Here is a 44,948-nt window from a genome sequence, read left to right as displayed (position 1 = left end):
TCGGGCCAGGCGTTACACCCCGGGGAAGAGGACCACCGCAGCCTCCAGGAAGGGCAAGAAACGAAAGAAGGGTTAAAACACAAGCAGAGGTCTCCACACAAAATCCACCCGGAGCCACCAACCCACCGCCCCACCCCATCTCCAACCACACAACGCCCTCACTCCACAAAGCAGACCCCACCCCACCCCCAACCACACAACAACCCCAACCCCTCAACGCAAACCCCATCCCTCGGCAACCGCGCGGCGCGTCGGCCTGGGCGGCGGGGCGCTGCCGATGCGGTTCGGAGCCGTGCCACACGAGCTGTCGGTGCAGACCACCTACTGGGGCTGCCGCCCCGAGTTGGAAGAGGTCCTCGATCTCGCCGCCCGTGGCCGCCTGCACGCCGAGGTCACGACCTTCGCGCTCGACGACGCGGTCGAGGCCTACCGGCGACTGGAGGCCGGCACGATCACCGGTCGTGCGGTCATCGTGCCGGCCTGAGTCACCGGCCTGAGTCACCGGCCTGAACCAGCCGCCGTCGGAACTCCCCGATCACACCACCGTCACCGTGTCAGAGCAGCTTGTCCTGGGTGATGGGCAGGTCCCGGACCCGGCGGCCGGTGGCGTGGTAGATGGCGTTGCCGATGGCGGCGGGGATGCCGGTCATCGGGCACTCGCCGAAACCCCGGGCCCCGAGGGCGGTGCTGACCGGGTCGGGCTTGTCCACGAACATCACCTCCAGGTCGGGCACGTCGGCGTTGACCGCCAACAGGTACGTCGACATGGTGGGGTTGGTCACCCGGGCCGTGCGGTCGTCGTACATGGTGTGTTCCATCAGCGCCACGCCGATGCCCCAGGTCATGCCGCCGATCACCTGGCTGCGTGCGGTCTGCCGGTTGAGCACCCGCCCGCAGTCGTACGCCCCGACCATGCGGGTGACCCGCACGCGGCTGTACCGGGCGTCCACCCGGACCTCGACGAAGATCGCGCCGCAGCTGTTGCCGGGCACGTTGAGCGGGCCGGCGGCGGTGTTCTGCACCGGCGCGCCGTTCTTGGCCACCACGTCTGCGTAGCTGACGCGCCGTGAGCGGTCGGCGGCGGCGAAGAGGTAGCCGTGATCGGTGACGATCTGGTCGGGGGTCAGGCCGTGCAGCGGCGACGAGGCGTCGGCGATCGCCAGCTGGATCACGGCGTCGCGGACGGCTTTGCCGGCCTTGTCGACGGCCCCGGTCAGGCTCGGCACCGTCGCCGAGGACTGCGACGCCCCGGCCGCCGGGTAGGTGGAGTCGCCGAGCTGGACGGTGACCTGCGCGACCGGAATTCCCAGTGCCTGCGCGGCGACCTGGGTCATGATCGTGTACGTGCCGGTGCCGATGTCCTGCGAGCCGGTCTGCACCACCGCCCGGCCGTTCTGATCGACGCGGACGAGGGCGTTGCCGGTGCCGCCGTCGTGGGCGTGCATCTCGGTGGCCATGCCCCAGCCGATCAGGTCGTTGCCGTCCCGCGTGACCCCGGGGCGCGGATCCCTTTTGCTCCAACCGAAAGCCTCGCTGGCCATGGTGTACGCCTCGCGCAGGTACTTGCTGGTGAAGCGCTGGCCGTTGGACGGGTTCACCTCGGTGTAGTTGCGTAGCCGCAACTCCAGCGGGTCGATGCCGAGCTTGTAGCTCAGCTCGTCCATCGCCGTCTCCAACGCGAAGTGCGCGCAGACCTCCGGCGCCCGCATGAACTGACCGGCCGGCAGGTCCAGCCGGACGCCTTGGGCCCGGGTGTGCAGGTTCGGCGTCGCGTACAGGCGTTGCACCGAGCGGTTCGGGTTGTAGAGCGACTCGTTGGACCGGGACAGCTGCTGGGTGCCGATGTGGATCAGCGACGTGAGCGTGCCGTCCCGCTTGGCCCCGAGCGTGACGTCGGCCTGGTACTCGGCGCGCTGCCCGAGCACCGAGTACAGCTGGGCCCGGGTCAGCACCAACTTGAGCGGCCGGCCCAGCTGCCGGCTGATCGCCACCGTGTGCTGCGCGTACGGCGAGGCGGCCAGCGAGGTCTTGCCGCCGAAGCCGCCGCCGATGTACTCGCACAGCACCCGGCCGCTGGCGGCGGGCAGGCCGACCGCCGCGGCCAGGCCGCTCGCGCTGCTGATCACGCCCTGGGTGCTGACGTGGGCGGTGAACGTGTCCCCGGACCACTCCACCACGATCGCGTGCGGCTCGATCGCGTTGTGGTGGTGGGGAGGCGTGGTGTAGTGGCCAGTGAGCACGACGTCGGCCTGGTCAAGGCCGGCCTGCGGATCGCCCACGATCAGTTCCTGGTTGGGCGGCAGGTAGACCTGGTCGAGCGCGTCGTCGATCATGGTCAGCGGCGCCTGCTGCGAGCCGTACGAGACGGTCACCATCGTGGCCGCGTCCTGGGCCTGCTCCAGGGTTTCGGCCACCACATAGCCGATGATCTGCCCGTTGGTGTTGATCGTCGCGTTCTGCATCGGCGGCGGGCCGCCGCGGCCGGGGACCAGCCGGGGCGCGTTCTCGTGGTTGAACACCGCGACCACGCCGGGCGCGGCCGCCGCGGCCGACAGGTCCATCGACGTGATCGTGCCGCGGGCGATGGTGCTCAGCACCAGCGACCCGTACAGCATGCCCGGCACCGTGCGGTCGGCGGCGTAGCGGGCGGACCCGGTGACCTTGGCGACGCCGTCGACGCGGGGGAGCGGTTGACCGACCGGCTGGCTCATCGCACGCCCCCGAGTTCACGCAGGTGCCCGGCCAGCGCCCGTTGCACGAGGTCGATCTTGAACGCGTTCCCTTGCCGGCCAACGGCTCCGCGCACGAGCGCCTGCCCGGCCGCGGCCAGCGTGTCGTCGGTGATGGCCTTGCCGCGCAGGGCGGCCTCGGCTTCCGGTGAACGCCAGGGCTTGGTCGCGATGCCGCCGAAGGCCAGCCGGACATCGCGGACGACGGAGCCGCGCATGTCCAGCGCCGCGGCGACGGCCACGACCGCGAACTCGAACGTCGTGCGGTCCCGCAGCTTCAGGTACGCCGACTTGGCCGCCATCGTTGTCGTCGGCACCTCGACCGCCACGATCATTTCCCCGTGGGCCAACACGTTCTCCCGATCCGGGGTCGTGCCCGGCAGGAGATGGAAGTCGCCAAGGGGAATCCGCCGCGAGCCCGCCGGCCCGCGCGTGAGCACCACCGCGTCCAGGGCCAGCAGCGCGACGGCGAAGTCGGACGGGTGCACGGCGATGCACTGGTCGCTGCCGCCGAGCACGGCGTGCCCGCGGTTCTGGCCGTCGATGGCTGGGCAGCCGCTGCCCGGCTGCCGCTTGTTGCACGGCGACCCGGCGTCCCGGAAGTACCCGCATCGCGTGCGCTGCAACAGGTTCCCGCCGATCGCCGCCATGTTCCGCACCTGCGGCGACGCCGAGTTCAGCAATGCCTGCGACACCACGGGAAGCGATCGCCGCACCGCCGGATGCGCGGCGACGTCGGCCATCCTGGCCAGCGCGCCGATCCGGATGACGCCGCCGGACTGCACCACGTCGCCGAGCGGCAGTGCGTTGAGGTCCACGATGCGGTCGTGGGAGCGGGCGCCGTCCTTCATCAGGTTCAGCAGATCGGTGCCGCCGGCGATGAAACCCGCGCCCGGCCGCTCGCCGACCAGCCGGACCGCCTCGGCCACCGTGGCCGGGCTGGCGTAGTCGAAGGCCTTCACCGCTGGATCTCCTTGGCCGCGTCCTGCACCGCGGTGACGATGTTGGCGTAACAGGCGCAGCGGCACAGGTTGCCGCTCATCCACTCGCGGATCTCGTCGGCCGAGCCGGTGTGGCCCTCCTCGATGCAGGCGACCCCGGACATGATCTGTCCGGGCGTGCAGCCGCCGCACTGGAAGGCGTCGTGCCGGATGAAGGCCGACTGCAGCGGGTGCAGCTTGTCGCCGGCGGCCAGCCCCTCGATCGTGGTGACCGCCTGGTTCTGCCGCATCACGGCCAGCGTCAGGCAGGACTTGATCCGCCGGTTGTCGACCAGCACCGTGCAGGCCCCGCATTCGCCGCGGTCACAGCCCTTCTTGGTGCCGGTGAGGTCGAGCCGCTCGCGCAGCGCGTCCAGCAGCGTGACCCGGGGCTCCACGGACAGCCGGTGCTCCTGCCCGTTCACCTTCAGTGTGATGTCCACAGTGGACGGGGCGGGCGCGGCGGCGGCGACCTCCGGCGTGGTCAGCGCGGCCGCGACGGCCGCCGCCCCGCCGGCTTTCAACACTGTTCTGCGCTTGTATTCCGCGTCATCCGTCACGGCAACGCCCCCAGCAGGTCGGTTGTCGGGTGGTGGTGCGGCCGACCCTAGCGGACCCCGTCCGTTTTGGGGCGGATCGACAGCTTTGTGACAGCCGCGGAACAGGTGTTCCGACACCTTCGAGGGATGCTCGGGGAGTCCACTGTGGCTGGTCGAGCCGTTCGACGTGGGTGTTGCCGGCGTGCAGCGGCTCGCCGTCGGGACGGACCACGCGCAACGGCGGCCGCGTCATCGGGGGCTACACGGTCTTCTACTCCCTCGGCGCGGCCACCGCCACCGCCGTCTGCACCGCCCGAGGATGTGGAAACCTCGATAAATAGGATTGACTCGGCCGGGTTCGGACGTGAAGATGAATGCACACCGACAGGGGAGAGGTTATGACGAACACGGAGAAGCGAGGCGCGCAGGGCCAGCAGTTGGCCGCCGCGTTTGCCGTCCCGTGTCCGCCGTGCTGCCTCCCGACGCCGCTGTTCGGCCTCCAGCAGCTGGTATTCCCCGTCCCGGGCTCCCCGCCATGACCACCTGGTCGCGTCACGGGAGCCGCCCATCGGGAAACCGATCCGGGCGGCTTTTTTATTCGGCGTGCCTGAATTGTTCGCCGCTGATTGTGTAGACATTTTTTCCACGGCTCGTCTTCGCCGCCATCAAGGCGGTGGACGCGGGTCTCGGGGCCCGGCCGACGGCCGGGCCCCGCCCTCGGGCGCGAGGGAGACGGCAACCCACCTGACGTGGATTCAGGAGACACCGCGTTCGACTCGCGGGCGCCCGACGACGTGCCACTGGCTCTTTAGCTCAACCGGCAGAGCACCGGCCTGAAGACCCGGATGTCGGGGTTCGATCCCCCGGGGAGCCACCAAGCCCTTGTAGCCCAACGGAAACACTGCACCACCAAGCTTGGCCCACACCTCACGACGGTCGTGACGCGGTCCGCAAAACCGACGAAACTCTGGGTTCGACTCCCAGGTGGGTCTCTACCTTCAGCTCGCGGCGACCGCCGAGGCGAAGTCCGGCGCCACGCCCAGCTGGGCCAGCATCACGCTGACGCCGACGTAGCAGTTGAACTCCTTGATCTTGCCGTCCTCGATGTACCAGAAGTCGGCGGTCGGGATGTCGAGTTTGGCCCCGGACGGCTTGATCACGCCGGCCGGCGTCTCGAACGGGCCGGTGACCGTGCCGCGGATGCTCAGCTCCACCGACACCACGTTGCCCTGCACGTGGAACCGGTGCAGCTCGCGGTGGATGTCGGGCGCGAGCTGGCCCATGGCGGTCACCAAGTCGCCTAGGTGCTCCCCGCGGTAGCTCTCGCCCGCGACGACGTTGTTGAACACCCCGTCCTCGGCGAACAGCTCGGCGAAGCCCTTGACGTCGAGCACCCCGCCCTCGGCCGCGTGATAGGCCGCCCGGACCACGGATTCCGCGTCGAGTGCCATGATGGCTTCCCTCCAAGTAGTCAGTCAAACATTTGATTGAAATGATGCTGCCGGCGCTTCGCCGATGTCAAGCGGTCGTGTGAACTCCTGCCGGTGGGCCCGGTCACAGGCGGATGTGATCGTGCCGTTCACCCGGTGACCTCCACATAGGTCTTGGCCTCCTGGAACTCGGCCAGCCCCAGCGGCCCGCGCAGCCGGCCGACGCCGCTGCTCTTGTAGCCGCCCTCGGCGAAACCGTCGTCCAGCGCGAAGTAGCCGTTGGTCCAGACCGTGCCGGCCGCCAACTCGCGGCTGACCTTGCGGGCCCGGTTGCCGTCGCGGGTGAACACGGCGGCGGCCAGCCCGAACTGCGTGCCGTTGGCCCGGCGCACGGCGTCGACCTCGTCCTCGAACACCTCGAAGGTGCCGACCGGGCCGAAGATCTCCTCCTGCACCAGCGGCACGTCCAGGTCCTCGACCTCCAGCAGGCTGGGCCGGTAGAAGGCGCCGGGACGGTCGACCACGCGGCCGCCACGCACGACCGGCTTGGCGTAGGCCAGCGCCGCCTCGACGAAGGCCTCGACGCGGTCGGCCGAGGCGGCGTCGATCAGCGGCCCCATCTGGCTGGCCGGGTCGTCGCCAGGACCGACCACGACCTGCGACAACGCCGCCGCCAGCTGCTCGCGGACGGTGTCGGCGATGCCGCGCTGGACCAGGATCCTGGTGCCGGCCATGCAGAACTGCCCGGCCGTCACGATCAGGCCCTGCACCAACAGCGGCAGCGTGCGGGCCAGGTCGGCGTCGTCGAAGACGATCATCGGCGACTTGCCGCCCAGCTCCAGGTTGACCCGCTTGAGCGCGGCGCCGGCGGCGGCCCCGACCCGGCGGCCGACCTCGACGCTGCCGGTGTAGCTGACGACGTCCACGCCGGGCGCGTCCACCAGCCGGGGCGCGCCGGTGTTGCCGGTCTCGGTGAAGACGTTGACGATGCCCTTGGGCAGCGCCTCGACGCTCGCGATCACCTCCGACACCAGGGCGTTGGTCAGCGCGGTCTGGGCCGGCAGCTTGGCCACCACGGCGTTGCCGGCGGCCAGGGCTGGACCCAGCGAGCGTACGAACAGCGCGATTGGGGCGTTCCACGGCACGATCACCGAGATCACGCCGACCGGCTCGGCGAGCTGGCTGAAGAAGACGCCCGGCAACGCCTCGGCCGCCACACCGGCGGCGGTCAGGGCCTGGCCGGCGGAGTGCCGCAGGGTGGCCGAGACCAGTCCGAGCTCCAGCCCCGCCTCGTGCAGCGTCTTGCCGTTCTCCCGGGTGAGGCTGGCCGCCAGCACCTCGGCCCGTGCGTCGAAGCGGTCGGCCAGCTCCGACAGGACCCGGTGCCGCAGTTGGCGGTCCCGGCTCCAGGACGTCTCACGGAAGGCGCGGCGGGCGGCCGCGATGCCGGCGTCGGCCTCGGCCGCGCCGCCGTCGGCGAACCGGCCCACCACCTCGCCGGTGGCCGGATTCGTCGATGTGCCAACGGTTCTAGCGGCCAGCCACTCGCCGCCGATCCAGTTCAGTGCGATGTCGGTCATGGCGTTGCAGGTAATCACCAACGGCCGGTCGACGCATTGGGCACAGTGCCCAAACGTGGCCGGCAACCTTGGTGAGAGTGCGCAAGCCGGCAGGCGCCGTGCCCGACGAGTATTTGCTTGCGGCGGCCGACGCCCCGTTGCCCGCCGTGGAATTCCTGGGGTCCTGGCCATGATCGCCGAACCCGCTGTGATGACAAGGAGAACCCGATGAACATCCGTAGTGTCGCCCTGGTCGCCGCCGTTGTCGGTCTGGTGGGCGGGGGCACAGCCCTCTCCGCACAGGCCCAGCCGACCTCCTTACCCGGCGCCGACTCGGCCAGAGTGAACGCCAATGAGCTGGTGGTGGCCGCCTTCATGGCTGACGTCCTCAATGGACACCACGGCGACCACGCCACCCGCTACCTGACCCCGGACATGCAGTGGCACGGCGGCACGGTCGGCACCGTCGCCGGCGCGTCCAACGTGGCCGGCCTGATGACCACGGTCGTGACCTCCATTCCCGACCTGCACGCGGCCGTCGAGGACGTCGTGGCCCAGGGTGACGAGGTTGTCGTCCGGCTGGTCGTGACCGGCACCCAGAAGGGCGACCTGCTGGGCATCCCGGCGTCCGACCGGCCCGTCCGCTGGGACGCCACCGACCTGTACCGGCTCAAGGACGGCAAGATCAGCGAGGAGTGGGCGGCCGAGGACTTCACCGCCTTCCTCTACGGCACCGGCGCCTACAAGGCTCCCTGGATTCCGTGATACGACAGTGCGGCCGGCGTCCCCGCGCCGGCCGCACCGGGAGGGGGACGGCATGGACGACAAGCTCGGCGCCTGGGTGCGGTCGCTGCGCGCCGACGGTCGGAGTCGCGATTTCGCCAGCTCGGAGCAGACCCGGCGGGACTTCGCCGAGTGGCTGGGCCCGTCCGCGCTGGACTGGGCGGCCGCCACGGCCCGGGAGGTCGCCGCCGCCACGCTGGCCGCCCGGCCCGGGTTCGCCGCCGCCGTGGGGGAGCAGCCGACCGTGCTCAAGGGCATCGAGGGCGGCGTGCTGTGCGTGCTGGCCAGTGTCCACAGTGGAGTCGTGCAGGATCCCGCTGCCACACCCGAGGTCCCCGAGACCGCACGGGAGTTCGTCGAGCTGGGCGTGCCGCTGACCGAGGTGTGGGCCACGGTCCGGCAGGCCCACCGCCGGCTCGTGGACCGGCTCACCACCGCCTGCCGCGACCTGGTGCCGGTCTCCGAGCAGGCGGCCGAGCTCCAGCACATGTTCCGCTTGGCCTTCGAGTGCGTCGACGACCTGGTCGAGGGCCTCGGCGCGGCGTACGCGGTGGAGAGCGACCGCTGGCAGGCCACCGCCGGGGCGGTGCGGGAGGAGCTCGTCAACGCCGTGCTGGCCGACACCGTCAAGGACTTCGACACCGTTTCCCAGCAGCTGCGCTACGAACTGCGGCACCGCCACCACGTCGGCATCGTCGTCTGGCACGAGGACACCGCCCGCCTCCAGAACACCGCGTTGCGCTGGCTGGAGGCCGGCGGCGCGCAGCAGACCCTGCTCATCCCGCGCGGGCAGTCGCTGCTCTACGCGTGGGGCAACCGTCGCAGCCCTTTCCCAGTCATGCCAACCGATTTCGGCGGGGACGTCCGGGTGGCCGCCGGCGCGCCGTCCTACGACGTGCCCGGTTTTCGGGGCAGCCACAACGAGGCCTGCGACGCCCATCGGGTCGTGCGGGCCATGCCGGGTCTGACCGACACCGTCGTGCCGTTCGCGGCCGTCAGCCTGCTGGCCGCCCTGTCCGAGGACGGTTCACGCCTGCGCCGCTTCGTCTCCGACGAGCTCGGCGAGCTCGCCGCCGACGACGCCAACACCCGGGAACTGCGCCGAACCCTGCGTGTCTACCTGGAGACCCGCAACGCCAAGGCCACCGCCGCCCAGCTCGTCGTCGCCCGCAACACCGTCACCTACCGGCTGCAACGGGCCGAGCAGCTGCGCGGCCGCGGGCCCGACGAGCGCCTGCTGGAGCTGTGGGTCGCCTTGGTCCTGGCCGAGGCCATGGGCAGTGCTTAGCGGTGGTCCTTGACCACTCGACCCCGTTGCAGCACAAGGCGAACCCGCTCGTGGTCGGCGAAGATCGCCGGGTCGTCGAGCGGATTTCCGGCGAACCCGGCCAGGTCGGCGCGCTTGCCCGGCTCGATCGTGCCGACCTCGTCGTCGATCCGGAGAACCCGGGCGTTGTCCCTGGTCGCGGTGACCAGGGCGGTCATCGGGTCCTCGACCTTGGCGCGCAACGTGATCTCGTAGCCCCGGCGCTCCTGGTTCGGGCCGATGTAGTCGGAGCCCGAGCCGATCAGCACGCCGGCGGCCCGGGAGGCGTGGATGGCGGCGATCTGCCCGTCCAGGACGTGGCCGACGCGCGTGCCGATGTGCGCCGGCAGGCCTGGCCCGGTCGAGTCGTCCAGCAGAGCATGCACCACGGCCAGCGTCGGCACGTGGGCCACGCCGTGCTGGGCCATCAGCGTGGCCATCTCCTCGTCGATCTCCGAACCGTGTTCGACGCACTTCACCCCGGCTTGGATGGCCGTGCGCAGGCCGGCGTTGTTGTGCGCGTGCACGGTGACGTAGGTGCCGCGGGCGCTCGCCTCCGTGACCGCAGCCGCGATCTCCTCGGCGGTGAACTGGGTGTCGGTCAGCTTGTCGTGGTGGGACACGACACCGCCGGTGACGCACATCTTGAGGAAGCTGGCGCCGCGCCGGAACGCTTCGCGCGCGTTCTTCCGGACGCTGTCCGGGCCGTCGGACAGGAACGACACCGCCCGCAGGCCGACCACGTGGTGCGACTCCCAGTCCTCGGACGGCTCCCAGGTCGCGCCGAGGTAGCCGTGGCCGCCGGTCTGGGCCAGCAACGGTCCACAGTGGATGATGCGCGGGCCGGGAACCTTGCCGCTGGCCACAACCTGGGCCAGGCCGTCGTCGATGCCACCGGTGTCGCGGACCGTGGTGAAGCCGGCGTGCAGCGTCTGGCGGCAGTTCTCGAACATGTCCGCCGCCATCTCGGCGACGGAGAGCTGCCGGGTGAGGCTCTGCCCGATGTCGCTGGACATCCCGAAGTGCACGTGCGCGTCGATCAGGCCGGGCGTGATCACCAGCCCGGTGCAGTCGAGCACCTCGGCGCCGGCCGGCGGCGTGCCGCCGAGCGCGGCGATCCGGCCGTCCTCGACCAGGATGCTGCGGTCGGGCACGGGATCCGCGCCGGTTCCGTCGATGACCGTCGCGCCGGTCAGCCACATGTCGATGATCCTCTCGTCCTCGGGTCAGCCCATCAGGCAACCTTGCCCGGTGTCGGCCGGTAGGGCAACGGTGGGCCGTTACCTGGGGCCATGGTGGTGAGTGACAGTGCACGAGGTGTCGGAGCGGTCCGGGGTGAGCGAGGTCACGATCTACCTGACCGACCGCGCCCTGAGCTCGACGCCGTGCTTTCCTCCTGCTCCCCTTGGTATCCAACGGATAGCTTCCGCCCTTGCAAGTTACCGGGCGGTGGCCGCTATGTTCGAGCGCGACTCGTGTTGGAAGGTGGAATCCGATGTTGCGTCTCACGATCGCGGCCGTGGTGGCCACGCTCGCCACGACTTTTCCGGCGCCGGCCAGCGCTTTGCGTCTGGAGGCGGAGAGCTCCGGCATGGTGTGGAACGCCGTCGCCGTCGATCACGGCCGGGTGTTCGTGGCCGGTCCGCGCTGGTCGGGCTCCACCGGTCCCGCCGTCGGCGTGCTTGATCGTGGCAAGGTCCGCCCGTTCCCCGATTCCCGCTGGAACTCCTGGAAACCCGGCGTCGATCCCGCCACCGCTTTTGTCAACGTCAATGCCGTGCATCTTGACGGCCGGGGCGGATTGTGGGCCGTGGACACCGGCAGCCCCGAGTTCGGCGGCGCACCCCTCCCCGGCGGCGCCAAGCTCGTCCGCATCGACCTGCTCACCACCCGCGTCACGCGCGTCTACCCCTTCCCCTCCGACATCGCCACCCCGCGCAGCTACGTCGACGATGTCCGTTTCAACGGCTCCACCGCCTACCTCACCGACGGCGGCCAGGCCGGCTTGATCGTCCTCGACCTTCACACCGGCCAGGCCCGCCGTGTCCTTGACGGCGATCCGTCCACCACCGCCCCCGACAACCGTCCCATCGTCGTCGACGGCACCGTCGTCCGTGGTCCCGATGGCTCGCCCCTCAAGGTCAACGCCGATCCCTTCGAGCTTTCCCCCGACCACCGCTGGCTCTACTACGGTCCGCTCGAAGGTCCTTGGTCCCGCATCTCCACCGCCTTGCTCGACGACCCCACCGTCCCCGCCGCCACCCTCGCCGCTCACGTCCAGCCGTGGGCCGACCTCCCTCCGACCGGCGGCACCGCCATCGACCGCGCCGGCAACCTCTACTTCTCTGATCTGGCCCATAATTCCGTCAACCGCCGTGCCCCCGACGGCACCGTCACCACCGTCGTCCAGGACCCTCGCCTGCACTGGACCGACGCCCTCTTCCTCACCCCCGACAACCGTCTCTGGCTGCCCGTTCCCCAGCTCGACCGTGCCCCCGCCTTCAACGGCGGCACTTCCCACATCCAGTTCCCCGTGCAGCTGTTCAGCTTTCCTTTAGCCCACGGGAAAACCTTTGATTGAGAAGAACAATGCAACTGCCCCCTCCCCAACCACCCCCAAACCACCAAACGCAACCACCCAACCCACCAAACAACGTGACTGACCCCCCTCCCCAACCACCCCCAACCCCCGCCCAACCACCAAACGCCACCACCCAACCCACCAAACAACGTGACTGACACCCCACCCCAACCACCCCCCCAACCGCCGCCGGACCATCAAACGCCACCACCCAACCCAGCCACCCACCTAGGGTGACCACGGTCTCGGGTGGCAAGGCTGCGACGGCCCCTGCAATCTCTGACACAGATCCGGCCGTCGTAGCCGCGGCAGCGGCGTCCCCAACCCACCAGCCTTCACGACAACACGTCTGCGCCCCGCCGCCCCCAAATCAAACCCCCACCCCACCTCAGAACGGCGGCTCCTCCACCGGCTCCGGCCGCGTCACATACCTCTGCCCCCACCGAGTCTCAATCGTCGTCGTCCCATCATCGGCGATACCGATCTTCGCGTCAGTGGCGTGCTTGTACCGATGATGCCGCCGATCCAACGGCCCCAAGTTGGTCCCCGTGCTCTTGCCCTCCGGCCACGCCACCGCATGATCGATATCGCACGACCTAGACGGATGCGAACAACACGGCATCACACACGTCCGATGCCGGGCACGGATGAACCGATCCACCTCCGCCGTCGGCCGATAGACCCCCGGGCTGTACTCCACCAACCGACCAGCCTCATCAGTCAACAACCGGTGAAACACCGTCCCCGGCTCCGCCATCAGATCCCGCACCACCTCCGCCGGAATCACCTGCCCCGTGTCCAACTGCCCCGGCCGCTCATCCACCCCCAACAACGCCGTGATCGGCACCGTCACCTGGATCAACGTCTTCGACCCAGCACTCTTGGGCTCCTGCAACACCAACGACGCCAACACATCCGCCCGCACCGCATCCATCGACCGACCGTTCTTCGCCTCCCGACGAGCCAAGTGATCGATCTTGGCGTACATCGCCCTGGCAACCTCCACCGGCAGCTCCGACTTCAACACCGCCATACCATCCTCAGTGTCATACACCACGACATCGCGCCCCCGTCGCCGCTGCGCGCATCGCCGGGCAAACCCAGCCGGATCGGCCCGCTGCAACCGCCCCTGCACCGACCGCCGAAGCTGCTGACAACACCGCCCCTCCGCCGTCTCCAACGTCTTGAGCACAGCCGTGCGGGCGATGTCGTCCGGGTAGTTCTCGGTGGGATCGACCAAACCATGGGCCGACCACTCACTGATCACCCCGGCCTCCATGGCGTCCAGCACCTCCGGGAACACGGTGGCCAGACGGGAGGCGAACCTCACCTGGGACTCGCTGTTGCTCTGCGACAACTGCAACGCCATGGCCAAGTCTCGCGCGGCCCACTCGTCGACGTTGAGCTCGTCGACCAACCGCAACCACTCGGCCTTGAGACGACGAACGAGCCGCTGAAGTTCGATCAAACGAGCGAGTTTTGCTTCCATACCAGCGATTCTACTCGTCCAGCAAGATCGAACTCGCGCCACGAACGGGTGAAAACCCTTGTGGTGCAAGGGAAATGGGGTGACGGGGAAGGGGTGAAGGAAGGGGGTGTGTGGGCGGCGACGGTGGGGTGCGGGCCTGGGCGAAGGGGGCTGCGGGGGTGGCGCAGGGAGGGAAGTGCGGCGCAAGGCGAAGGAAGGCAACGAAGGATGGGCGCAGGGCGAAGGAAGGCAACGAAGGATGGGCGCAGGGCGAAGGAGGGCAACGAAGGATGGGCGCAGGGGTGAAGGAGCGAAGCAAGAGGCGCGGCAGAACCGAAAAGCGAGACCCGAACGACTCGACAGGATATTGACAGGAACAGCTACTACAACCATGTAGAAGGATCTGGCATGATCGCGGCCGTGCCGATCAACCTCCGCCTGCCTGGCGACACCCGTGCGCTGCGGGTACCCGAGATCACCGCCTACTTCTGGATCGCCAAGGGGCTGTCCACGGCGCTGGGGGAGTCGATGTCGGACTACCTGGTGACGGCGATGTCGCCGATTCCGGCTGTGCTGCTGGGGTTTGTGGCGTTCGCGGTGGCGCTGGCGGTGCAGTTCGCGATGCGGCGTTACAACCCGTGGGCCTACTGGTTCGCGGTGGCGATGGTGGGCGTGTTCGGCACGATGGCGGCGGACGTGCTGCATGTCGGGTTCGGGGTGCCGTATCCGGTTTCGGCGCTGCTGTACGGAATCGTGCTGGCGGGGGTCTATGTGCTGTGGTTCCGGGTCGAGCGGACGCTGTCGATCCACAGCGTCGACCGGCCTCGCCGGGAGGTGTTCTACTGGGCGGCGGTGGTCGCGACCTTCGCGCTGGGCACGGCGGTCGGCGATCTCACGGCGATGACCCTGCACCTGGGCTACTTCTGGTCGATCGTGCTGTTCGCCGCGGTGATCACGATCCCTGCGGTCGGCCGGCGCTGGTGGAACCCGATCTTCTGCTTCTGGTTCGCCTACGTGCTGACCCGCCCGCTGGGCGCGTCGATCGCGGACTGGCTGGGCAAGCCGGCCGATGTCGGCGGCCTCGGGCTGGGCGGGGGACCGGTGAGCGCGGTGTTGGCCGCGCTCATGACGGCCGTCGTCGCCTACCTGGCCGTCACCCGCGTCCCCAGTACAAGCGACTAGGGTTGTCCACCAACAACTTCTGCTGCAAATCAGGACTAGGCGCGATGCGGGGAACGAAGTCGACCAGCTGACCGTCGTCCGGCATGTGACTGCGCATGTTGGGATGCGGCCAGTCGGTTCCCCACAGCACACGGTCGGGGAACTCGGCCACCAGTGCCCGCCCGAAGGGCACGACATCGTCGTACGGGGGACCGGCCACGGTCAGCCGCTCCGGGCAGGTGACCTTGACCCAGTACTGCTCGTTCTCCCGAAGAAGCCGCAGAAACCGTTCGAAGTCAAGGGGTCTGGTGACATCCGGGCGGCCCATGTGATCGACGACAACCGTCGTGGGCAGCGAGCTGAGCAGTTTCCACCGCTCCACCAGGTCGGCAGCCTCGAAGTACACGACGATGTGCCAGCCCAGCGGCGCGATCCGGTCGATCAGGCGGTGATAGTGCTCGTCGGGTTTGGGATCGACCAGCCGGCGCACGAAGTTCAGCCTGATGCCGCGAACCCCGGCGGCGTGCAGGTCGGCCAGCTCGCCGTCGCTCACGTCCGGGCGGATCATGGCGATGCCCCGAGCCCGGTCACCGGCGGCCTGCAACGCGTCGACCATCGCCGAGTTGTCGGCCCCATGGCAGGTGGCCTGCACCAGCACGTTCCGGTCGGCTCCGAGGAAGTCCCGCAGGGCGAACAGATCCTCCTTGCCGGCGTCGCACGGCGTGTACTTCCGCTCGGTGGCGTAAGGGAACCGCGCCCCCGGGCCGAAGACGTGGCAGTGGGCGTCGACCGTGCCCGGGGGCAGCCGGAAGTCCGGTTTGGACGGAGCAGGGTGGAACGGGAGCCACCCGGCGTCCGGGGTGAAGTTCATCGGTCTCCCAACGGATAGTCCACGTTGTCCAGGCCCGGGATGATCACTGTGGCCGGGTCGTTGCCGTTGGCGATGAGCTGCTCGGCCATGTAGTCGGTGACGCCGCTGGCCAGCAGCTGGCGGGGATCCTCCAACGCCAGCCGCAGCCGGGTGATCATCGCCGGCCAGTCGTCCGGGGACTTGATCCGCGGCATCTCGGTGACCGTGGACGTGCGCTCGTCGACATCGGGCCCGTAGTTGGACGGCGGCTCGAACCGGGGATAGCCGTCGTACATCACCGACGCCAGCGACACCGAGGCCATGACCCGGGCCAGCATCCACCGCAGCGGGTCCTCCAGCGCGGCCACCTGGCTGACGTCCCCGCCCTCGGGCGCGGCGAACTCGGGCGCGTGCGGGGCGATGAACAGCCGGTCGTCGTCCAGCCGGCCGCGGGAGGCCAGCTGGATGATGCGGGCCAGGCTGTTGGTGCTCTTGGTGACGCCGGCGGTGGGCCGGCCCTGCCGCCCGACGAACATCACCAGGGCTGTGGACCAGTCTACGTCGAGCCCGTCGAACCAGCGGATGAGCCGGGCCGAGTTGTTGGTGCCCACCAAGGCGAAGGTTGCGATCATGACCCGGCCGAAGTCGACCGGCAGCCGGCCGTCGGGGTGTCCCTGGATGAGGTCGTACCGCAGGTTCTGCGCGGTCAGGTACCCGTCCTCGGCCAGGGCGCGCTCCAGGAACCGCGCGGTGATCGAACACGCGTAGTCGACCATCGCCGTGATCTTCTCCTCACGGCCGACGAAGGACGGCGCGCTGATCGCGTCCCGCCACAGCTGCACGGTGTTGGCCGACCGGACCGTGGTGATGTCGTCCAGCAGCCGCCGCGCGTCGGCCTGCCACTGCTCGCGCCGGCCCACGTGCTCCAGCCCGACCAGGCTGGCGATGGCCGGTCCGAGGTGGGAGATGCCGGCCAGTTCCTTGAATCCCACGGTGGTGTGCCGAAAACCGTTGACCGTGGGCAGAGCCCCGTTGCCCGGGAACAGTGCGAGATGGGTGCCGGTGGCCACCAGCAGCGGATGGCCCAGATTGTCCTCATAGGACGATCGGGTGAGGTGGTCCCCGGTGCTGTCCCGGGCCGGGGCCAGCGGATTGGTGTAGGCCCGGAACAGCCGGACCATCTCCGGATTCTCCTGGACGGCGGTCACAGTCCCCCCTCGCTGGCGCTCGGCGGGTCTGCGACCCGGGTCACTGCGCTGAATGGCGTCCTCGCACGCTCGGTCACAGGTCTCCCTCCGGGGCGAACCGGTAGATCACCGACTCCGCGGCGAAGCCGAGATCCCCGTTGAGGCCGTTGGACACGGCCAGCCGCCGGCTGCCGTCCGGGGCGGTGAACTCGGCGACGTCGGTGCCGCCCGAGGTGTCGAACTCGTCGACGATCTCGAAGGTGTCCCCGGTGAACTTGTACAGCGGGGACTTCAGCAGCGGGTGCGGGTCCTGGAGGCCGCCGGTGATGAAGTTGGCGCGCACCAGGAACAATCCCTCGTCGGTGTCGACGAGGTGCAGTTCGCGACCGCCCTTGCCGCCGGGCAGCACGGCGTGTTCGGCGAACTTCGAGCCGTCCCAGCGCAGCAGCACGGAGTCGAAGCGGATGTTGGCGATGGCCATGTAGTGCTGGCCGTCCCGGCTGAACGTGGCGAAGGCCCGGCCGCCCAACGGCATCAGGTCCTGGTGCTCCACGAACTTCTCGCCGTCCCACCGGAACAGCTGGCTCGGCAGCGCGTGGTCGGCGTGGGCCAGATAGGTCGTGCCGTCGATCTGGAAGGCGTGGAAGTTGTAGCCGCCGCGGGACGGGATGTCCTGGAGGTGCTCGAACTCCGTGCCGTTCCAGCGGAACACCGCCGAGGGCACGTCCCGGTCGCCCGGCCGGTTCTGGGCCAGGGCGAGGAAGTGGGCGCCGTCGATGGTGAAGTGCCGCCACTGCTTGGCGGCGTAGCCGAGAATGGTCTGGAACGGTTCCCAGGCCTCGCCGTTCCACTGGTAGATCGGCTGGCCGACGTTGAAGTTGTAGGGACCGCTGCCCATCCGGATGCAGGCGCAGGCCACGTACGGGGCGCCGTCGATCTCGAAGTACTCGACGTCCTCGCCGCCGGTGCCCGGCAGCCGCCCGGCTGCGGTGAACTGGTCACCGTCGTGTTTGAACAGCAGGATGTCGGTGTTGGAGTCGCCCCCGTTCATGCCGGCCGGGGTGCCGGGCGCGTCGTAGGCCAGCTGGGGCACCGCGAGATAGGCGGCGCCGCCGACGGTGAAGGTCTCGACCCCGCGCGCGCCCGAGGTCGGGATGCGCTGGATCTCCTGAAGGTAGGTCATGCTGCCCAGTTCCTTTGCTCGGGAGGGAAAACGCGTCAGCTGCCGGCGGGCGGGGCCCAGGTCACGTCGGCCGAGGCGAGCTTGCGGTTGAGGTAGCCCTCGCTCTCGTACAGGCCGAGCAGCTCGTCGATTTTGGCCCGGTCGATGCCGGTCGGCTCGTAGTCGGGCATCGCCGCCATGTCGATCGGCTTGGTGGTGAGCCCGGTCTTCGGGGCGTAGGCGGCGACCTCGGTCAGATGGTCGCGCGCGTAGGTGAGCGCCTCGTGCACGCCCTCGGTGAACCGGCGGGCGATGTCGGGATTCTGGTTGAGGTAGCCGGTGTTGGCCTCGAGCACGGTGGTCGGGATGTTGGCCAGCGTGTACGGCGGGTTGAGGTAGCGGAGCACCTTCACGCCGCCCTTGTCGAGGGCCTGCCGGAGGAACGGCTGGAACAGGCGGCCGGCGTCGGCGGAGTGGCTGGCCACCGTGTCGCCGACCGACCCCAGCGGCACGGCCACGATGCGCGCGCCGGCGTAGTCGCCGTTCATCTTGGCGAAGGCCAGCTGGTCGAGGGGATCGCGCTGGGCTTCCTGCGAGGCGAACACCTTGACCTGGCTCAGATCGGTGGCCTTGCTGTCGGCGGGCACGATGATCGCCGAGTACTGGCTGTTGTCGGCGTGGCTGCGGTTGATCGCGGCGACCATGCGGATCGGCAGGTTCTGCTGCACGGCGCTGACGAACGGCCCGAAGCTGGCCATGGAGAACTGGAGCTGCCCGTTCATCAGCTGCGGCACCACGACCGTGCCCTCGGTGGAGGGCACCAGCTGCACGTCCAGGCCGAGCTTGCGGAACACGTTGCGGGCGATGGCCAGGTAGATCGGCGTGGAGGTGCCGGCGGCGGCGCTCACCCCGACCCGCAGCACGGTCAGTCCTTCGGCAGTGGTGGTCGGTGCACTGCCGCAGGCCGTGACCAGTAAGGCCAAGGCGGCCAGCACGATCGCCTTACGCATTCTCAACCCCCTTGCCACGCACGGCTTGCAGGACACGGGCCCGCAGCGCGACGAACTCCGGCAGCGACTTGGTCGTCAGCTGGTCCCGGTCGGCCGGCAGGCCGACGTCGATGATCTGGCTGACCCCGGTCGGCCGCCCGTCCAACACCGCCACCCGGTCGGACATGTAGACCGACTCGTCGACGTCGTGGGTGACCAGGATCGCCGTCATGGCATAGCGTTGACGCAGTTCGAGGACCAGATCCTCCAGGTCGGACCGGGTTTGCGCGTCGACCGAGGCGAACGGCTCGTCCATCACCAGCACCTCGGGCTCGCACGCGATGGCCCGGGCGATGGCCACACGTTGTTGCATGCCACCGGAAAGCTGCCACGGATAATGGTCGGTGGCGTCGGCAAGGCCGACCGCGGTGAGTGCGGCCATGGCGATGGACCGCCGCTCGGCGCGGCCGATGTCCGGCCGGGCCCGCAGCGGGAGGGTGACGTTGCTCAGCACCTTCAGCCACGGGAACAGCGACCGCCCGTAGTCCTGGAAGATCAGGGCCAGCCGCTTCGGCGGCCCGCTGATCGCCTCCCCGTCGATGAGGATCCGGCCGCCGCTGGGGGTTTCCAGGCCGGAGATGCACTTGAGCAGGGTGGTCTTGCCGGCGCCGGAGTGCCCGACGATGGAGACGAACTCGTTCTCCCCGACGCTCAGGGTGACGTCGCCGAGCACCTGGTGCACGGCGCCGCCCACGGTGTAGTGCTTGGCCAGCCCATCGACGCTGATCTTCGGCCGGCGGCCCGGTCTGGTGGCGCGGTCCAGCACGCCGGCGGTCTCGCTCATGATTGGGCCTTCCTGTGCAGTCCCCGGTGCCAGGCCAGCACCCGGCGTTCGAACAGCTGGAAGAGCTTGGTCAGCGCGAACCCGAGGACGCCGATCAGCAGCAGACCCGACCACATCCCGGTGATGTCGAAGGTCCACTGGGCGTTCTCGATGAAGTAGCCGATGCCCGCGGAGGACACGATGATCTCGGAGATGATCACCAGGATGATGCTCTGGTTGAGCGCCACCCGCATGCCGGCGACGATCTGCGGGCCGGCGCTGGGCAGCACCACCCGCAGCAGCCGGTCACTCGGCCGCAGGTGGTAGCTCAGGCTGGTCTCCCGCGCGACCGGATCCACGCTGCCGACCGCGTCGCTGGTGTTGAGGATGATGGTCCACAGCGCCGAGAACATCACCACCGCGATCTTCATCGGCATGCCCACGCCGAGCAGCACGATCATGATCGGCACGGCCGCGCTGGACGGCAGGGCGCGGAAGAAGTCGAACAGCGGCGTCAGGAACTCGTTGACCCGGGGCAGCAGGCCCAGCGCCACGCCGACGGCGATGCCGACGAAAACCGACGCCGCGTAGCCCAGCGCGATCGCCGACAGCGTGGGCACCACGTCCGAGCCGACCCGGGCGAACAGCCAGGTCTGCTGGAACGAGGCCCAGATCTCCCGCAGCGGCGGGAAGTAGAAGGAGTGGACCCCGAGCTCACCCAGGAACCACCAGCCGGCCAGCAGGGCCACCGGCACCGCGAACTCCAGTGTCCGACGGATCGCCATCGCTCAGGCCTCCCGCCGGTTGCGCTGGCTGGGGTGCCAGAACAGCGCCGCCCGCTCGATCCGCCGGAACACCACGGAGATGGTCATGCCCAGCAGGGCGGCGGCCACGAAGTAGACAAAGGCCGAAGCGGGGTCGGCGCCGTTGGAGCCCCGGAGCAGAATCTGCTCCCCGATGCCCGGAGTGCTGGACAGAACTTCCGCGGCGATGCCGACCATGAGGCCGATCGTTGCCGAGATCCGCAGCCCGGTCGCCACAAACGCCCCCGCACTGGGCAGGTAGAGGAACAGCGCCCGCAGATGTCGGCCGAGGTGGTAGCTGTGGGCGGTTTCCTTGGCCACGTGGTCGACCTCGCGCACGCCGTAGATGGCGTGCATGAGCAGCGGCCAGGTGGCGGCGATCGCCACCAGCACGACCTTCATCGGCAACGTCGCGCCGAGCACGAGCACGGTCAGCGGCAGCAGCACGATCGACGGGATCGCCTGGAGGAACGAGATCGAGATCCGGGTGGCGACGTCCAGCGTGGTCGACAGGCCGATGAGCAGCCCGGCCGGCACCGCGATCACCGCCGCGACCAGCAGCCCCAGCGACCAGCCGGCCAGCGTCGCGCCGACCGACTGCCACAGCTGGGCGGTGGGCAGGTCCTGCGCGGCGGCGGCCAGAAATGCCGGCACGGTGGGGAAGACGTCGTTGTGGATCAGGAGCGCGGCGGCCTGCCAACAGCACAGGGCCAGCAGCACCAAGGTGAATCGGCGCAGGGCACGGCTGCGGGTCCACAGGCCCGGCCGGGTGACGGGTTCGGATGCGGCTGCCAGGTAAGAGGCTTCGTCGGTTCTTATCATGGTGCAGCGCCATTTCTCGATACGGATACCGGGGCTACGTGGTGCCGGTGTCCGCGCGCAGGCCGGCCTTCTCGATGGCCGCCACCGCGCACGCCTCGTCGCGATCGGGTCGGTCGCCGGTGACCCCGACGGCGCCGACGACCCGGCCGTCGCCGTCCCGGATCAGCACGCCGCCGACCGCGGGCACGAACCGCCCGTCGCTGATCTGGCCGAGTGCCGCGAAGAACGGCGGATTGGCCCGCGACCGCTCGCTCAGCACCCGGCCGCCCTGGCCCATGCCCAGGCAGGCCCAGGCCTTGGACATGGCCACCTGGGGCCGCATGATGCCGGATCCGTCGCCGCGTTTGAACGCCGTGAGGTGGCCGCCGGCGTCCAGCACGGCCACGGTCATCGGGCCGCAGCCCAGCTCGGCCGCCGCGGCCAGGGCGGCGTCGACGATGGTGGACGCCTCGGTGAGGGTGAGTGCGCTCATGGCTGCCTCAGCTCAGGGTGGCTTCGGCCTCGACGGCCGGGAAGTGCCGGTCCAGACCGGCTTCCTCGGCCGACTTCGGGGCCCGCTTCTCGGGGGACAGGCCGAACAGGCGGCAGGCGTTGCCGCCCAGGATGCTGCGCTTGGCCTTCTCGCTCAGGAACGGCAGGTCGTAGATCACGCTCGGGGTGTCGAAGTCCCAGTGCGGGTAGTCCGAGGTGTAGATCAGCGTGTTCTCGGCGTCGATCAGGTCGAAGGTGGCTTCCAGCATGTGCGCGTTGGTGCCGGTCTGCTCCATGGGCTGGGTGGAGAAGTGCATGTCCCGCATGTAGTCGCTGGGCAGCTTGGTCAGGCCGGGGCACTCCGAGGTGCGCATCAGGTACTCGTTGTCCAGGCGCTGCATCATGAACGGGATCCAGGCCACGCCCGACTCCAGCCACATGAGTTTGAGGCGGGGGAAGCGCTCGGGGATCGCGTTCACGATCATGTTGGTCAGGTGGATCATGTTGGTGACGGTGAAGCCCAGCGCGTGCGCGGAGATGAACTTGTTGAGCTGGGACAGGCTCTGGTCGTGCCAGTTGTAGCCGGCGTGGAAGGCCAGCGTCTTGCCGGTCTCCTGGATCGCCGCGTAGACCGGCGCGTACTCGTTGGCGTGCACCGGCCGGTAGCGCACGCTGGTGACCATGAAGCCGAGCACGCCCGGGGTGTCGGCGAACTCGTGCACGAACTTCAGGCTCTCGGCCGGATCGTTGAACGGCAGGTACACGAAGGTCTTGACCCGGTCGTCCTGGGGCAGCAGCTGGGTGGTCAGCCACTTCGTGTACGCCCGGGCCAGCGCCACCTCGACCTCGTGCGCCGGGTGCAGGGACAGGTGCAGCATCGGCGTCGGGAACATGACCGTGTAGTCGATGCTCATCATGTCCATCGCCCACAGCATCCGGGCCATGTCCGGGTGGTGGTCCTTGCGCGCCGCCGACTCGGCGGCGTCGGAGATCTGGTGGCCGCTGCGCAGGATCCGTCCGGCCACCTCCTGGTTGCCGATCTGGGACGAGGTGATCGTCGCGCCGCGGCCGGCCCGCCGGGTCATGGACAGCACCCAGTCCCGGATCTGGTCGTCCTCGATGAACGGCAGGATCTCGCCCCAGCGGCGGTCCTCGTAGTGGTGCGAGTCCACGTCCACGATGGGGAAGTCGTGGTAGGCCCGCTCGTCGGCCTGGCGGCGGGCGTTGGCCAGCAGGTTCTGGATCTGGACGTGGCCGCGGTCGTAGAGCTCACGCATTCGGGCCCCCGAGGTGGTGGTCGGTGGGGGCGTAGCCGCCCCAGCTCTGCCAGAGGGCGAGCTCGAAGACTTCCAGGTTGACCGCCGACAGCAGGGCGCTGGCCGCGCGGACCGCGTCGGTGGCGGTGATGTTGTGTCCATTGTGGAGGATCGGCCCGGCCGCGCCGTCGTCGGTCAGCCGGCTGTAGGCCGCGACGGCCCGTTCCATCAGCCGCTGGACCTCGGCCAGGGACACCTGCTCAGTCGGCGATGACATAGACCTGACCCTCCTCGATCTCGACCGGGTAGTCGCGCAGCCGCCGTCGCCGGTCGCCGCAGAACTCGCCGGTGCGCAGGTCGTACTCCCAGCCGTGCCAGGGACAGACCAGGTGCGGCTCGGACTCGTCGTGCATCTCCCCGGTGATCCGGCCGTCGGGCGTGGTGATCGCCCGCAGCCGGGGGAAGTAGCGGCCCTCGCAGACCGGGCCGCCCTGGTGCAGGCAGTTGTTGTCGTAGGCCCGGAACTCGTCGTCGACGCGGAACACGCCGATGACCCGGGCGCCGTGCCGGACCAGCCGGCGGTCGCCGTCGGCGAACTCGCCGACGGCGCCGACGAGGATTCGGGTGGTGGTGTGGGGCCGTGCCATGGGCTCGCCTTTCGACGCTGACCGGACGGATCCCGGCGGCGCCGGGCGCGGTCGCGGGCGAAAGGCCTGCGCTGATCGGCACCCTCGCCGCTCGTGTGTCGCTGAGCAGACTGCGCGTTCATCTGACGACCTGTCAAGGCCTCGAACCCGTGACTGTCGATAGCGTCAGGAAGTCCTATTCCGCTTCGAAATACGCTATAATAGCTGGTTGGAGGCCTTGCTCTGACCGTCTGGTGGTCGGCCGGGGCAAGGCCGCCCCGATCCCCGGATGTCGTTGAACGAACATAATGTTCGTATGATGAATCGCGAGTAGGATGGTCGCATCCGGGAGAGAGGTCGGCACAGTGAGCATCAGGAGCGAGTCCGCCGAGGTCGCCGAGGTCGGCGCGGGCACCGACATCCGGGCGGTCAACCGGGTCGCGCAGATCCTCGGGCTGTTCCGGCCGACGCAGCCGAAGCTGACCCCGGCCGCGGTCGCGGCCCAGCTGTCGCTGAACCGCACCACGGCCTACCGCTACTGCATGTCGCTGGCCGCCGCGAACCTGTTGGAGCGCACGGAGAGCGGCGAGTTCACGCCGGGCGCGATCCTGCTGGAGCTGGGCGCGTTCGCGCTGAGCCGGCGGGACGTGCTGGCGATCGCGCCCCGGCACATGAAGACCCTGTCCGCCTCGACCGGGGCCACCGCGGTGCTGAGCCTGTGGGGCACCACCGGCCCGGTGGTGTCGGCGGTCGAGGAGGAGACGCAGCGGGACGTGATCGTGACGGTCCGGGTCGGCACGCACCTGTCCATCGAGACCGCCCAGGCCAGCGTTTTCCTTGCCTACCACCCCGATCAGCTCTACCTCGACCGATTGCAGGCCAACCTGCCCGACCGCGACCGGGAGCGGCTGGCCGCCCGTGCGGCGGCCACCCGGGAGGCCGGGCACGCCGCGCACATCAACCCCCGGGGCATCGCCATTCTCGCCGCCCCGATCTTCGACGCGCACGGGCTGTGCGCGGCCCTGGCCGTGATGTCCACCCGTGAGGTGCTGTCGACCGAGCCGACCTCCAGCGAGCTGCGGGCCCTGCTCGGCGCGGCCGCCGAGATCACCGCGGAACTGGGCGGCGCGGCGCCGTCGGCCTGACCTCAGCCCGGGGCCCGGGTCTCGGCGACGAGTCCGGTGGCGGTCTCGGCCAGCATGGACAAGTCGTTGCCCGCCACCACGAAGTCGAAGCCGCGATCGTAGGCCCGGCGGGCGGCCTGGGGATTGCTGCCGACGGCCCAACCGATCGGCGCGTCCAGGGCGTGCGCGGCATCGCGGGCCTTCTCGCACAGGGCAGCGAGTTCCAGGCTGCCGGCGGCCAGGCCGGTCTCCAGCGCCAGGTCGGCCGCGCCCACGAACGCCCCGTCGATCCCCGGCACGGCAAGGATTTCCGACACGTTGTCGATCGCAAGGGCGCTTTCCAGCTGGGCGATGCACAGCACGTCCTCGTTGCCCACGCGCAGATACTCCGCCCGGGGGAGCAGGCCCCACCGTGCGGCCCGGCTGGTGCCGCCCGAGCCGCGGGCGCCCGTGGGCGGAAACCGGGTGGCGGCCGCGACCTTTCGGGCCTGCTCGACCGTGTCGACGTGGGGCGCGAGAATGCCGGCGGCCCCGGCGTCGAGCACCCGCTGGATCGTCGACCCGCCGTGGTCGGGCACGCGGACCAGGGGAGCGATGTCGTTGGCCAGCGCGGTGACGATCTGGGTGTAGACGTCCGGCAGGGACAGCGGCGCGTGCTCCATGTCGATGACCACGAAGTCGAAGCCGGCGTAGGCCATGATCTCGACCGACTCCAGCGCGCCGAGCTTGACCCAGGTGCCCAGTTTGCCCGTCTCCGGCGTGCCGTTCCGGCGCAGGTTCAACCGCATCGGGGATCCTCTCTGTCTCATGTGGACACAACGGTGGCGCCGGTGGCGCGCCGGATCTCGTCCACCGTCACCCCGGGCGCGGTCTCGACCAGCCGGAACCGGTCGCCGGCCGGGTCGAGCACACCGAGCTCGGTGATCACGCGATGGACCACGCCCGGCGCGGTCAACGGCAGCGTGCAGCGGTCGAGCAGCTTGGGCGCGCCGTGCTTGTCGGTGTGCGTGCACAGGACCACGACCCGGGCCGCGCCGGCGGCGAGGTCCATCGCGCCGCCCATGCCCCGGACGAGCGCGCCCGGCACCGTCCAGTTGGCCAGGTCGCCGTTGCCGGCCACCTGCATGGCGCCGAGCACGGCGACGTCGATCCGGCCCGAGCGGATCATCGCGAACGACGTGGCCGAGTCGAAGCAGGCGGCCCCGGCGGTGGCGGTGATCGTCTCCTTGCCCGCGTTGACCAGGTCCGGATCCTCCTGTCCGGGCAGCGGGTACGGCCCGACGCCGAGGATCCCGTTTTCGCTGTGCAGCACGGTTTCGCGCGCGGGCGGGAGGAAACCGGCCACCAGCGTCGGCAAGCCGATGCCCAGGTTCACGTAGCCGCGCGAGGGGAGCTCTGCGACTGCGCGCCGGGCGATGTCCTCACGCGTCCACGGCATCGCCCACCGCCCTGGTGACCACCGCTTCGAACGGCTTGTCCGGCCGGGTGGTCGAGACGACGCGATGCACGTACGCGGCAGGGGTGTGCACGGCGTCGGGATCCAGCTCGTCCAGCATGCGCTCGACCTCGGCGATGGTCACGGCGGCGCACATCGCCGCGCAGGGATTGAAGTTCCGGGCGGTCAGCCGATACGCGAGGTTGCCGGCGCGGTCGCCTTGGTGGGCATGCACGAGGCCGAAGTCGGCCTTGATGGCGTACTCCAGGACGTGCGGGCGACCGTCGATGGTCCGGACCTCCTTGGGCGCGGTGACCTCCACCGGCACGCCGTCCGGCCCGTAGCGGCGGGGAAGTCCACCGTCGGCCACCGGTGTGCCGGCCCCGGTCGGGGTGTAGAAGGCGCCGATTCCGGCGCCGCCAGCGCGCATGCGTTCGGCCAGAGTGCCTTGGGGGACAAGGTCTATCTCGACGCTGCCGGCGAGGACCTGGCGGGCGAACTCGCGGTTGCGGCCGATGTAGGAGCAGGTGACCTTGCGCAGGCGGCCGGCCTCCAGCAGCCGGCCCAGCCCGAGACCGTCGATCCCGCAGTTGTTGGCCACCACGTGCAGGTCGCGGGAACCGTTGTCCAGCAACGCGTCCAGCAGTTCCAGCGGCGTGCCGCAGATGCCGAACCCGCCGACGGCCAGCACGGCCCCGTCGGGGATGTCCGCGACTGCGTCGGCGGCGCTGCGCGAGTAGTCGTGAGTCGGCATGACGTTCATCCTATGAACTGAGAGTTCACGATACGCATCGGCAGGTCAGCATACGCGCGGAGATTTCCCGGCAACAGGGGGCAGAGTCTACCGCTTTCGACAGGTAACGATGCCTTGACAGGTCGTCTGGTGAACATCCAGTCTGCTCTGTGATACGTCACTGCACGCAAGGGGGCGTTCAGATGCCGGAACACGACGTGGTGGCCGTGCTCGACGGCCTCGTCGACCTGCACTGCCACTCCGGGCCGAATCCGTTTCCCCGCGAGTTCGACCACGTGGAGGGCGCGCGCGACGGGTCCCGGCTCAACATGGCGGCGATGCTGGTGAAGTCCCACCACCACAACACCGTGATGGACCTGCTGTCGATGAAGGACCAACTGGCCGACGTGAAGACCAGGGTGTTCGGCGGTATCGCGCTCAACTCCCAGGTCGGCGGGCTCAACCCGTACGCGGTGGCGATGAGCCTGCGGATGGGCGGCCGGGCCGTGTGGTTCCCGACCTTCTCCTCCCGGCGGCACGTCGAGGCCCACCCGGAGGGCGGCGGGTTCCCGACCGCCAGCTTCGACCTGCCCTCGGGCATCGTCGAGGTCCGGGGCGAGGACGGCAGGCTGCGCGACGAGGTGCACGAGATCCTCGACCTGATCGTGGAGAACGATGTGCTGCTGTCGGCCGGGCACATGGCCCCGGACGAGATCGAGGACGTGTTCACGCTCGGCCGGGCCCGCGGCGTGCGGCGGTTCGTGATCAGCCACCCCAACTTCGTCATCGACGCCGACCCGGCCCGCTGCCGCACGTTCGTCGAGCTCGGAGCGTTCGTGGAGCACGAGGTCGGCCAGTACGACCCGTACGGCAACAAGAAATGGGACCCGGCGCTGCTGCTGGAGTGGATCCGGGCGATCGGGCCCGAGCACACCGTGCTGGCCTCCGACCTGGGGCAGCTCGGCCGGCCGATGCCGGTCGACGCGTTCACCCGGGTCGGGGCGCTGCTGCTGGAGCTCGGGCTGCCCGAGGCCGACCTGCGCCAGATGACGGTGACCAACCCGTCGTTCCTCATCGGCCTGGACTGACTACCGGAGGAAGCCGTGTACGACGCGAAGGACCCCCGTTCCACCCTGCCCACTTCTCAGGTCTCCGGCAGCTCTGAGGCGATCGCCGAGCCCGAGGTGTTCGACTTCTCCGTGCTGGTCCCGGACGAGGAGAGCGGTCTGGGCTCCCAGTCGTGGATCGTGCGGTCGCAGAACACGATCCTGGCCTACACCACGGCTCTGGCCGGCGACGTCTTCCGCACCGAGCAGGAGGAGGAGTACGTCGTCGTCCTGCCGCACGACACGTCGGTGGTCGAGGTCGAGGCCGGCGGCAAGAGCGAACGGGTCGCGGGCAAGGCAGTGGTGATCGTGCCACCCGGGCGCAGCTGCGTGTCGACGCCGGCCGACACCGACTTCGTGCGGCTGTTCCCGCCGACGGCCGGCATCGCCGCCCGCGCCCGCAACGCCCGGTCCTATGTGGATCCCCATCCGCGGGTGACGCTGCTGGAGAACTGGCCCGAGCCCCCGGATGGCTACCGGCTGCGGGTCTACCGCGGCATCGCCGACATCGAACGGGATCCCGCGCGGTTCGGGCGGCTCTTCCGCAACCGGGCCACGATGGTGAACTTCCTCTACCACTACGACGGGCCGCGGGACACCACCGCCCTGTCGCCGCACGACCACCCGGACTTCGAGCAGATCTCGCTGGCCGTGGAGGGAGAGTTCATCCACCACCTGCGCACGCCGATGGGCAAGGACAAGGCGTCGTGGCGGCCGGACCAGCACGTGCTGGTCGGATCGCCGTCGGTGGTGGTGATCCCGCCGCCGGTCCTGCACACCAGCGAGGCCTGCGGCCTGCGCCGCAACCAGCTGCTGGACATCTTCTCCCCGCCCCGCAAGGATTTCTCGGACAAGGGTTGGGTCATCAACGCCGCCGAGTACCCCCAACCGTGAGGGTGCACTTCGCCGAGCTGCGAGACCACTGCGCCGGATTGCTGGCGGGGGCCGGGATTTCGGCTCCGGCCGCGCACACGGCGGCAGGGCTGGTGCTCGACGCCGACCTTCGGGGGCTGCGGTCCCATGGGGTGGCGATGCTACCGTCCTATTTGGACGGATTGAAGGCGGGTGGCATTTCGTGCTTGGTCGAGCCTTCGGTGGTGGCCGACACGGGTGCGTTGGTGATTCTGGACGGGCGGAACGGGCTCGGGCATCTCACCAGCGCTTATGCGGTCAAGCAGGCGGCCATCCGCGCGCGTCGGACCGGGATCGCCGCCGTCGGCGTGCGGAATGCCGGGCATTTCGGGGCTGCCAGCACGTGGTCGGTCCGGTTGGCCGAGGCCGGGCTGGTGGGGATCGTGCTGGCCAACAGCACTCCGGTCATGGCCGCGCCCGGTGGGTGTCGGGCGGTTGTCGGCACCAACCCCATTTCAATTGCCGCCGCCGACTCGACCGGTCGTGCCGTTGTCGCCGATCTCGCCTCGAGCGTCGGGTCCGTGGCCAAGATCCGCTCCGCGTTGCGGGACGGCGCTGCGGTGCCCGATGGGTGGGCGCTCGATGATTCCGGGGTGGAGACAACGGATCCGGCTCGCGCGTTGGCCGGCACCCTGATGCCTATCGGCGGCGCCAAGGGATTCGCCCTCGCGTTGATGATCGACGTTCTGACCGGCGTGCTGACGGGTGGCGGTTTCGGGTCCGACGTCAGCAGCTTCGTTCGACGCCCCGCTGCGCCGAACAACTGTGCCCACCTGTTCATCGCGGTGGCGTCCACCGTCGCGGCGGGTGTCGACGCCTTGATCGAGCAGGTCGTGGCGTCGGGCGAGGATGTTCGGGCGCCCGGCCAGTGGCGTTCGGACCTGGCGGCCGCGCAGCGCCGGACGGGGCTGGAGGTCAGCGAGGATGTGTTGAGGAGGCTGGGTTTTGCCGGGGAGGTGTGGTGAGCGTGCTCGACCTGCACAGCCATGTGGTGCCGGCGGCGACGCCGTTCTCCGCACGGCTGCGGAAATCCGACGCGCGATGGGCCCGGCTGGAGCCCGGCGGCGAGGTGATCGTGTCGGGGCGGTTGTTCCGGCGGGTGCGGCAGGTGGCGTGGGACCTGGCCGAGCGGCGAGAACAGTTGACCAAGGCTGGGGTCTCGGGCCAACTGTTGTCGGCGATGCCGGAGCTGTTCGCGTTGTGGGCCCCGCCGCCGGACGCGCTGGAATACGTACGCGCGTTCAATGTCTGGTTGGCGGCGACGGTCGCCAACCACGGCGGGTTCTTCGTGGGCTTGGGGCTGGTGCCGGCGCAGGAGCCGGTGGTGGCGGCCGCCGTGTTGTCCGAGGTCGCCGAACTGGGACTGGCCGGGGTCGAGATCCCGGCCGTGCCCATGGAAAGTCCACAGTGGATAGACTTCTTCGCCGAGGCCGAACGGTTGCGGCTGCTGGTGTTCGTGCACGCCGTCGGCGGCGCGGAGATCGCGTCGTTCAGCGATCCAGGCCTGGCCAACGGGGTACTGTTCCCCAACAGCATCGGCCGAGCGATCGGCGGCTTGATCGCCAACGGCGTGCTGGCCCGGTTCCCCCGGCTCCAGGTTTTGGCCAGTCACGGGGGAGGATCCCTGGTGACGATGCTGCCGCGGATGGAATACTTCCGCGAGCGGTCCTCGGCGGCGCAGGAGTTGTTGGCTGAGTCCGTTTCCGACTATGCGCGCCGGGTGTGGTTCGATCCGCTGGTGTTCGACGCCGGGTTGCTCCAGGCGCTGGCCGCGGTGGTCGGGGAGGATCGGATCGTGTTGGGGACGGACTATCCGTTCATGGAGCGGCCGCTCGCATTTCTCGATCAGGTCCCGGAGTCTCTGGCGGCGGCTGTTCGGCAGGAGAACGGGGCGCGGCTGCTGGCGGGATTGCGGCAGTAGGGCGCCGGGCTGTCGCTGCTGCTGCTGTTCTTTGCTGGGGCAGGTCTTCTCTCTCTCGGGCACTACTGCTCTGGCCCGCCAAGGGTGGCTGTCGCGGGTCGGGTGGGGGGTGGGGGCCGTGGCGCGGCGTGAGGTGGGTGGGTGGGTGGTGTGGTTTACAGAGGGCTTGGGACGTGGGAGGGGTCTGGCTTTTGTGGTGTGGTTGCCGTTTGAGGGGGGTGGGTGGGGTTCGTCGGGTGGGTTGTCGCGGATTGGGTGGGTGGATGGGGTCCGTGGCGCGGTGTGAGGTGGGTGGGTGGTGTGGTTTACAGAGGGCTTGGGACGTGGGAGGGGTCTGGCTTTCGTGGTGTGCTTGCCGTTTGGCAGGGTGGGCGAGTTTTTGGGGATGGAAAGCGCTTTCCTGAAGGGTTCTTCAGGTGGGGAACGAAGAGGTAACCGTTGGCTGGCAAAGGGAATTGGGTGGTGAATTGTGGTAAGATGAGGGTATGTCAGTGAACCTGGATATGCCGGTCGACGCCGAATGGTGGCGACTGGGTGACGGGGCGCTGGGCGAGATCGGTGTGCTGATCGAGGAGCGACGCAAGAACGACTACCTGCGGGAGATCGCGGTGGTGCGGGAACAATGGAACCGCACCAGCCGGACCAAGGATGACCGCAAGGCGCTGGTCGCGTCGCTGACCGTGGCGTGGAAGATCACTCGGGGCGAGGCCCGGGACCTAGTGCGGTTCGCCGAACTGTTCGGGCGCGACGCGGTTCGGGACGTGGCGAATGTGGCGGTGCTGAGCAAGCAGCACCTGAACATCATCGACACCACTCTGAGCGCGGCGCCGGAGGCGGATCGCGACGATGTCGAGGCGGCGTTGGTGGAGAACGCGCCGCAGTTCGACACCGTGGACTTCAGCGACATCGCCAAGCGGATCCTGCTGCTGCTTGACCAGGACGGCAAAGCCCCCGACGACCCGGAGTTGGCCCGGCCCACGCGGGAGCTCTACATCACCCGCCGACCCGACGGGTCCTTCGACATCCGGGGCCACCTGGACCTGGAGACCGGGGCGATGCTGGAAGCGGCCATCGCGTCGAAGTCCAAGCCCACCTCGGCCAACGACACCCGCACCACCCCTCAGCGCCAAGGCGACGCCTTCGCCGAGATCGTCGACATCGCCCTGGGCAGCGACCAACTGCCCGACGAGGGTGGCGAGAAGCCGCACCTGAACCTGACGATGTCCTTCAAGGACTTCCAGGAGCAGAAGGGCACCGCCAATGTGGAGAACCTGGGGCCGCTCAACGCCGCCTCGGTACGACGGATCGCGTGCGACAGCAAGATCCTGCGGGTGGTGCTGGGGGCCAAGTCCGAAGTCCTGGACATCGGGCGAACATCACGGACAATCCCCAACGCGATACGGAAAGCGCTGATCATCCGAGACGGCGGGTGCGCGTTCCCGGGATGTGGAAGGAAACCCCGGCAATGCCAGGCGCATCACGTGGTCCACTGGGCTGACGGGGGGCCGACCAGCCTGGACAATCTGGTGTTGCTGTGCAGCGCCTGTCACAGGCTGATTCATCATAGCGGGTGGGAGGTGAAGATCAGCAACGGGCTGCCGGAGTTCACGGTTGGGGGCGACGGACGTGGGGCTTCCGCTTGAAGAGCTACGTCGTGACGGCCCTGTGGAAGGCGAACAGCCGGCGTTCGCGGCGGGTCACGTGCTGCATCACGGCGGCCCGCCGGTCGGTGGTTGTGGCCTCGCGGTACTCCAGGGTGGTGAACAGGGTGAGGTCGGAGATCTCGTGCAGGGCCAGCAAAGCGGGGCCGGCGCCGGAAGTGAGGCGGTAGCGGCGGGTGCGGAACCAGCCGGGAATGCGGTGCAGGAGAGGGATGTGCTCGGTGCGATACCAGTCGTCCAGCGCACCTTCGTCAGTGGTGGTCAGGCCTACCGACACCACGATGGAAGGGGCTGGGGTTGGGTGCCCTGGTCGTCGACCAGGTCGTAGACGCGGCGGTCGAGGGTGGCGAGGCGGTCAACGATGGCCTGCTCTCGGGGGCTGCGATGGCGGAGACGTTGGTAGGCGGGGCTTGTCAAGGCTGCGGTGTCCAGCTCGTAGTAGGCGAGCCACGGAGGGCGGTCGCCGTCGATGGCGCGGTAGCGGTAGCCGGCGCGGATGCCGGGCACCTGGAGACGGGCGGGGGCGTGGTCGTTGTCGTACCAGTCATGGAACTCCGGTTCGGGGACCGGGCCGGGATCGGCCAGCACATACAGCAGACCCTCGCTCATGGCTTGCCGATCTCCAAGGCCACCAGGAACCGCGACACCATGTTGTAGGCGGCCACGGTGCCCGTGAGCTCGACGATCTGCTGGTCGGTGAAGTGGGAGCCGAGCGCCGCGAAAACCTCGGACGAGACGGTGACCTGCTCGGTCATCGCGTCGGCGTACGCCAGGGCGGCCCGTTGCCGATCGTCCAGTTCGGACAGGTCGCCGCCCCGGCGCAGGGCCGCCAGCTGGCCAACGGACACTCCGGCCTTGCGGGCCGCCGGCTCGTGGGCCTGCCACTCGTAGTCGGCGCCGTTCAGCTCGGCGATACGTAGCACGACCAGCTCCCGCACATCCGGCGGCAGCGTCGAAGATCCCCGCACCGCGCCCAGCAGGCTGTTCCAGCCGTCGGCGAATGCCGGGCTGTGCAACAACATGTCGTCCAGCGGCGTCAGGTCACCGCCGCGCCGCTGACGGATGCGGTCCGCGACTTCGCCCTCGCCGTTCGCCGGCTCGATCCTGGCCACCGGTCCATTATCTACCGCCCGTAGTGGCCGACATAGTCATAGTTGCTGTTCAATCCCTGAGCATTCGTCACGGGCTTGAGGGCGTCGGTGGGCGGCACGGTGACGGTGGTGCCGCCGATGCCGGCCGGGACAGAGCCGGGGGCGGCGCCGTGTTCGACCCAGGCCAGCAACGGGGTCATGAAGTCGACGGCCGTGTACGAGGAGCCGTCGGGGGCGAACAGGCAGTGATAGGTGGACGGAAGCATGTAGAGGCGGGAGAAGGCGGAGCTGGCGGTGATGCGCTCCACGGCGGCGTAATAGTCCAATGTGGAGAAAGGCGGAATCGACTGGTCGGCCCAGCCGTGCCACAGGATGAGCTTGCCGCCATGGGCCTGGAAGGCCCGAAGGTCGGGGTCGTTGGCGTTGTAGGTGCTGCGTCCGACCCGGTCGAGGGCCGCGAACTCGGCGTCGGTGAAGGGGATGTCGGCGAGCGTGAAGGTGGCCGGCGGGCTCGGGGAGAAGGCCATGTGCTTGAAGTAGTCGAGGGCGATGGTGGCGGCGAGTGTGTCGCCGGGGGCGGCGGCGTCGGCGGCGGGTTGGACCATCTCGCCGAGCCAGGCCAGTTCGGATCCGTACGGTTCGCCGCCGTTGAAGAGGTTGCGGCCGTGTTCGTCGGTGGGGCCGCGATAGAACGCCCGCACGGCGGTGATTTGGGCGTCGGTGAGGCAGTTGGCGGTGGCGGCGCCGGTGGGGCAGCGTAGGGATGCGGGGTCGAAACCGCACTGGCGAGGGTCGCCGCCGCACTGGGCGGTCACGGCCTGGTGCAGGGCCGGGAGCTTCTCGGCGGTGAGGATCTGGTGGCCGTTGCGGTCGGTGTTGCTACGGGCCAGCCACGCCTGGAACAGGGCCAGCGGAGCCTCGTTGCCGGCCGGCGCACCGGCGATGATGCCGTCGAAATCGGCGGGGTAGCGCTGGGCCTCGACCAGGGCCTCGCGGCCGCCGGTGGAACAGCCGTCGTAGTAGGAATAGGTTGGCGGGCGGCCGTAGTAGCGGGTGATCAGGACCTTGGCGGTGACGGCCAGGCTGTGCTCCGAGGTGCGGCCGAAGACCTGGCGGGCCGCCGGATCCGTGGCCCAGTCCGGATCCGAGGAGCTGTGCCCCTCGTCGTCGGCGGCCACGACCAGCGACCCGTCCCATTCCTGTTGGCAGGACAGGCCGGAGATGGTCAGGGGCGGGCTCATCGCCGGCACCGCGCCGCAGAACCCGCTGCACCCCTCCTGTAGGTAGCGCCCCTGCCAGCCGGTGACCGGAAGCTTGACCTCGAAGTGCTCCTGCGGCGCGATGACGCCCTGCACGTCGCAATAGTCCTTGTGCAGCACCGAATCCGTCACGACCTGGGCCGAGGTCACGGGGGCATGCCCGGCCAGCGAACCACAATCCACCACGGCCGCATGGGCCTGTGCGGGCGCTACCGGCACGAGGGCGGCCAGCAGCGCTACGGCGAGCAGTGTCATTCTCACGCCCGCCAGCCTGGGCCGTGACCGCCCGCCGCCACATCAACCGGTTGACGGATGCCGGGCTCGGTCGATCAGCTCGCCATGGCCGGTCGTGGCACGCCGAACCAGGCCTGCAACGCGGCTTCCAGGTCGCCGTCGATCCAGGCCACATAGCCGTCGGGGCGGACCAGCAGAGCCTCGGGGCGGCCGGGCTCGGCGGCGGTGGCGGTGACGACGCGGACCCGGCCGCCGGCGGCGTCGAGCAGCTCCGGGGTCCGGCGGCCGCCGGTGAGGTCGAGCAGGAAGCCTTGGCCGGCGTGCAAAAGGCGCATCGCCCCGACCTCGGCGCCGTCGACGAGCAGGGGCCAGTCGGGCAGGCGGGTGCCCAGCAGGGAATGCTCGCCGCCGCCGGGCATGGGGTAGCGCACGTCCAGGCCGGTGATCATCTCGGAGATGAACTTGTTGACCTCGCGGAAGGCCAGCAGCTCGGCGAACAGGTCGCGCAGCGGGTCGACGGAGGGGCTGGGGTTCATCAGGGCCAGCTGGGCCTGGGTGTTGTGGCAGACCCGCTTGGCCACGGGGTGCCGCTCGGCGTGGTAAGTGTCCAACAAGGACGGTGACGCCTCGCCGCGGATGACGGCGGCCAGCTTCCACCCGAGGTTGACGGCGTCCTGCACACCGGTGTTGAGGCCCTGGCCGCCAGCCGGGAAGTGCACGTGGGCGGCGTCGCCGGCCAGGAACACCCGCCCGGAGCGGTAGTTCGCCGCCTGCCGGGTGGCGTTGCCGAACCGGGACAGCCAGTACGTCTCGCCGACCTCGATGTCCAGGCCGGTGACCCGACGGGTGGTGTCGATCAGCTCCTGCAAGGTCACCGGATCGTCGCGATGGGCCGTGGGCGGCACGAACTCGGCGGCGACGATGCGGTAGCGGTCGCCGCCCAGCGGCACGGTGCCGAACACGCCGCCGGAGCAGCGGCTCAGGTGTGGGCCGGTGGGCGTCTGATCGAGCTGCACGTCGCCGAGCACGGCGTTGAGGGTGGAGGAGTTGCCGGGGAACTCGATGCCGGCGAGCTTGCGGACCCGGCTGCTGCCGCCGTCGCAGCCGACCACGTAGTCGGCGGCGAGCTCGTACTCGCCGGCGGGACCGGCGACGGTCAGCCGCACGCCGCCGGAATCCTGGTCCAGGCCAAGCAACTCGTGCCCACGGCGAAGATCAGAGCCGAGCTCGACGGCCCGCTCCTCCAGCAGCGCCTCGGTTCGCGACTGGGGCACCATCAGGGCGTAGGTGTGCCGGCCGTCGAGCTGATCCAGTTCGAGCAGCCGCATGCCGGCGAAGTGCCCCTTGGGCCACACCGGCGCGCCCTCGCTGAACCGGTCGAGCAGGCCCCGCTGGTCGAGCACCTCGACGGTCCGCGAGTGCAGGCCCAGGGCCCGGGACTGGCCGGTGGCCTGGGAAAGGCGTTCCAGCACGATCGGCCGCACCCCGGCCAGGCCCAGTTCACAGGCCAGCATCAGGCCGACGGGACCGGCCCCCACCACGACGACTGTGCGCATGCCTCTAACCGTCGTCCAGCGACCTGATTCCCGTCAAAGCGGGGTGACCTGGGCTTTCAGTGTTCAGTCAGCGGCCTTGTAGGCCCTGAGGAACACCTGCACCCCGCTGGTCACGATCTCCTCGACCCGACGGGCCGGCACGTCGACCGCGCCGAACAGGGACATGGTCTGCACCTCGCCGATCAGCAGGGAGGTGAGCTGGTTGGCGGCGCGCTCGGGGTCGGGCACGGCCAGCACGCCCCGGGCGGCCAGCCGGGTGAGGTGGGCGGTGAGCTTGGGCTGGGCCAGCCCGGGGCCGGCGTTCTGCCACGCGGCCAGCAGCTGGGGGTAGCGGGTGGCCTCGCCGACGATCAGCCGCCGCAGCGCGGCCAGGTCCTCGCGGGCCAGCAGCGCCGTCCACTCCCGGCCCAGTCGCACCAGCCCGGCGGCGAGGTCGGCCTCGTCCAGCAGGATCTCGTCCAGCACGGCCAGGAACTGCTCGGCGACCGGCAGCAGCATGGCGTCGATCACCGAGAGGAACAGGTTCTCCTTGTCCCGGTAGTAGTTGTAGATCGTCTGCTTGGACACGCCGGCCTCGGCCGCGATCACGTCCACACTCGCGCCCACGAAGCCTTCGCGGACGAACACCTGGGCCGCCGCCCGCACCACGGACTGCCGCTTGGCCGGCAAGGTCTCGACTGACATGTGCACCAGTGTCCCCTTGTTCAGTTTGGACTCACTAGTCTATGGTTATTGGACTAGACCGTCTAGTCCATGGAGTGGGTATGGTCAGCACACCGACCGCACCCCGGCGGCTCGACCCGGCCCTGCTCAAGCTGGCCGGCGTCGTCGTGCTCGGGGCGCTGATGTCCTCCCTGGACACCACTGTGGTCAACGTCGGCGTGGACACGCTGGCGCAGCAGCTGCACGCGTCGCTGCCGGCGGTGCAGTGGGTGAGCACCAGCTACCTGCTCGCGCTGGCGGTGGTGATCCCGCTGTCCGGCTGGGCGGTGGACCGGTGGGGCGCCAAGCGGGTCTGGATGGGGGCGCTGACCCTGTTCCTGATCGGCTCGGCGTTATGCGGCCTGGCCACGAACATCGGCGAGTTGATAACGTTCAGGGCGTTACAAGGCCTGGGCGGCGGCCTGCTGATGCCCGTGCTCCAGACGATCCTGGCCCGCGCGGCCGGCCCGCAGCTGATCGGCCGGCTGATGAGCGTGGTCACGCTGCCGGTGATGCTCTCCCCGGTCTTCGGCCCGGTGCTGGCCGGCTTCCTGATCGACACGCTGGGCTGGCAGTGGATCTTCTACGTCAACGTGCCGATCGGCCTGGTCGCCCTGGCGCTGGCGGCGCTGCGGCTGCCGGCCGGCGAGCCCAAGGCGGGGGAGCGGCTGGACTGGGTCAGCATGGCGCTGCTCTCGCCCGGCCTGGCCGCCCTGGTCTACGGGCTGATCGTGGTCGGCGACGGCGGCGACCCGCTCGGCCTGGCCTGGCTGGCCGGCGGCCTGGTGCTGACCGGCCTGTTCTGCCGGCACGTGCTGACCACCAAACACAAGCCCCTGCTGGACCTTCGCCTGTTCGGCACGCGCGGCTTCTCCGTCTCGGCCGTCGGCACCTTCCTGCTGGGCGCGGGCCTGTTCGGCGCGATGTTCGTGATCCCGCTCTACTACCAGCTCGGCCAGGGGCAGACCGCGTTGCAGGCCGGCCTGATGCTGCTGCCCCAAGGCGTCGGCGTCGCCCTGGTCTCACCCTTCACCGGCCGGCTCACCGACCGGTTCGGCGTGCGGGGCGTGGTCGCTGTCGGCGTGCTCGCCATCGTCGCCGGCACGGTCCCGTTCACGTTGCTCGGCGCACATCCGAACACCGCGCTGCTCGTCGGTTCCCTGGTGGTGCGCGGCCTCGGCCTCGGGGCCACCATGATGCCGACCATGGCCGCCGCGTATCTGGTGGTGGGCAAGGAAAGCGTGCCCCGCGCGGCCACGCTGCTGACCATCTGCCAACGCGTCGGCGGCTCGCTGGCCACCGCGATCCTGGCCGTGGTGCTGCACATCCGCCTCGCCGCCGCCCCCGCCCCGGTGGCGTTCAGCCAGACCTTCCTGTGCGCCTTGGTGATCGCCCTGTTCGCCCTGGCGCCGGCCCTGATGCTTCCCCGCAGAACCTCGTAAGGAGACAACACCCGTGGCACACCTTCTGCACATCGACACCTCCTCCCGGCAGGAGGGGTCGGTCAGCCGCGAGCTGACGCGTGCCTTCGCCGACGCGTGGACCGCGGCCCATCCCGACGGCACCGTGACCTACCGGGACCTGGCGGTCAACCCGGTGCCCTACCCGGACATGCCCGACCTGGGCACCTCCACGCTGCCGGCCGGCCAGCGCCCCGAGCACCTGGCCGACAGCTTCGCGATCACCGACACGCTGATCGAGGAGCTGGAGGCGGCCGACACCTACGTCATCGGCGCGCCGATGTACAACTTCATGGTCTCGGCCAGCCTCAAGGCGTGGGTGGACCGGATCGTGCTGCCCGGCCGCACCTTCGACACCGAGACCCGCGCGGGCAAGCTGGTCGACAAGGACGTCACGATCATCACCTCCCGCGGCGGCTCCTACGCCCCGGGCACGCCGCGGGCCGGCTTCGACTTCCAGGAGCCGTGGCTGCGCGCCGCGCTGGGCCAGGTCGGCCTGAACGACATCCGCTTCATCCACGCCGAGATGACGCTGGCCAAGGTCATGCCCAAACTGGCCCAGTTCATCCCGCTGGCCGAGGAGAGCTACGACAAGGCGCTGGCCACCATTCAGTCCCTTTTCTGAGCAAATATCCGATTCGTCCCCCTAATCGAAGCGCCCTCACCCCTCACCCCGGGCGCTTCCCGGGTTCCCGCCCGGCCCCCGTCGGGCGGGAACCCGGCCTTGTCTTCAGAGGTCCCTCAGGTGTCTTTGAGCGCCGATCCGCACCCTCGATCCGGTAAACGGGAACGAGGGCAAGGGGCGCCTGATGGGCAACACCGACACGGCTGCGATCGTCCGCCTCACGATGGCGTACACGCAGTCGAAGATCCTGCACAGCGCGGTCGAGGTCGGCCTGTTCGAGCTGCTGGCCGAGGGACCGGCCACCGCCACCGAGATCCGTGACCGGCTGGATCTGCACCCCCGGCTGCTGCGTGACTTCCTCAACGCGCTGGTGGCGCTCGGCCTGCTGGAACGCGAGGACGGGCACTTCCGCAACTCGCCGGCCGCGGCCGAGGTGCTGGTGCCGGGCGGGCCGGTCTACCTCGGCGCGCGGATCAGGACCGCGAGCCAGCGGCACTACGCGATGTGGGGCCGGCTGAGCGAGGCGCTGCGCGACGGCAAGCCGACCGGGCACACCGCGTTCGACAAGCTCTACGAGAACCCGGCTGCCGCCAAGAACTTCCTCGTGCACATGGACGCCAACAACGCGGTCGTCGCGCCGCAGCTGGCCGAGGTCGTGGACTGGTCGCGGTACACCAGCTTCGTCGACGTGGGCGGCGCGCGCGGCAACGTGGCGGCGCGGCTGGTGCTCGCGCATCCGCACCTGCGCGGCGGGGTGATGGAGCTGCCGGGCATCGAGCCGCTGTTCCACGAGCTGATGGCCGAACTGGACGTGACCGGGAAGGTCGACTTCCACGCCGGCGACTTCTTCGCCGACCCGATGCCCGAGACCGACGTGATCGTCTTCGGGCACGTGCTGCACGACTGGGACACCGCCGGCTGCCAGCAGCTGCTGGAACGGGCCTACGCGGCGATCCGGCCCGGCGGCGCGGTCGTGGTGTACGACCAGATGCTCGACGAGCAGTCGCCGGACCTGCGCAGCCTGATCGGCAGCATCAACGTCGCGCTGATCACCGAGGGCGGCGGCGAGTACACCGTGGCCGAGGGCCGCGCGATGGTGGAGAAGGCCGGCTTCACGTTCCAGGCCGCGACGAAGTTGGCCGAGGGCAACGACACCGTGCTGGTGGCCACCCGATGACGCTGGACGTGCTGCTGGTCGGCGCGGGGCCGGTCGGCCTGGTCGTCGCCCACGAGCTGGCCCGGCGCGGCGTGCGGGTGCGGCTGGTCGACGCGGCCAAGGGGCCGGCCGTGACCAGCCGCGCGCTGGCCACCCACCCGCGCTCCCTTGAGGTCTACGACCAGATGGGCGTGCTGGCCGACCTGTTGCCGAGGGGCCGGCAGGTCACGCATTTCACCCTGCACAGCGGGCGGCACGAGGCGCGGATGGACGCCGACTACTCACGGCTGCCCACGCGGTTCCCGTTCACGCTGATGATCGACCAGATGATCGCCGAGGAGGTGCTGCGCACCGCCGCGGCCCGGCACGGCGTCGAGGTCGAGTGGGAGACGCGGCTGGAGACGTTCAACGACGAGGGCGACCAGGTGCGGGCGCTGCTGCGCCACGCCGACGGCCGCGCCGAGGAAGTCGTCGTGCCGTGGCTGGTCGGCACCGACGGCGGCCACAGCACCGTGCGCAAGCGCCTGGGCCTGCCGCTGATCGGCGACTCCTCGGAGACCTGGCTGATCGCCGACGCCCAGGTGGACACCGACCTGCCGCAGAACAGCATCCACTGGGTGCGCACCCCGACCGGCACGGTGATGCTGGTTCCCTTCCCGGACGAGGGAAAGTGGCGGCTGCTGGACACCGCCGACGCCAGCTACGACGGCGACGACGACGCGGTCGGCCGCCGGTTCCAGGACAAGATCCGGGTCGGCGTCGGCCAGGATGTGACCGTGCGCCGGCCCAGCTGGGTCTCGGTGTTCACCATCCAGCAGCGGATGATCCCGGCCATGCGCAAGGGCCGCTGCTTCGTGGCCGGCGACGCCGCGCACGTGCACAGCCCGGCCTCGGGGCAGGGGCTGAACACTGGCGTCCAGGACGGCTACAACCTGGCCTGGAAGCTGGCCATGGTCGTGCAGGGGCACGCCGGTGTGTCCCTTGTGGACAGCTACTCGGCCGAGCGGGTCCCGGTGGGGCGCAAGCTGTTGGGCTCGACCAAGACCGCCACCGGGCTGGTGACGCTGAAGAGCATCGGCGTGCTGATCGGCATCACCGTCCTGCGTACGGTGGCGCCGCTGCGGCACAGGATCGAGCGCAAGATCATGGGCGGCATGTCGGCCCTCGGTCTGTCGTATGTGGACAGTCCACTCACGACTTCCGGGGACGGCGAGCGGCTGCTGAAGGTGGACGCCGACGGCGTGCGCAGCCCCGGCTGGGCCGCGCTCGTCGAGGAAGCCCGGGACCCGCGCTGGACCCTGCTGGTGTTCTCGCCGTCCGACGACGCCGTTCGGTTGCTGGACAAGGAACACGGGGCCTGGCTGTCGGTGCGGTCCGTGCTGCGGTCGCCGTCGACCGCGGTGAACCCGCTGCCGGACGACGACGGCCGGCTGCACGCCGATTTCGGGGCGGGGCCGGGAAGTTGGGTGCTGGTGCGCCCGGACGGATATGTGTCGGCCACCGGCAGCGGCGCTGTCGTGCTACCGGAACTGGGGCTCTAGATGGACTACGCACTGGCAGGCAAGATCGCCCTGGTCACCGGGGCGAGCGGCGGGATCGGCGGCAGCACCGCCCGGGCCTACGCGCGCGAGGGCGCGACGGTCGCCGTGGCCTACCGCGACAACGTTGACGCGGCCAAGCAGCTGGCCGAGGAGCTGGGCGGCTTCCCGGTGCACTACCTCTTGGAGGAGCCGGAATCCGCCTTCGGCGAGGTGGCCGACCGCTGCGGCGGCGTCGACGTGCTCGTGACCAGCGCGGTGAAGCCCGGCGCCAAGCGCGGGCCCGGGACGCCGTTCGAGTCGCTGCCGGCCGACGCCTACGCGGGTTTCCTCGACGACAACCTCACCGGGACCCTGCGCACGGTCCAGCTGGCGCTGCCGAGTATGCGGCAGCGGGGCTGGGGGCGGATCGTGCTGGTCTCCTCCCGTGTGGTCGACGGCGGCAAGCCGGGGCGGGAGATCTACGGCGCGGCCAAGGCCGGCCTGCACGGGTTCGCCAGCTCGCTGAGCTGGGACGTCGGCCGGGACGGAGTCCTGGTGAACGTCGTGTGCCCGGGCATGGTCGAGGGCACCGCGGGCCTGCCGCCGGACGCGGTGGCCGGCGAATGCGCGCGCACGCCGACCGGTCGGCTGAGCACCGCCGAGGACGTCGCCGAGGCCGTCCTCTGGCTCGGATCGGGCGCCAATCGCAATGTGACCGGGCAGGCACTCACCGTTGCCGGTGGTCGTTGAACGGCGGTTGGGCACCTTTGTGCTGGTGGACGTGCCCCTTTGTGCTTGACGGGTTAAGTGCGAGGTGACACCGTCCTGCGTAAACCTGGGGCGGTGTCTGATTTTGCTGGTTAATTTTCGTTACGTGTACGGGGCGCATTTGGTGTATCTCACACGCTTCCGGGCCGCTCATGTCTGATTGGTGTGGTTCCAAAAGCGGACGTGACCAAGCGGCGCGCACGTACGGTAACGCATGCTAGACGCTGTGTTTCCGCTCGTTTGTCTGATGGCGATCGGGGTGGGTGCTGATATGGTCGGCGCGGGAACTGGTTGGGGTCTGGGGAGAAGTTAATGGTTTCGTGATTGGCGGGCCGAGGGGGGGCTTGGCCAGGCGGTGCTGGTCGCCGAACAACATCAATTCGCCTCGTTCGACGCGGCGCGAGGCGAGTGCATTCGGATGTGGTCACTGCCCTTGGGGCAAATGGAGGAATGGGGGACTCGGTGTTCGTCGGTCTGCTCGGATCGCTCGAAGTCCGTATGGCGGACAGGTCGGTCACGCCGTCGGCCCCGAAGCTGCGCACGATACTGGCCCTGCTCGCGCTGAACGCCGACACGGTCGCGCACCTCGACCAGATCGTGGAGGAGCTGTGGGAGCACAACCCGCCCGGCAGCCCGTCGACGACGGTGCAGACCTACGTCTACCAACTGCGCAAGCTGTTGGCGCGGGGAGTGCAGGACGCCGGCGGCGTGACGGTGCTGACCCGGGCCCAGGGCTACGAGTTCCGGCTGGGCCGGGACTGCGAGGTCGATGTGCGTACCTTCGAGGTGCTGTTGGAACGGGGGCGGCGCGCTCTGGACCAGGGGCGCACCGAGGAGGCCGCGCAGCTGCTGCGGGACGCGCTGGGGCAGTGGCGGGGGCCGGCATTCGGCGGAGTGACCACCGGCCCCTTGCTCTCGGCGCGGGCGGCGCACCTGGAGGAGAGCCGCAAGAGCGCGCTGGAACTGAGGTTCGAGGCCGACCTCGCGCTCGGCCGACACCGCCGGGTCGTGGACGAGCTGGCCGGTGTGGTCAAGGCCCAGCCCACCCACGAAGGCTTCTCGGCCAAGCTGATGACCGCGCTCTACCGCTGCGGCCGGCGGGTCGAGGCGCTGGAGACCTACCAGCGGCTGCGGGCGGAGTTCGTGGCCCAGCTGGGGCTCGTGCCCTCGGCCGCGCTCAGCGACCTGCACCAGGCGGTCCTCACCGATCACCCGTCGCTGCTGTTGCCCGACACGGCGCCGGTCCGCACCGCGCTGGCGCCGGAGCCGTCGGCGGAGACCGAGGACGCGCTGGAACCGGCCATGATGCCGATCACCGTGCTGCCGCTGCCGGCCCAGCGCAGCCCGGTCGCCCAGGTGCCGCCGGCCTCGTTCCACTTCGTCGGACGGCAGGCCGAGGTCGAGACGCTCACCGAGCTGCTCGGCTCGGCCGACGCCGGCAACCGGCCGGGGCTGCGCATGGTCGAGGTGGCCGGGCCGCCCGGGGCCGGCAAGACCGCGCTCGCCGTCACCGTCGCGCACCAGGTGCGCAAGTCCTATCCGGACGGTCAGATCTTCGTGGATCTGCGGCCGGTCAACAACGGCGAGGCCGATCTCGGTGACGTGCTCGCCGAGGCGATGCGCGCGGCCGGGGTGCAGATGCCGGCCTTCTTCACCGGCCTGGGCTACGCGTTCCGGGCCTGGAGCGCCGAACAGCGGCTGCTGGTCGTCGTGGACGACGTGATGTCGGTCGACCAGCTCGACAGCATCCGCCCCAGCGGCCCCGGCAGCGCCATGCTGGTGACCAGCCGGCGTCGGCTGCACAGCCCCGGCGTCACCTTCGCCATGGAGGTGCCGCCACTGTCCACTGAGGACGGTATTCGGATGCTGGCCGGAGTGGTCGGCCAGGAACGGGTGCATGCCGAACTTCAGCAAGCCGCGGCGCTGGTGCGGATGTGCGAGGGTCTGCCCCGGCTGATCGGGGCGGTCGGCGCGCGGCTGGCCTACCGTCGCAGTTGGACACTTGCCCAGATGCGGCACCGCATCGTGGCCGATCCCTCTGTGCTGCTGCGGATTTCCGGCAACGCCGGCCTGCGCGAGACGTTGCTGGGCAACTACCACAGCCTGCCCGAGCTGGCCCGGGCCGCGCTGCGGGCGGTGGCCGGCCGTGAGGTCGACACC

Annotated in this window: 44 protein-coding genes and 1 tRNA gene (1 of these 45 only partly in view); 18 read left to right on the top strand and 27 right to left on the bottom strand. The window is 69.8% G+C overall.

Annotated elements, in window-relative coordinates; translation table 11 throughout:
• Positions 1 to 292 precede the first annotated feature (292 nt).
• The gene (locus tag ACIG5F_RS36200) at positions 293 to 484 is read left to right on the top strand and encodes a zinc-binding dehydrogenase (protein WP_396524492.1); all 192 of its coding nucleotides are present in this window, start codon (positions 293 to 295) and stop codon (positions 482 to 484) included.
• 70 nt (positions 485 to 554) lie between these two features.
• On the opposite strand, the gene ACIG5F_RS36195 is transcribed toward ACIG5F_RS36200, so the two are convergent.
• Genes ACIG5F_RS36195 through ACIG5F_RS36185 form a run of 3 tightly spaced genes read right to left on the bottom strand, consistent with a single transcriptional unit; the run spans position 555 to position 4,269 of the window.
• The gene (locus ACIG5F_RS36195; protein ID WP_396524491.1) at positions 555 to 2,711 is read right to left on the bottom strand and encodes a xanthine dehydrogenase family protein molybdopterin-binding subunit; all 2,157 of its coding nucleotides are present in this window, start codon (positions 2,709 to 2,711) and stop codon (positions 555 to 557) included.
• On the bottom strand, positions 2,708 to 3,691 hold the full coding sequence (locus ACIG5F_RS36190; RefSeq protein WP_396524490.1) for an FAD binding domain-containing protein: 984 nt from the start codon (positions 3,689 to 3,691) through the stop codon (positions 2,708 to 2,710). Before ACIG5F_RS36190 ends, ACIG5F_RS36195 begins: the two co-directional genes overlap by 4 nt.
• Positions 3,688 to 4,269: a (2Fe-2S)-binding protein gene (locus tag ACIG5F_RS36185; RefSeq protein ID WP_396524489.1), complete on the bottom strand. Its 582-nt coding sequence runs from the start codon at positions 4,267 to 4,269 to the stop codon at positions 3,688 to 3,690. The genes ACIG5F_RS36190 and ACIG5F_RS36185 overlap by 4 nt, the downstream gene beginning before the upstream one ends.
• A 781-nt stretch (positions 4,270 to 5,050) precedes the next feature.
• On the opposite strand from ACIG5F_RS36185, the gene ACIG5F_RS36180 reads away from it, so the two are divergent.
• Positions 5,051 to 5,125, top strand: a tRNA-Phe gene (locus tag ACIG5F_RS36180).
• A gap of 121 nt (positions 5,126 to 5,246) precedes the next feature.
• Here ACIG5F_RS36180 and ACIG5F_RS36175 read toward each other — a convergent pair.
• Positions 5,247 to 5,699 (bottom strand): ester cyclase, encoded by a 453-nt coding sequence (locus ACIG5F_RS36175; protein WP_396524488.1) that lies wholly within the window; start codon positions 5,697 to 5,699, stop codon positions 5,247 to 5,249.
• 128 nt (positions 5,700 to 5,827) lie between these two features.
• Entirely contained in the window at positions 5,828 to 7,258 is a 1,431-nt protein-coding gene (locus tag ACIG5F_RS36170) for an aldehyde dehydrogenase family protein (protein WP_396524487.1), read from the bottom strand.
• 207 nt (positions 7,259 to 7,465) lie between these two features.
• Between ACIG5F_RS36170 and ACIG5F_RS36165 the strand changes: the two genes are divergently transcribed.
• Positions 7,466 to 8,002, top strand: coding sequence for an ester cyclase (locus ACIG5F_RS36165; RefSeq protein ID WP_396524486.1), 537 nt, complete (start codon positions 7,466 to 7,468; stop codon positions 8,000 to 8,002).
• A 52-nt stretch (positions 8,003 to 8,054) separates the two neighbouring features.
• Complete coding sequence (locus ACIG5F_RS36160) at positions 8,055 to 9,308, top strand: PucR family transcriptional regulator (protein ID WP_396524485.1); 1,254 nt, start codon at positions 8,055 to 8,057, stop codon at positions 9,306 to 9,308.
• Here ACIG5F_RS36160 and ACIG5F_RS36155 read toward each other — a convergent pair.
• Positions 9,305 to 10,528 carry an amidohydrolase family protein gene (locus ACIG5F_RS36155; protein WP_396524484.1) on the bottom strand — a complete coding sequence of 408 codons (1,224 nt, stop codon included), beginning with the start codon at positions 10,526 to 10,528 and terminating at the stop codon, positions 9,305 to 9,307. The genes ACIG5F_RS36160 and ACIG5F_RS36155 overlap by 4 nt on opposite strands.
• A 293-nt stretch (positions 10,529 to 10,821) precedes the next feature.
• On the opposite strand from ACIG5F_RS36155, the gene ACIG5F_RS36150 reads away from it, so the two are divergent.
• Complete coding sequence (locus ACIG5F_RS36150) at positions 10,822 to 11,907, top strand: L-dopachrome tautomerase-related protein (protein ID WP_396524483.1); 1,086 nt, start codon at positions 10,822 to 10,824, stop codon at positions 11,905 to 11,907.
• Between the two features lie 388 nt (positions 11,908 to 12,295).
• On the opposite strand, the gene ACIG5F_RS36145 is transcribed toward ACIG5F_RS36150, so the two are convergent.
• Positions 12,296 to 13,396, bottom strand: coding sequence for a DUF222 domain-containing protein (locus ACIG5F_RS36145; RefSeq protein ID WP_396524482.1), 1,101 nt, complete (start codon positions 13,394 to 13,396; stop codon positions 12,296 to 12,298).
• Between the two features lie 387 nt (positions 13,397 to 13,783).
• Between ACIG5F_RS36145 and ACIG5F_RS36140 the strand changes: the two genes are divergently transcribed.
• The gene (locus ACIG5F_RS36140; RefSeq protein ID WP_396524481.1) at positions 13,784 to 14,557 is read left to right on the top strand and encodes a hypothetical protein; all 774 of its coding nucleotides are present in this window, start codon (positions 13,784 to 13,786) and stop codon (positions 14,555 to 14,557) included.
• Here the strand turns inward: ACIG5F_RS36140 and ACIG5F_RS36135 are convergent.
• From ACIG5F_RS36135 to ACIG5F_RS36085, 11 genes are all read right to left on the bottom strand, one after another.
• Entirely contained in the window at positions 14,529 to 15,407 is an 879-nt protein-coding gene (locus ACIG5F_RS36135; RefSeq protein ID WP_396524480.1) for an amidohydrolase family protein, read from the bottom strand. The two genes, ACIG5F_RS36140 and ACIG5F_RS36135, sit on opposite strands and share 29 nt — an antisense overlap.
• Positions 15,404 to 16,594, bottom strand: coding sequence for a DUF5624 domain-containing protein (locus tag ACIG5F_RS36130; RefSeq protein WP_396524479.1), 1,191 nt, complete (start codon positions 16,592 to 16,594; stop codon positions 15,404 to 15,406). The genes ACIG5F_RS36135 and ACIG5F_RS36130 overlap by 4 nt, the downstream gene beginning before the upstream one ends.
• Before the next feature lie 73 nt (positions 16,595 to 16,667).
• Complete coding sequence (locus ACIG5F_RS36125; RefSeq protein WP_396524478.1) at positions 16,668 to 17,756, bottom strand: hypothetical protein; 1,089 nt, start codon at positions 17,754 to 17,756, stop codon at positions 16,668 to 16,670.
• Between the two features lie 35 nt (positions 17,757 to 17,791).
• Positions 17,792 to 18,745 carry an ABC transporter substrate-binding protein gene (locus ACIG5F_RS36120; RefSeq protein WP_396524477.1) on the bottom strand — a complete coding sequence of 318 codons (954 nt, stop codon included), beginning with the start codon at positions 18,743 to 18,745 and terminating at the stop codon, positions 17,792 to 17,794.
• Entirely contained in the window at positions 18,738 to 19,568 is an 831-nt protein-coding gene (locus tag ACIG5F_RS36115) for an ABC transporter ATP-binding protein (protein ID WP_396524476.1), read from the bottom strand. Before ACIG5F_RS36115 ends, ACIG5F_RS36120 begins: the two co-directional genes overlap by 8 nt.
• Positions 19,565 to 20,332: an ABC transporter permease gene (locus tag ACIG5F_RS36110; protein WP_396524475.1), complete on the bottom strand. Its 768-nt coding sequence runs from the start codon at positions 20,330 to 20,332 to the stop codon at positions 19,565 to 19,567. Before ACIG5F_RS36110 ends, ACIG5F_RS36115 begins: the two co-directional genes overlap by 4 nt.
• Before the next feature lie 3 nt (positions 20,333 to 20,335).
• Positions 20,336 to 21,172, bottom strand: a complete 837-nt coding sequence (locus ACIG5F_RS36105; protein WP_396524474.1) for an ABC transporter permease — start codon at positions 21,170 to 21,172, stop codon at positions 20,336 to 20,338.
• A gap of 34 nt (positions 21,173 to 21,206) precedes the next feature.
• Positions 21,207 to 21,644, bottom strand: coding sequence for a heme-binding protein (locus ACIG5F_RS36100; protein ID WP_396524473.1), 438 nt, complete (start codon positions 21,642 to 21,644; stop codon positions 21,207 to 21,209).
• 7 nt (positions 21,645 to 21,651) lie between these two features.
• Positions 21,652 to 22,920, bottom strand: coding sequence for an amidohydrolase family protein (locus tag ACIG5F_RS36095; RefSeq protein WP_396524472.1), 1,269 nt, complete (start codon positions 22,918 to 22,920; stop codon positions 21,652 to 21,654).
• Complete coding sequence (locus ACIG5F_RS36090) at positions 22,913 to 23,176, bottom strand: hypothetical protein (RefSeq protein ID WP_396524471.1); 264 nt, start codon at positions 23,174 to 23,176, stop codon at positions 22,913 to 22,915. The genes ACIG5F_RS36095 and ACIG5F_RS36090 overlap by 8 nt, the downstream gene beginning before the upstream one ends.
• Positions 23,160 to 23,546: a Rieske (2Fe-2S) protein gene (locus ACIG5F_RS36085; RefSeq protein WP_396524470.1), complete on the bottom strand. Its 387-nt coding sequence runs from the start codon at positions 23,544 to 23,546 to the stop codon at positions 23,160 to 23,162. Before ACIG5F_RS36085 ends, ACIG5F_RS36090 begins: the two co-directional genes overlap by 17 nt.
• 344 nt (positions 23,547 to 23,890) lie before the next feature.
• On the opposite strand from ACIG5F_RS36085, the gene ACIG5F_RS36080 reads away from it, so the two are divergent.
• Positions 23,891 to 24,670, top strand: a complete 780-nt coding sequence (locus ACIG5F_RS36080) for an IclR family transcriptional regulator (RefSeq protein ID WP_396524468.1) — start codon at positions 23,891 to 23,893, stop codon at positions 24,668 to 24,670.
• Positions 24,671 to 24,672: 2 nt separating this feature from the next.
• On the opposite strand, the gene ACIG5F_RS36075 is transcribed toward ACIG5F_RS36080, so the two are convergent.
• The 3 genes from ACIG5F_RS36075 to ACIG5F_RS36065 are packed head-to-tail and all read right to left on the bottom strand — an operon-like array spanning position 24,673 to position 26,838.
• The gene (locus ACIG5F_RS36075) at positions 24,673 to 25,437 is read right to left on the bottom strand and encodes an HpcH/HpaI aldolase/citrate lyase family protein (RefSeq protein WP_396524467.1); all 765 of its coding nucleotides are present in this window, start codon (positions 25,435 to 25,437) and stop codon (positions 24,673 to 24,675) included.
• A 17-nt stretch (positions 25,438 to 25,454) separates the two neighbouring features.
• The gene (locus ACIG5F_RS36070; protein ID WP_396524466.1) at positions 25,455 to 26,087 is read right to left on the bottom strand and encodes a 3-oxoacid CoA-transferase subunit B; all 633 of its coding nucleotides are present in this window, start codon (positions 26,085 to 26,087) and stop codon (positions 25,455 to 25,457) included.
• On the bottom strand, positions 26,071 to 26,838 hold the full coding sequence (locus ACIG5F_RS36065; protein ID WP_396524465.1) for a CoA transferase subunit A: 768 nt from the start codon (positions 26,836 to 26,838) through the stop codon (positions 26,071 to 26,073). The genes ACIG5F_RS36070 and ACIG5F_RS36065 overlap by 17 nt, the downstream gene beginning before the upstream one ends.
• 182 nt (positions 26,839 to 27,020) lie before the next feature.
• Here ACIG5F_RS36065 and ACIG5F_RS36060 point away from each other — a divergent pair, with 182 nt between their 5' ends.
• From ACIG5F_RS36060 to ACIG5F_RS36040, 5 genes are all read left to right on the top strand, one after another.
• Positions 27,021 to 27,905 carry a DUF6282 family protein gene (locus tag ACIG5F_RS36060; protein WP_396524464.1) on the top strand — a complete coding sequence of 295 codons (885 nt, stop codon included), beginning with the start codon at positions 27,021 to 27,023 and terminating at the stop codon, positions 27,903 to 27,905.
• 15 nt (positions 27,906 to 27,920) lie between these two features.
• Positions 27,921 to 28,817, top strand: a complete 897-nt coding sequence (locus ACIG5F_RS36055) for a hypothetical protein (protein ID WP_396524463.1) — start codon at positions 27,921 to 27,923, stop codon at positions 28,815 to 28,817.
• Positions 28,814 to 29,800 carry an Ldh family oxidoreductase gene (locus tag ACIG5F_RS36050; RefSeq protein ID WP_396524461.1) on the top strand — a complete coding sequence of 329 codons (987 nt, stop codon included), beginning with the start codon at positions 28,814 to 28,816 and terminating at the stop codon, positions 29,798 to 29,800. The genes ACIG5F_RS36055 and ACIG5F_RS36050 overlap by 4 nt, the downstream gene beginning before the upstream one ends.
• Positions 29,797 to 30,756: an amidohydrolase family protein gene (locus ACIG5F_RS36045; protein ID WP_396524460.1), complete on the top strand. Its 960-nt coding sequence runs from the start codon at positions 29,797 to 29,799 to the stop codon at positions 30,754 to 30,756. The genes ACIG5F_RS36050 and ACIG5F_RS36045 overlap by 4 nt, the downstream gene beginning before the upstream one ends.
• Before the next feature lie 485 nt (positions 30,757 to 31,241).
• Positions 31,242 to 32,399, top strand: a complete 1,158-nt coding sequence (locus ACIG5F_RS36040) for a DUF222 domain-containing protein (RefSeq protein WP_396524459.1) — start codon at positions 31,242 to 31,244, stop codon at positions 32,397 to 32,399.
• Between the two features lie 4 nt (positions 32,400 to 32,403).
• Here the strand turns inward: ACIG5F_RS36040 and ACIG5F_RS36035 are convergent, their stop codons facing one another.
• From ACIG5F_RS36035 to ACIG5F_RS36010, 6 genes are all read right to left on the bottom strand, one after another.
• On the bottom strand, positions 32,404 to 32,697 hold the full coding sequence (locus tag ACIG5F_RS36035; RefSeq protein ID WP_396524458.1) for a hypothetical protein: 294 nt from the start codon (positions 32,695 to 32,697) through the stop codon (positions 32,404 to 32,406).
• A complete protein-coding gene (locus ACIG5F_RS36030) occupies positions 32,685 to 33,026 on the bottom strand; it encodes a hypothetical protein (protein ID WP_396524457.1) in 342 nt (113 codons plus the stop codon). The genes ACIG5F_RS36035 and ACIG5F_RS36030 overlap by 13 nt, the downstream gene beginning before the upstream one ends.
• A complete protein-coding gene (locus ACIG5F_RS36025; protein ID WP_396524456.1) occupies positions 33,023 to 33,529 on the bottom strand; it encodes a carboxymuconolactone decarboxylase family protein in 507 nt (168 codons plus the stop codon). The genes ACIG5F_RS36030 and ACIG5F_RS36025 overlap by 4 nt, the downstream gene beginning before the upstream one ends.
• 11 nt (positions 33,530 to 33,540) lie before the next feature.
• Positions 33,541 to 35,022 carry a tannase/feruloyl esterase family alpha/beta hydrolase gene (locus ACIG5F_RS36020; RefSeq protein ID WP_396524493.1) on the bottom strand — a complete coding sequence of 494 codons (1,482 nt, stop codon included), beginning with the start codon at positions 35,020 to 35,022 and terminating at the stop codon, positions 33,541 to 33,543.
• A gap of 74 nt (positions 35,023 to 35,096) precedes the next feature.
• Positions 35,097 to 36,557, bottom strand: coding sequence for an FAD-dependent monooxygenase (locus ACIG5F_RS36015; RefSeq protein ID WP_396524455.1), 1,461 nt, complete (start codon positions 36,555 to 36,557; stop codon positions 35,097 to 35,099).
• A 63-nt stretch (positions 36,558 to 36,620) separates the two neighbouring features.
• A complete protein-coding gene (locus ACIG5F_RS36010; protein ID WP_396524454.1) occupies positions 36,621 to 37,241 on the bottom strand; it encodes a TetR/AcrR family transcriptional regulator in 621 nt (206 codons plus the stop codon).
• Between the two features lie 80 nt (positions 37,242 to 37,321).
• Here ACIG5F_RS36010 and ACIG5F_RS36005 point away from each other — a divergent pair, with 80 nt between their 5' ends.
• The 6 genes from ACIG5F_RS36005 to ACIG5F_RS35980 form a co-directional block, all read left to right on the top strand.
• A complete protein-coding gene (locus ACIG5F_RS36005) occupies positions 37,322 to 38,701 on the top strand; it encodes an MDR family MFS transporter (protein WP_396524453.1) in 1,380 nt (459 codons plus the stop codon).
• A gap of 13 nt (positions 38,702 to 38,714) precedes the next feature.
• Positions 38,715 to 39,344, top strand: coding sequence for an FMN-dependent NADH-azoreductase (locus ACIG5F_RS36000; RefSeq protein ID WP_396524452.1), 630 nt, complete (start codon positions 38,715 to 38,717; stop codon positions 39,342 to 39,344).
• Between the two features lie 184 nt (positions 39,345 to 39,528).
• Positions 39,529 to 40,521: a methyltransferase gene (locus tag ACIG5F_RS35995; RefSeq protein ID WP_396524451.1), complete on the top strand. Its 993-nt coding sequence runs from the start codon at positions 39,529 to 39,531 to the stop codon at positions 40,519 to 40,521.
• On the top strand, positions 40,518 to 42,041 hold the full coding sequence (locus tag ACIG5F_RS35990) for an FAD-dependent monooxygenase (protein WP_396524450.1): 1,524 nt from the start codon (positions 40,518 to 40,520) through the stop codon (positions 42,039 to 42,041). Before ACIG5F_RS35995 ends, ACIG5F_RS35990 begins: the two co-directional genes overlap by 4 nt.
• Entirely contained in the window at positions 42,042 to 42,770 is a 729-nt protein-coding gene (locus tag ACIG5F_RS35985) for an SDR family NAD(P)-dependent oxidoreductase (protein WP_396524449.1), read from the top strand.
• A 516-nt stretch (positions 42,771 to 43,286) separates the two neighbouring features.
• Positions 43,287 to 44,948 carry the 5' portion of a BTAD domain-containing putative transcriptional regulator gene (locus ACIG5F_RS35980; protein WP_396524448.1) on the top strand. The gene runs 297 nt beyond the window's last position, so 1,662 of the gene's 1,959 nt are visible here — the first part of the coding sequence; it begins with the start codon at positions 43,287 to 43,289; its stop codon lies beyond the right edge, outside the window.

This window comes from Kutzneria sp. NPDC052558, assembly GCF_044547355.1.
In the GTDB taxonomy this organism is placed as follows: Bacteria; Actinomycetota; Actinomycetes; order Mycobacteriales; family Pseudonocardiaceae; genus Kutzneria.
Note: the sequence above shows the minus strand (reverse complement) of the source record. Positions and strands in the feature narration are given on the sequence as shown.

Excerpts from the sequence above, each read along its gene's own strand:
- ACIG5F_RS36195 (WP_396524491.1), bottom strand. The coding sequence starts at position 2,711 with ATGAGCCAGCCGGTCGGTCAACCGCTCCCCCGCGTCGACGGCGTCGCC.
- ACIG5F_RS36175 (WP_396524488.1), bottom strand. The coding sequence starts at position 5,699 with ATGGCACTCGACGCGGAATCCGTGGTCCGGGCGGCCTATCACGCGGCC.
- ACIG5F_RS36170 (WP_396524487.1), bottom strand. The coding sequence starts at position 7,258 with ATGACCGACATCGCACTGAACTGGATCGGCGGCGAGTGGCTGGCCGCT.
- ACIG5F_RS36165 (WP_396524486.1), top strand. The coding sequence starts at position 7,466 with ATGAACATCCGTAGTGTCGCCCTGGTCGCCGCCGTTGTCGGTCTGGTG.
- ACIG5F_RS36160 (WP_396524485.1), top strand. The coding sequence starts at position 8,055 with ATGGACGACAAGCTCGGCGCCTGGGTGCGGTCGCTGCGCGCCGACGGT.
- ACIG5F_RS36155 (WP_396524484.1), bottom strand. The coding sequence starts at position 10,528 with ATGTGGCTGACCGGCGCGACGGTCATCGACGGAACCGGCGCGGATCCC.
- ACIG5F_RS36150 (WP_396524483.1), top strand. The coding sequence starts at position 10,822 with ATGTTGCGTCTCACGATCGCGGCCGTGGTGGCCACGCTCGCCACGACT.
- ACIG5F_RS36145 (WP_396524482.1), bottom strand. The coding sequence starts at position 13,396 with ATGGAAGCAAAACTCGCTCGTTTGATCGAACTTCAGCGGCTCGTTCGT.
- ACIG5F_RS36140 (WP_396524481.1), top strand. The coding sequence starts at position 13,784 with ATGATCGCGGCCGTGCCGATCAACCTCCGCCTGCCTGGCGACACCCGT.
- ACIG5F_RS36135 (WP_396524480.1), bottom strand. The coding sequence starts at position 15,407 with ATGAACTTCACCCCGGACGCCGGGTGGCTCCCGTTCCACCCTGCTCCG.
- ACIG5F_RS36125 (WP_396524478.1), bottom strand. The coding sequence starts at position 17,756 with ATGACCTACCTTCAGGAGATCCAGCGCATCCCGACCTCGGGCGCGCGC.
- ACIG5F_RS36120 (WP_396524477.1), bottom strand. The coding sequence starts at position 18,745 with ATGCGTAAGGCGATCGTGCTGGCCGCCTTGGCCTTACTGGTCACGGCC.
- ACIG5F_RS36115 (WP_396524476.1), bottom strand. The coding sequence starts at position 19,568 with ATGAGCGAGACCGCCGGCGTGCTGGACCGCGCCACCAGACCGGGCCGC.
- ACIG5F_RS36110 (WP_396524475.1), bottom strand. The coding sequence starts at position 20,332 with ATGGCGATCCGTCGGACACTGGAGTTCGCGGTGCCGGTGGCCCTGCTG.
- ACIG5F_RS36105 (WP_396524474.1), bottom strand. The coding sequence starts at position 21,172 with ATGATAAGAACCGACGAAGCCTCTTACCTGGCAGCCGCATCCGAACCC.
- ACIG5F_RS36100 (WP_396524473.1), bottom strand. The coding sequence starts at position 21,644 with ATGAGCGCACTCACCCTCACCGAGGCGTCCACCATCGTCGACGCCGCC.
- ACIG5F_RS36095 (WP_396524472.1), bottom strand. The coding sequence starts at position 22,920 with ATGCGTGAGCTCTACGACCGCGGCCACGTCCAGATCCAGAACCTGCTG.
- ACIG5F_RS36090 (WP_396524471.1), bottom strand. The coding sequence starts at position 23,176 with ATGTCATCGCCGACTGAGCAGGTGTCCCTGGCCGAGGTCCAGCGGCTG.
- ACIG5F_RS36085 (WP_396524470.1), bottom strand. The coding sequence starts at position 23,546 with ATGGCACGGCCCCACACCACCACCCGAATCCTCGTCGGCGCCGTCGGC.
- ACIG5F_RS36075 (WP_396524467.1), bottom strand. The coding sequence starts at position 25,437 with ATGCGGTTGAACCTGCGCCGGAACGGCACGCCGGAGACGGGCAAACTG.
- ACIG5F_RS36070 (WP_396524466.1), bottom strand. The coding sequence starts at position 26,087 with ATGCCGTGGACGCGTGAGGACATCGCCCGGCGCGCAGTCGCAGAGCTC.
- ACIG5F_RS36065 (WP_396524465.1), bottom strand. The coding sequence starts at position 26,838 with ATGCCGACTCACGACTACTCGCGCAGCGCCGCCGACGCAGTCGCGGAC.
- ACIG5F_RS36060 (WP_396524464.1), top strand. The coding sequence starts at position 27,021 with ATGCCGGAACACGACGTGGTGGCCGTGCTCGACGGCCTCGTCGACCTG.
- ACIG5F_RS36040 (WP_396524459.1), top strand. The coding sequence starts at position 31,242 with ATGTCAGTGAACCTGGATATGCCGGTCGACGCCGAATGGTGGCGACTG.
- ACIG5F_RS36030 (WP_396524457.1), bottom strand. The coding sequence starts at position 33,026 with ATGAGCGAGGGTCTGCTGTATGTGCTGGCCGATCCCGGCCCGGTCCCC.
- ACIG5F_RS36020 (WP_396524493.1), bottom strand. The coding sequence starts at position 35,022 with ATGACACTGCTCGCCGTAGCGCTGCTGGCCGCCCTCGTGCCGGTAGCG.
- ACIG5F_RS36015 (WP_396524455.1), bottom strand. The coding sequence starts at position 36,557 with ATGCGCACAGTCGTCGTGGTGGGGGCCGGTCCCGTCGGCCTGATGCTG.
- ACIG5F_RS36010 (WP_396524454.1), bottom strand. The coding sequence starts at position 37,241 with ATGTCAGTCGAGACCTTGCCGGCCAAGCGGCAGTCCGTGGTGCGGGCG.
- ACIG5F_RS36005 (WP_396524453.1), top strand. The coding sequence starts at position 37,322 with ATGGTCAGCACACCGACCGCACCCCGGCGGCTCGACCCGGCCCTGCTC.
- ACIG5F_RS35995 (WP_396524451.1), top strand. The coding sequence starts at position 39,529 with ATGGGCAACACCGACACGGCTGCGATCGTCCGCCTCACGATGGCGTAC.
- ACIG5F_RS35990 (WP_396524450.1), top strand. The coding sequence starts at position 40,518 with ATGACGCTGGACGTGCTGCTGGTCGGCGCGGGGCCGGTCGGCCTGGTC.
- ACIG5F_RS35985 (WP_396524449.1), top strand. The coding sequence starts at position 42,042 with ATGGACTACGCACTGGCAGGCAAGATCGCCCTGGTCACCGGGGCGAGC.